General features: G+C 63.1%; 58 protein-coding genes (2 of these 58 only partly in view). 25 read left to right on the top strand and 33 right to left on the bottom strand.

Annotated features, from left to right (window positions below):
* Window positions 1-743 carry the 3' portion of a Yip1 family protein gene (locus LDB26_RS06965; protein WP_257541333.1) on the top strand. Its footprint begins 427 nt before the window's first position, so 743 of the gene's 1170 nt are visible here — the last part of the coding sequence; the start codon falls outside the window, past its left edge; the stop codon is at window positions 741-743.
* A 141-nt stretch (window positions 744-884) separates the two neighbouring features.
* Here LDB26_RS06965 and LDB26_RS06960 read toward each other — a convergent pair whose 3' ends face one another.
* On the bottom strand, window positions 885-1580 hold the full coding sequence (locus tag LDB26_RS06960; RefSeq protein WP_257541331.1) for an ABC transporter ATP-binding protein: 696 nt from the start codon (window positions 1578-1580) through the stop codon (window positions 885-887).
* Window positions 1573-2823, bottom strand: a complete 1251-nt coding sequence (locus LDB26_RS06955; RefSeq protein WP_257541329.1) for a lipoprotein-releasing ABC transporter permease subunit — start codon at window positions 2821-2823, stop codon at window positions 1573-1575. Before LDB26_RS06955 ends, LDB26_RS06960 begins: the two co-directional genes overlap by 8 nt.
* Before the next feature lie 599 nt (window positions 2824-3422).
* Here LDB26_RS06955 and LDB26_RS06950 point away from each other — a divergent pair.
* A complete protein-coding gene (locus tag LDB26_RS06950; RefSeq protein ID WP_062068772.1) occupies window positions 3423-3887 on the top strand; it encodes an Hsp20 family protein in 465 nt (154 codons plus the stop codon).
* 62 nt (window positions 3888-3949) lie between these two features.
* Here LDB26_RS06950 and LDB26_RS06945 read toward each other — a convergent pair whose 3' ends face one another.
* The 8 genes from LDB26_RS06945 to ccmC all read right to left on the bottom strand — a co-directional run bounded on the left by LDB26_RS06945 (window position 3950) and on the right by ccmC (window position 10794).
* Window positions 3950-5875 carry a potassium transporter Kup gene (locus LDB26_RS06945; RefSeq protein WP_257541327.1) on the bottom strand — a complete coding sequence of 642 codons (1926 nt, stop codon included), beginning with the start codon at window positions 5873-5875 and terminating at the stop codon, window positions 3950-3952.
* A 123-nt stretch (window positions 5876-5998) separates the two neighbouring features.
* Window positions 5999-6643, bottom strand: coding sequence for a hypothetical protein (locus LDB26_RS06940; protein ID WP_062065280.1), 645 nt, complete (start codon window positions 6641-6643; stop codon window positions 5999-6001).
* A complete protein-coding gene (locus LDB26_RS06935; protein ID WP_257541325.1) occupies window positions 6640-7050 on the bottom strand; it encodes a cytochrome c-type biogenesis protein in 411 nt (136 codons plus the stop codon). The genes LDB26_RS06940 and LDB26_RS06935 overlap by 4 nt, the downstream gene beginning before the upstream one ends.
* Window positions 7047-7574 carry a DsbE family thiol:disulfide interchange protein gene (locus LDB26_RS06930; RefSeq protein ID WP_257541323.1) on the bottom strand — a complete coding sequence of 176 codons (528 nt, stop codon included), beginning with the start codon at window positions 7572-7574 and terminating at the stop codon, window positions 7047-7049. The genes LDB26_RS06935 and LDB26_RS06930 overlap by 4 nt, the downstream gene beginning before the upstream one ends.
* On the bottom strand, window positions 7571-9499 hold the full coding sequence (locus LDB26_RS06925) for a heme lyase CcmF/NrfE family subunit (protein WP_257541321.1): 1929 nt from the start codon (window positions 9497-9499) through the stop codon (window positions 7571-7573). The genes LDB26_RS06930 and LDB26_RS06925 overlap by 4 nt, the downstream gene beginning before the upstream one ends.
* Window positions 9496-9942, bottom strand: coding sequence for a cytochrome c maturation protein CcmE (gene ccmE / locus LDB26_RS06920; RefSeq protein WP_257541319.1), 447 nt, complete (start codon window positions 9940-9942; stop codon window positions 9496-9498). The genes LDB26_RS06925 and ccmE overlap by 4 nt, the downstream gene beginning before the upstream one ends.
* Window positions 9939-10067: a hypothetical protein gene (locus LDB26_RS06915; RefSeq protein WP_257541317.1), complete on the bottom strand. Its 129-nt coding sequence runs from the start codon at window positions 10065-10067 to the stop codon at window positions 9939-9941. The genes ccmE and LDB26_RS06915 overlap by 4 nt, the downstream gene beginning before the upstream one ends.
* A gap of 4 nt (window positions 10068-10071) precedes the next feature.
* The gene (gene ccmC, locus LDB26_RS06910; RefSeq protein ID WP_062065265.1) at window positions 10072-10794 is read right to left on the bottom strand and encodes a heme ABC transporter permease CcmC; all 723 of its coding nucleotides are present in this window, start codon (window positions 10792-10794) and stop codon (window positions 10072-10074) included.
* Window positions 10795-10966: 172 nt separating this feature from the next.
* Here ccmC and purF point away from each other — a divergent pair, with 172 nt between their 5' ends.
* Window positions 10967-12445, top strand: a complete 1479-nt coding sequence (gene purF / locus LDB26_RS06905; RefSeq protein WP_062065262.1) for an amidophosphoribosyltransferase — start codon at window positions 10967-10969, stop codon at window positions 12443-12445.
* Window positions 12446-12524: 79 nt separating this feature from the next.
* Window positions 12525-13238: an SDR family NAD(P)-dependent oxidoreductase gene (locus LDB26_RS06900; protein ID WP_062065259.1), complete on the top strand. Its 714-nt coding sequence runs from the start codon at window positions 12525-12527 to the stop codon at window positions 13236-13238.
* Window positions 13239-13249: 11 nt separating this feature from the next.
* Here LDB26_RS06900 and LDB26_RS06895 read toward each other — a convergent pair whose 3' ends face one another.
* On the bottom strand, window positions 13250-14515 hold the full coding sequence (locus LDB26_RS06895; RefSeq protein WP_257541315.1) for a cyclopropane-fatty-acyl-phospholipid synthase family protein: 1266 nt from the start codon (window positions 14513-14515) through the stop codon (window positions 13250-13252).
* A gap of 166 nt (window positions 14516-14681) precedes the next feature.
* Here LDB26_RS06895 and LDB26_RS06890 point away from each other — a divergent pair, with 166 nt between their 5' ends.
* The 10 genes from LDB26_RS06890 to LDB26_RS06845 all read left to right on the top strand — a co-directional run bounded on the left by LDB26_RS06890 (window position 14682) and on the right by LDB26_RS06845 (window position 24689).
* Complete coding sequence (locus tag LDB26_RS06890; RefSeq protein ID WP_197413599.1) at window positions 14682-15158, top strand: RNA pyrophosphohydrolase; 477 nt, start codon at window positions 14682-14684, stop codon at window positions 15156-15158.
* Window positions 15159-15211: 53 nt separating this feature from the next.
* Window positions 15212-16117: a YdiY family protein gene (locus LDB26_RS06885; protein ID WP_062068770.1), complete on the top strand. Its 906-nt coding sequence runs from the start codon at window positions 15212-15214 to the stop codon at window positions 16115-16117.
* A gap of 63 nt (window positions 16118-16180) precedes the next feature.
* Complete coding sequence (locus tag LDB26_RS06880; protein ID WP_257541313.1) at window positions 16181-17386, top strand: hydrolase; 1206 nt, start codon at window positions 16181-16183, stop codon at window positions 17384-17386.
* A gap of 14 nt (window positions 17387-17400) precedes the next feature.
* Window positions 17401-18420, top strand: coding sequence for an arginine N-succinyltransferase (locus tag LDB26_RS06875; protein WP_257541311.1), 1020 nt, complete (start codon window positions 17401-17403; stop codon window positions 18418-18420).
* The gene (locus LDB26_RS06870) at window positions 18417-19700 is read left to right on the top strand and encodes an N-succinylarginine dihydrolase (RefSeq protein WP_257541308.1); all 1284 of its coding nucleotides are present in this window, start codon (window positions 18417-18419) and stop codon (window positions 19698-19700) included. The genes LDB26_RS06875 and LDB26_RS06870 overlap by 4 nt, the downstream gene beginning before the upstream one ends.
* Before the next feature lie 31 nt (window positions 19701-19731).
* A complete protein-coding gene (locus LDB26_RS06865; protein WP_062065241.1) occupies window positions 19732-19953 on the top strand; it encodes a hypothetical protein in 222 nt (73 codons plus the stop codon).
* Window positions 19954-20069: 116 nt separating this feature from the next.
* The gene (locus tag LDB26_RS06860) at window positions 20070-20972 is read left to right on the top strand and encodes a PAS domain-containing protein (RefSeq protein ID WP_257541306.1); all 903 of its coding nucleotides are present in this window, start codon (window positions 20070-20072) and stop codon (window positions 20970-20972) included.
* Between the two features lie 155 nt (window positions 20973-21127).
* Window positions 21128-21562, top strand: coding sequence for a TadE/TadG family type IV pilus assembly protein (locus LDB26_RS06855; RefSeq protein WP_062065236.1), 435 nt, complete (start codon window positions 21128-21130; stop codon window positions 21560-21562).
* Entirely contained in the window at window positions 21559-23196 is a 1638-nt protein-coding gene (locus LDB26_RS06850; RefSeq protein WP_062065233.1) for a pilus assembly protein TadG-related protein, read from the top strand. Before LDB26_RS06855 ends, LDB26_RS06850 begins: the two co-directional genes overlap by 4 nt.
* A 41-nt stretch (window positions 23197-23237) precedes the next feature.
* Window positions 23238-24689: a cobyric acid synthase gene (locus LDB26_RS06845; RefSeq protein WP_257541304.1), complete on the top strand. Its 1452-nt coding sequence runs from the start codon at window positions 23238-23240 to the stop codon at window positions 24687-24689.
* 274 nt (window positions 24690-24963) lie between these two features.
* On the opposite strand, the gene LDB26_RS06840 is transcribed toward LDB26_RS06845, so the two are convergent.
* A complete protein-coding gene (locus LDB26_RS06840) occupies window positions 24964-25131 on the bottom strand; it encodes a hypothetical protein (RefSeq protein WP_257541302.1) in 168 nt (55 codons plus the stop codon).
* A 247-nt stretch (window positions 25132-25378) separates the two neighbouring features.
* Window positions 25379-26728 (bottom strand): IS1380-like element ISSp1 family transposase, encoded by a 1350-nt coding sequence (locus LDB26_RS06835; RefSeq protein ID WP_013039775.1) that lies wholly within the window; start codon window positions 26726-26728, stop codon window positions 25379-25381.
* A gap of 114 nt (window positions 26729-26842) precedes the next feature.
* Between LDB26_RS06835 and LDB26_RS06830 the strand changes: the two genes are divergently transcribed.
* Window positions 26843-28093: a family 16 glycosylhydrolase gene (locus tag LDB26_RS06830; RefSeq protein ID WP_257541300.1), complete on the top strand. Its 1251-nt coding sequence runs from the start codon at window positions 26843-26845 to the stop codon at window positions 28091-28093.
* A gap of 47 nt (window positions 28094-28140) precedes the next feature.
* Here the strand turns inward: LDB26_RS06830 and LDB26_RS06825 are convergent, their stop codons facing one another.
* The 13 genes from LDB26_RS06825 to LDB26_RS06765 all read right to left on the bottom strand — a co-directional run bounded on the left by LDB26_RS06825 (window position 28141) and on the right by LDB26_RS06765 (window position 40343).
* Window positions 28141-28893, bottom strand: a complete 753-nt coding sequence (locus tag LDB26_RS06825) for an A24 family peptidase (protein ID WP_257541298.1) — start codon at window positions 28891-28893, stop codon at window positions 28141-28143.
* Window positions 28890-29612 carry a type II secretion system protein N gene (gspN, locus tag LDB26_RS06820; protein WP_257541296.1) on the bottom strand — a complete coding sequence of 241 codons (723 nt, stop codon included), beginning with the start codon at window positions 29610-29612 and terminating at the stop codon, window positions 28890-28892. The genes LDB26_RS06825 and gspN overlap by 4 nt, the downstream gene beginning before the upstream one ends.
* Window positions 29609-30097, bottom strand: a complete 489-nt coding sequence (locus tag LDB26_RS06815; RefSeq protein ID WP_257541294.1) for a type II secretion system protein M — start codon at window positions 30095-30097, stop codon at window positions 29609-29611. Before LDB26_RS06815 ends, gspN begins: the two co-directional genes overlap by 4 nt.
* Entirely contained in the window at window positions 30094-31212 is a 1119-nt protein-coding gene (gene gspL / locus LDB26_RS06810) for a type II secretion system protein GspL (protein WP_257541292.1), read from the bottom strand. The genes LDB26_RS06815 and gspL overlap by 4 nt, the downstream gene beginning before the upstream one ends.
* Complete coding sequence (gene gspK, locus LDB26_RS06805) at window positions 31209-32198, bottom strand: type II secretion system minor pseudopilin GspK (protein ID WP_257541289.1); 990 nt, start codon at window positions 32196-32198, stop codon at window positions 31209-31211. The genes gspL and gspK overlap by 4 nt, the downstream gene beginning before the upstream one ends.
* Entirely contained in the window at window positions 32191-32862 is a 672-nt protein-coding gene (gene gspJ, locus LDB26_RS06800) for a type II secretion system minor pseudopilin GspJ (protein WP_257541287.1), read from the bottom strand. Before gspJ ends, gspK begins: the two co-directional genes overlap by 8 nt.
* A 41-nt stretch (window positions 32863-32903) precedes the next feature.
* Window positions 32904-33281 carry a type II secretion system minor pseudopilin GspI gene (gspI, locus tag LDB26_RS06795; RefSeq protein ID WP_082635207.1) on the bottom strand — a complete coding sequence of 126 codons (378 nt, stop codon included), beginning with the start codon at window positions 33279-33281 and terminating at the stop codon, window positions 32904-32906.
* The gene (gspH, locus tag LDB26_RS06790; RefSeq protein ID WP_257541999.1) at window positions 33274-33828 is read right to left on the bottom strand and encodes a type II secretion system minor pseudopilin GspH; all 555 of its coding nucleotides are present in this window, start codon (window positions 33826-33828) and stop codon (window positions 33274-33276) included. Before gspH ends, gspI begins: the two co-directional genes overlap by 8 nt.
* Window positions 33829-33957: 129 nt before the next feature.
* A complete protein-coding gene (gene gspG, locus LDB26_RS06785; RefSeq protein ID WP_021246441.1) occupies window positions 33958-34425 on the bottom strand; it encodes a type II secretion system major pseudopilin GspG in 468 nt (155 codons plus the stop codon).
* Between the two features lie 156 nt (window positions 34426-34581).
* Complete coding sequence (gene gspF, locus LDB26_RS06780; RefSeq protein WP_257541285.1) at window positions 34582-35799, bottom strand: type II secretion system inner membrane protein GspF; 1218 nt, start codon at window positions 35797-35799, stop codon at window positions 34582-34584.
* Window positions 35792-37333 carry a type II secretion system ATPase GspE gene (gene gspE, locus LDB26_RS06775; RefSeq protein ID WP_257541283.1) on the bottom strand — a complete coding sequence of 514 codons (1542 nt, stop codon included), beginning with the start codon at window positions 37331-37333 and terminating at the stop codon, window positions 35792-35794. Before gspE ends, gspF begins: the two co-directional genes overlap by 8 nt.
* Complete coding sequence (gene gspD, locus LDB26_RS06770; RefSeq protein ID WP_257541281.1) at window positions 37330-39519, bottom strand: type II secretion system secretin GspD; 2190 nt, start codon at window positions 39517-39519, stop codon at window positions 37330-37332. The genes gspE and gspD overlap by 4 nt, the downstream gene beginning before the upstream one ends.
* On the bottom strand, window positions 39516-40343 hold the full coding sequence (locus tag LDB26_RS06765; RefSeq protein WP_257541279.1) for a type II secretion system protein N: 828 nt from the start codon (window positions 40341-40343) through the stop codon (window positions 39516-39518). Before LDB26_RS06765 ends, gspD begins: the two co-directional genes overlap by 4 nt.
* A 173-nt stretch (window positions 40344-40516) precedes the next feature.
* Between LDB26_RS06765 and LDB26_RS06760 the strand changes: the two genes are divergently transcribed.
* Both LDB26_RS06760 and LDB26_RS06755 read left to right on the top strand, forming a co-directional pair.
* Window positions 40517-41170 (top strand): 2OG-Fe(II) oxygenase, encoded by a 654-nt coding sequence (locus LDB26_RS06760; RefSeq protein ID WP_257541277.1) that lies wholly within the window; start codon window positions 40517-40519, stop codon window positions 41168-41170.
* Window positions 41155-41544, top strand: a complete 390-nt coding sequence (locus LDB26_RS06755; protein WP_257541275.1) for a nuclear transport factor 2 family protein — start codon at window positions 41155-41157, stop codon at window positions 41542-41544. Before LDB26_RS06760 ends, LDB26_RS06755 begins: the two co-directional genes overlap by 16 nt.
* Before the next feature lie 90 nt (window positions 41545-41634).
* On the opposite strand, the gene LDB26_RS06750 is transcribed toward LDB26_RS06755, so the two are convergent.
* From LDB26_RS06750 to LDB26_RS06740, 3 genes are read right to left on the bottom strand one after another with little or no spacing between them, the layout of a single operon-like run.
* Window positions 41635-42939 (bottom strand): SPOR domain-containing protein, encoded by a 1305-nt coding sequence (locus LDB26_RS06750; protein WP_257541273.1) that lies wholly within the window; start codon window positions 42937-42939, stop codon window positions 41635-41637.
* Window positions 42940-42953: 14 nt separating this feature from the next.
* Window positions 42954-43463: a hypothetical protein gene (locus tag LDB26_RS06745; RefSeq protein ID WP_062065180.1), complete on the bottom strand. Its 510-nt coding sequence runs from the start codon at window positions 43461-43463 to the stop codon at window positions 42954-42956.
* A 17-nt stretch (window positions 43464-43480) separates the two neighbouring features.
* Window positions 43481-44200 carry a ParA family protein gene (locus LDB26_RS06740; protein ID WP_257541271.1) on the bottom strand — a complete coding sequence of 240 codons (720 nt, stop codon included), beginning with the start codon at window positions 44198-44200 and terminating at the stop codon, window positions 43481-43483.
* 187 nt (window positions 44201-44387) lie between these two features.
* Between LDB26_RS06740 and LDB26_RS06735 the strand changes: the two genes are divergently transcribed.
* The 3 genes from LDB26_RS06735 (at window position 44388) to purU (ending at window position 47658) form a co-directional block, all read left to right on the top strand.
* Complete coding sequence (locus LDB26_RS06735) at window positions 44388-45377, top strand: SPOR domain-containing protein (RefSeq protein ID WP_257541269.1); 990 nt, start codon at window positions 44388-44390, stop codon at window positions 45375-45377.
* A gap of 247 nt (window positions 45378-45624) precedes the next feature.
* Window positions 45625-46641, top strand: a complete 1017-nt coding sequence (locus LDB26_RS06730) for a 2-oxoadipate dioxygenase/decarboxylase family protein (RefSeq protein WP_257541266.1) — start codon at window positions 45625-45627, stop codon at window positions 46639-46641.
* Between the two features lie 147 nt (window positions 46642-46788).
* Window positions 46789-47658, top strand: coding sequence for a formyltetrahydrofolate deformylase (purU, locus tag LDB26_RS06725; RefSeq protein ID WP_257541264.1), 870 nt, complete (start codon window positions 46789-46791; stop codon window positions 47656-47658).
* Window positions 47659-48042: 384 nt separating this feature from the next.
* Here the strand turns inward: purU and LDB26_RS06720 are convergent, their stop codons facing one another.
* From LDB26_RS06720 to LDB26_RS06705, 4 genes are all read right to left on the bottom strand, one after another.
* On the bottom strand, window positions 48043-48261 hold the full coding sequence (locus tag LDB26_RS06720) for a DUF2093 domain-containing protein (protein WP_062065169.1): 219 nt from the start codon (window positions 48259-48261) through the stop codon (window positions 48043-48045).
* The gene (locus tag LDB26_RS06715) at window positions 48261-49664 is read right to left on the bottom strand and encodes a nitronate monooxygenase family protein (RefSeq protein ID WP_062068762.1); all 1404 of its coding nucleotides are present in this window, start codon (window positions 49662-49664) and stop codon (window positions 48261-48263) included. The genes LDB26_RS06720 and LDB26_RS06715 overlap by 1 nt, the downstream gene beginning before the upstream one ends.
* A 95-nt stretch (window positions 49665-49759) precedes the next feature.
* A complete protein-coding gene (locus LDB26_RS06710) occupies window positions 49760-50902 on the bottom strand; it encodes a glycosyltransferase (RefSeq protein ID WP_257541262.1) in 1143 nt (380 codons plus the stop codon).
* Window positions 50895-51779 (bottom strand): alpha/beta fold hydrolase, encoded by an 885-nt coding sequence (locus LDB26_RS06705; protein WP_257541260.1) that lies wholly within the window; start codon window positions 51777-51779, stop codon window positions 50895-50897. Before LDB26_RS06705 ends, LDB26_RS06710 begins: the two co-directional genes overlap by 8 nt.
* Window positions 51780-51816: 37 nt before the next feature.
* On the opposite strand from LDB26_RS06705, the gene LDB26_RS06700 reads away from it, so the two are divergent.
* The 5 genes from LDB26_RS06700 to LDB26_RS06680 all read left to right on the top strand — a co-directional run.
* Window positions 51817-53211: a protein adenylyltransferase SelO family protein gene (locus LDB26_RS06700; RefSeq protein ID WP_257541258.1), complete on the top strand. Its 1395-nt coding sequence runs from the start codon at window positions 51817-51819 to the stop codon at window positions 53209-53211.
* An 88-nt stretch (window positions 53212-53299) separates the two neighbouring features.
* Complete coding sequence (gene astD, locus LDB26_RS06695) at window positions 53300-54733, top strand: succinylglutamate-semialdehyde dehydrogenase (RefSeq protein WP_257541256.1); 1434 nt, start codon at window positions 53300-53302, stop codon at window positions 54731-54733.
* Window positions 54734-54826: 93 nt separating this feature from the next.
* Window positions 54827-55615 carry a uroporphyrinogen-III C-methyltransferase gene (cobA, locus tag LDB26_RS06690; protein ID WP_257541254.1) on the top strand — a complete coding sequence of 263 codons (789 nt, stop codon included), beginning with the start codon at window positions 54827-54829 and terminating at the stop codon, window positions 55613-55615.
* Complete coding sequence (locus tag LDB26_RS06685; RefSeq protein ID WP_062065157.1) at window positions 55612-55908, top strand: DUF2849 domain-containing protein; 297 nt, start codon at window positions 55612-55614, stop codon at window positions 55906-55908. Before cobA ends, LDB26_RS06685 begins: the two co-directional genes overlap by 4 nt.
* Before the next feature lie 3 nt (window positions 55909-55911).
* Window positions 55912-56909, top strand: the 5' portion of a protein-coding gene (locus LDB26_RS06680) for a nitrite/sulfite reductase (RefSeq protein ID WP_062065155.1). 634 nt of this gene lie beyond the right edge of the window; 998 of the gene's 1632 nt are visible here — the first part of the coding sequence; its start codon is at window positions 55912-55914; its stop codon lies beyond the right edge, outside the window.

Here is a 56909-nt window from a genome sequence, read left to right as displayed (position 1 = left end):
TCCTCGGCATCCTTGGTCTCTACAGCCTCTATCTCCTCTATCTCAGCCTGCCGCGCCTGATGAAAGCGCCGGAGGACAAGGCGCTGGTCTATACCATCGTCACCATCGTCGCCGCCGCGATACTCTTCATCGTCGCGGGTGCGCTGGCGCGTCCCTTCGGCACGATGTTCGGCGGCGGCTATGGTCCGTCCACGGTCAGCGGCGAAATGACCGTCCCCGGCGTGGGCAAGGTCGACCTCGGCAAGCTCGACGCCGCCAGCAAGCAAATGGAATCCGCCGCGAAGCGGATGGAGGACGCCGCTCAGAACGGCACGTCCGCCGCCGTCGCCCCCGCCGCGTTGCAAGCGATGCTCCCTGAAAAGATCGGCCGCTTCACCCGCACGGAGGTCGAAAGCAGCGGCATGTCGGCAGGCGCTCGCGCCAGTGCGCGCTATGCCGCGGGCGATGACGACATCAGCTTGGAAGTCACCGACATCGCCGTCGCGGGGGCGCTTGCGGGCCTCGGTGCGGCGCTCAACGTCCAGTCAAATAGACAGACCGCGACCGGCTATGAAAAGACGGAAACCGTCGATGGCCGCATCGTGACGGAGGAATGGGACAGCGAAAGCCGTCACGGCAAATATGGCACTACGCTCGCCAATCGTTTCATGGTGGAGGCCAATGGCACCGTCGCCAACATCGACGAACTGAAAGCCGCCGTGAACGCCATCGGCCTCGACCGCCTCGCCGCGCTGGCGAAGTGAATGGCGTGAGGTTGAATGGCGGGTTTGGGTGGGGAGCGGACTGTCCGCTATTCCCATCTCCGTTCGCCCTTCGACAGGCTCAGCCCAAACGGATGTGGGTTGTCCGCCATGGGCCGGAAACAGCCGGAAATGACAGCCTGATCAGGCCGCTGCCCCTCCCGCATCTTCCTCCAGCCGCCCTTCATGCAGCCGCACCACCCGGTCCATCTTCTGCGCCAGTCGCTCATTATGCGTGGCAACAAGGGCAGCCGAGCCTTCCCCCCGCACCAACCGCAGAAACTCGGCCAGCACCACATCGGCCGTCCGCTCGTCCAGATTGCCCGTAGGCTCGTCCGCCAACACCAGCGCGGGCTGGTTCGCCAGCGCACGCGCCACCGCTACGCGCTGTTGCTCTCCACCCGATAGCTGGCTCGGCCGATGCTCCAGCCGATGCCCCAGCCCCAGTGACGTTAGCAGCGATTCGGCCCTCGCGCGCGCCACGCTCATTTCCGCGTCCCGGATCACCTGCGGCAGGATGACATTCTCCACCGCGTTGAAGTCCGGCAGAAGATGATGGAACTGATAGACGAAACCCAACGCGTCGCGCCGCAGCCGCGTCCGCCCGTCATTGTCCAGCTTTGCCGCTTCTTCGCCACCGATGCGAATGGACCCGTCGAACCCGCCCTCCAGCAGCCCCACTGCCTGCAACATGGTGGACTTGCCCGATCCCGACGGTCCGAGCAGCGCCACGATCTCCCCCGGCCCCACGTTCAGGTCGACGCCGCGCAGCACTTCGATGGTGACGCCGCCCTGCGTGAAGCTGCGCGTCAGCCCGGTGACCTTCAGAACATCATTCATAACGCAGCACCTGCACGGGATCGGTATTGGCGGCCTTGAACGCCGGGTAAAGCGTCGCGAGGAAGCTGAAGATGAGCGCCATCAGGCAGATGATGGTGATTTCCACCGGATCGGGCTTGGACGGCAATTCCGTGAGGAACCGGATCGACGGGTCCCACAGATTCTGCCCCGTCACGAACTGGATCGCGTTCACAAGGCTCTGCCGGAAGAACAGGAAGGTGAAACCCAGCATCATCCCCGCCACCATGCCCAGCGTGCCAATAGTGACGCCTACGGTCATGAATATCTTGACCAGTCCGCCCCGGCTCGCCCCCATGGTCCGCAATATGGCGATATCCCGCGTCTTGGCCCGCACCAGCATGATGAGCGAGGACAGGATATTGAACACCGCCACCAGCACGATGATCGAAAGCACCACGAACATCGCCACCCGTTCCACCGCCAGCGCCTCGAACAGGGATGCGTTCATCTGCCGCCAGTCGGTGATGACGGCGCGGCCCGCGACCTTTGCCGCCAACGGCTCCAGGATAGAACCCACCTTGTCGGCGTTCACCGTCTCCACCTCGATCATGCCGACCACATTGCCCAACAGCAGCAGCGTCTGTGCATCCTCGATCGGCATGACGACGAACGCCTTGTCATAATCGTAGACCCCGACCTCGAATATCGCCGCCACCTGATAGGAAACCTGCCGGGGCACCGTGCCGAAGGGAGTGGAGCGGCCCGCCGGATTGATGATGGTGATGCTGTCGCCCTTCTGGATGCCCAGATTCTCCGCGAGCCGCGATCCGATGGCGACCTTGTCGCTTCCCGGCGTCAGGTCGTTGAGGCTCCCGGCCAGCACCTTGCCCTTCAAGGTGGTGTTGGCGCGGATGTCAGGCGCGGTCATGCCGCGCACCAGCACCGCCTCTACCCGGCCCTGAAAGGTCGACAACAGAGGCTGTTCGATCAACGGCGTAGCGCTGGTGACGCCCGGCGTTTCCTTCGCCTGCTTTAATATGCTCTGCCAATCCGGCAATCGCCCGCCATAGCCCTGCACGACCGCATGACCGTTCAGCCCGACGATCTTGTCGAACAATTCCGCACGAAAACCATTCATCACGCTCATGACGATGATGAGCGCGGCAACGCCCAGCATCACGGCAGCCAGACTGATTCCAGCGACAAGGAAGATAAATCCCTCGCCTTTGCCGGGCAGCAGGTAACGCTTGGCGATCATGCGTTCATATCGGGATAGAATCATGACGGCGCGGACGGCCCCCTGGAAATTGGTTCGTTCGCCCATCTAGCAGGCTATGGGCCCACGGCAAGCATCTCGGCATTGTTGCAGCACAGCCACAGCCACGGGAGTAAAATCACAGCGGCAGGGAAATAGGCCGTGACAGCAGGGCACAGCCGCCATAGCAAAGCAATCGAAGCACAGGTAAACAAGGCCGTGGTTCAGGGATACTGCTTCCCGTTTTCAAGCTTAGGGGGCTGAGAAAACGGTTGAGGCAGACCAAGGGGGAGACGAGAAATCGTCCATCAGTGCCCGGATCGTGGAAACGCGATCCGGGCACTTTTGTTACATGCCAGCCTATCCACTCGATCTACGCCATGATGACGCCATGGCCACCTGAATCCCGTCTGCCCGGACTTCCGGCGCTGCACGATAAAATACCACATCGTCTGTGACATATGCGACGTCCGAGGAAAAACTTCCTGTCTTTCCTTCCCCTTGAAACCCGGTTTCGCCAAACCATATCGCTCCTGTTCGGTCGCCATCAGGGGCCGGACACAGGTTCGCCGGATGCCATATTTCGGGTCCGGCATGTTCATTTTGCTCTTTGGGAGATTATGACAATGCGTGGTTTTGACCTTACCCCCTATCGCCGCTCGACCGTTGGCTTCGATCGTCTTTTTGACCTCATAGAAAACAATGCCCGGTTGCAGCAGGGCGACAATTACCCGCCCTTCAACATCGAACGCCTTTCGGAAGATCGTTATCGCGTGACCTTGGCCGTGGCGGGCTTCCGCTCCGATGAGTTGGAGATCACCGCCCAGCAGAACTTGCTCCAGGTGTCCGGCCGCAAGGAGGAAACGCAGGCGACCGACCGTGCCAAATTCGTGCATGTTGGCATTGCCAACCGCAGCTTTGAGCGCCGCTTCGAACTCGCCGATTTCGTGCGGGTGGAGACAGCGGATCTCGCGGACGGACTGCTGACGATCGAACTGGTCCGCGAAGTCCCCGAAGCCATGAAGCCCAAGAAGATTGCCATCAACGGCGGTCAGCTCGTGGAAATCGGCAAGGATCGCGACGCCGCCTGATCGGCTCTCGATAAGAATTGCAGGGCGCGGCCTTCCCGGTCGTGCCCTTTTTCGTCACCGCATCAAATCTCGACCTGGCTGCCCAATTCGACCACGCGATTGGTGGGCAGGCGGAAGAATTCCATCGCGCTTTCCGCATTTCGCAGCATCCAGGCGAAGATCTTTTCCCGCCACAGCGGCATCCCCGGCTTGGCCGACGGCAGCAGCGTCTGCCGCGCCAGGAAGAAGCTGGTGTCCATCATCTTGAACGCCTGCCCGCAGCCGCTGACGTTCTTGAGCGCCGCCGGCACGTCCGGTTCCTGCATGAAGCCATATTGCAGCACCAGCCGGAAGAAGCCGCGCCCCAGATCCTCCAGCTTGCACCGCCCGTCATCCTCGACCACCGGCACGTCCTTGATCTTGACGGTCAGCAGGATGACCCGCTCATGCAGCACCTTGTTGTGCTTGAGGTTATGCAGCAGCGCATGGGGCACGCCATCGGGCGTCGAAGTCATGAACACCGCCGTCCCCGGCACCCGCACCGCGCTGTTGGCCGCTGACGCCACGAACACCGGAATCGGCATCGCCGCCTCCCGCAGGCGGTCCTGCATCAGCTTGCGCCCGCGCGACCAGGTGGTGAGCAGCGTGAAAACCACGAAGCCGATCAGCAGCGGGAACCACCCGCCGTCCGGCACCTTGGTCAGGTTTGCCGCCAGATAGGCGCCGTCCACGATAAAGAACACGGCCAGCACCGGCGCGGCATAATACCAGCGCCAGTGCCACAGGCGGAACAGCACCACCGTCAGCAGCAGATTGTCGATGAACATCGCGCCCGTCACCGCGATGCCATATGCCGCGGTCAGGTTGGACGATGTCTGGAATACCAGCACCAGCAGGATGACCATGATCATCAGCCCCCAGTTGACGAGGGGGATGTAAATCTGCCCCGCCGTGGACGCGCTGGTATGGGCAATCCGCAGACGCGGCATGAAACCGAGCTGTATTGCCTGCTGCGTGACAGAAAAGGCGCCGGAAATCACCGCCTGACTGGCGATGATCGCCGCCATGGTCGCCAGAGCCACCAGCGGCAATTGCCCCCATTGCGGGGCAAGGTTGTAGAAAGGGCTGTGCAGCGCCGCCGCGCCTTCGCGGAACAGCAGCGCGCCTTGTCCCATATAATTCAGCATCAGCGCCGGAAGCACGAAGGCCAACCACGACACACGGATCGGACTGCGCCCGAAATGCCCCATATCGGCGTAGAGCGCCTCCGCGCCCGTCACCGCCAGCACGACGGATCCCAGCGCCAAAAAGGCCGGAAGCGGATCGGTCACGAAGAACATAAACGCCCAATATGGGTTGAGCGCGAAAACGATCCCCGGCGTCTTGAGGATGCTGATGACGCCCAATGTCGCGATGGTCACGAAATAGAACAGCATGATCGGGCCGAACAACGATGCGACCCGGTTGGTCCCCCACCCCTGAATCCAGAAGAGGCCGAGCAGGATCAACACCGCCACAGGCAGAATGGCGGGGGCGAAGCCGGGATTATAGACCGCAAGCCCCTCCACCGCCGACAGCACCGACACGGCGGGCGTGATCATCGAATCGCCGTAGAACAGCGCCGTCGCGAAAACGCCCAGCAGGATGATGCCGCTCGACCAGCGCGGCGTCTTGGTCTGTCCGTTGATAAGCGCCAGCAGCGCCAGGCTGCCGCCTTCACCCTTATTGTCGGCCCGCATGATGATCGAGACATATTTGAGCGTCACGACCAGCATCATGGACCAGAACATCAGGCTGATGACGCCCAATATATGATCCGCGTCGAGATCGAGATGATGATGCCCCGCAAAGGTTTCGCGAAAGGCATAAAGCGGGCTGGTGCCGATATCGCCAAAAACGATGCCGATCGCGCCGACGACCAGTTTAGCGGTCGCCTTCTGCCGCACATGGCCGTGACCATGATCTTCTTCCGTTGCAACGGCTGTGCCGTTGCCTGCCTGTTCAGCCATGAAAGAAACGCCGAATAATCATGCTTTTCCGACACCTGTGCAAGGGGCGACCTTTATGCCCTGCAAACCGCCGGCCCCTATCACGCCTCCCTCACCCGTGCAATGCGCCTGTGTCGGCTGTTTCTATTCGGGACGCGGGCCTTCCGATGCCATCAGAACGTCGATACGCGCGATATTGGCCTTCAGTTCGGCCTTGAGCTTGCTGCCTTCGGGCAAGGTCTGCTCCAATGGCGCCCAAAGCGCGCGCGCAGGTTGCAACTGACCGCTTCTGGCGAGCGCCAGCCCATAGAAGAAACGCGGCGCGATCGCCTTTTCGTCAACGGCCATGGCCCGGCGATAAGCGAAATCCGCACCCGGAGACACCACGCCATCGGCATGAACCACCAGCGCATTGCCAAGACCAAGCCAGAGATTGGGATCGTCGGGCGTCTGGCGCAATCCGGACAACAGGATATTGGCGGCTTCCTTGCTCTTGCCCTGACGCCCCAGCCCATCGGACATCATCAACCATTGCCCCGCGGGGCCATAACGTTCGGCCAGCGCCCGGCGCTGCTCCGCCAACCCCTCGTCAAATGACGCCGCCTGCGTTCCGGCCGCCTTCCGTGGCGCGCCCGCAAGGCCCGGATTTCCCTGCCACGCATAGCCCGCCAGCCCGATCAGCAGCGCGGCGGCGGTGATTTCCCGCGCCATCCGGGGAATGGAAACCACATAGAAAAGAATAAGCAGCACGAGCAGCGCAAGGCTCGCGGCGATCACCCATCCCGTCATGACCGCCTGCCTTTCCTGATTCGCCCACGCAGCAGCAGCAGGCCCAAAACCAACAACACGATCGGGGCGCCCCAGAGCGGCCACACTATCGGGTTCGCTGTCGGCTCATAACTCACCCAGTCGCCATAACGCTCGATCAGCCAGGCGCGGATATGTTCCGGCTGTTCGCCCGCCATGACGCGCTGCCGGATTTCCGAGCGCATATCGGCCGCCATGCTGGCGTTGCTATCCGCAATGGACTGGCTCTGGCAGGTAAGGCAGCGGATCGTTTCCATGAGCGCGCGCGCCTTCTTCTCCAGCGCCGGGTCATCGATCTGCCGGTCGGCATAGGGCGCGGGCGGCAGGGCCGTCTGCGCCAGCACCGGCGCGCTCGCCAGCAGGAGCAGAAGGGCAAGCGACACCCTCATTGCGCGCTCTTCAGCCGGTCGAGGATCATCGGCACGTCATCGGCGCGAATATCGCCGATATGCTGATAGGCAATCCGTCCCTTGCCATCGATCACGAACGTCTCGGGCACGCCAGACGAGCCAAGCGCGATCTGCACGGCGCTGCGAGCATCCAGCCCGATGCGGGCATAGGGATTGCCATAGCGGGCCAGAAAGCGGTCCACATCCGCGCGCGCATCGCGAATCGCAATGGCGTCGATCTCCACGCCCGCCTGCCTGAGCGCCATGAGTTGCGGCGCTTCGGCCGCGCAGGGCACGCACCAGCTTGCAAAGATATTGAGCAGGCGCGGCGTGCCGGTCGCCAGATTGGCGCTCGTCAGGGCGGGCCGGTCGCTCGATGCGGCGGGAAGAGCGAAGGCGGGCAAGGGCTTGCCCACCATCTTGGAGGTTATGAGGCGGTCGTCGGGCTTCAGAAGCCCGCTCGCGAACAGCCCGAAAAAGCCGAGGAAAAGGACCAGCGGCAGCCAGATCAGCATTTTCCTCATGCGATTGCCCTCGCCCGCCATTTCAGCAGCCAGCCGCGCCGCTCCCGGCCCAGCAGCGCCAGCGCGCCGCCCAGCGCGATCATGATCCCGCCCAGCCAGATGAAGGTCACGAACGGCTTCCACCAGATGCGGACCTGCCACCGGCCATCGTCGGTTTCCTGCCCCAGAACGACATAGAGCTGCCCGTTCCAGCGCGTCAGCAATGCGGCTTCCGTCGTGGTTGTCGGCGGAGAGGCGAAAAAGCGCGATTGCGGATGGATGGCGATTGCCGTGCCTCCGCCCCGGCTCGCCGTCATGTCCGCCTGCAACGCGGTCCAGTTATCGCCCGCGATCGGCATGATCTTGTCGAAATGCAGGGTCCAGCCCGCCGTCTCGATCCTATCGCCCGGCCGCGCCGCGACCAGCTTTTCCACCGTAAAGGCGGAATCGGACGCCATGCCGCCCAGACTGACCGCACAGCCCAGATGCGCGATCACCATACCCCAGGTGAAAAGCGGTGTGCGGCGCAGGTTCCGCTTCCACAGCGGCCCAACGCTCCCCACGGCCACCGCTCCGGCGACCACAAGCCCGGCAAGTGGCAATATGCCGATCCGCCCCCATGCCAGCGCAACCACGAGAGCCAGCACAACCAGCGCCACGATGGCCGGAACCATCATGCGCCCCGCCACCACGGCAAAACGGTCCCGTCGCCACCGGGTGAGCGGCCCAGCCATCATGGCGATCATCAGGATCAGCGCAATGGGGCCAGCGATCCGGTCGAAATAAGGCGCGCCGACGGACACCTTGTGACCGAACGCCTCCGTCATCAGTGGATAGAGCGTCCCGATCAGCACCAGCCCCAATATGACCGAAAGCAACAGGTTGTTGATGACCAGCATTGTCTCACGGCTCACCAGTTCGAAGGGCGCGCCTTCCCGCACCGCGCCGACCCGCCATCCGAAAAGCGCGAACGCGCCACCGATGTAAATCGCCAGCAACCCCAGAATGAAGGTGCCCCGCTCCGGGTCCACCGCGAAGGCATGAACGCTCGTCAAAATACCCGATCGGACAAGGAATGTGCCCACCATCGACATGGAAAAGGCGATGACGGCCAGCATCACCGTCCACGCCCGCAAGGCGTCCCGCGTCGCCAGCACCGTTACGCTATGGAGCAGCGCGGTCGCCGCCAGCCAGGGCATCAGCGAGGCATTCTCCACCGGGTCCCAGAACCACCAGCCGCCCCAGCCCAGTTCATAATAGGCCCAATAGCTGCCCGCCGTGATACCGAGCGTCAGCATGACCCATGCCGCCAGCACCCACGGCCGCATCGCCCGCGCAAAGCCCGCATCGACCTGCCGGGTCAGCAAAGCTCCAACCGCAAAGGAAAAAGCGACCGAAAGTCCGACATAGCCCAGATAAAGTGTCGGCGGATGAAAGGCGAGGCCGGGGTCCTGCAACAAGGGATTGAGACCCTGTCCATCGGGCGGAGGAGGATCGATCCGGGCGAAGGGATTGGAAGAAAACAGCAGAAACGCATAGAAACCAAGGCTGATCGCGGCCTGCGCGCCCAGCGTCGCCATATGAGTGTCTCGCCTGAGCGCCCGCTCGAACAGGGCGACCGCGCTCCCGGCGAGGCCCATCACCGTGACCCAGAGCAGCATCGACCCTTCGTGATTGCCCCATGTCCCGGCGAATTTGTAGAGCCAGGGCTTCATCGAATGGCTGTTGGTGACGACCAGCATCACCGACATGTCCGACCGCAGAAACAACAGGACCAGCATCACGAACGCCAGCAGCGTCAGCAAGCCCTGCGACACCGCCACCGGGCGGACGGCGCCCAGCAATTCACCCTTGCGCCCCACCAGACCGAAAGCGACCAGCGCCAGTTGCAACAAAGCCAGCGCCGCGGCCAGCCAAAGCGCGGCCAATCCGGCTTCCGCGATCATTGCCCGCCCTTCATCTCGTGGGTTTTCTCATCATATTGCATCCCTTCCAGCTCGCGCGGCATGTAGCGTTCATCATGCTTGGCGAGCAGGTTGGTCGCGACGAAAGTGCCCTTCCCGTCAAAAGCGCCCTCGGCAACGACGCCCGATCCCTCGCGGAACAGGTCCGGCGCGATGCCGCTGAAGGTCGCGGGCACCGTGGCCTTGCCGTCCGTCACGTCGAAATGGATGGTCACGCCGTCAGCCGCATGTTTCAGGCTGCCCTTGACGACCATTCCGCCCAGCCGGATTGCCTTGCCCGGCTCGACGCCCTTCGTCTTCACGTCAGCGGGGGCGTAGAAATAGGCTGCCTCGTCCTTCAACGCCGACGCCGCCAGCAACCCCGCGCCGATCAGCGCAACCAGCGCAACCAGCGCCAGTATCAGCCTTTGATGTTTCGCCTTCACGTGCGCGTCCTGTCTTCCGCCTGTCCCTCGGCCTCTAGCATGGCGCGCCAGCTCAGGATAACGACCCCGGCGGTCGCAAGGAAGGCAAGCGCATAGGCGGCCGCCACGAATGCCCATTGATTCATCGCATCACCCCCGCGCCAGACGCTGCATCCGCGCCTCTACCCTGTTGCGCGCCAACAAAGTCCGCATCCGCATCAGCACGATCGCGCCGAAAAGCAGGCTGAACCCCAGGAGCGTCAGCCCCAGCGGCCAGAGCAGCGACCCGTCGATGCTCGACCCGCGCAGGGTGATGCTCGGCCCCTGATGCAAACTGTTCCACCACACCACGGAACGGTTGATGATCGGAATGTTGATCGCGCCCACCAGCCCGAAAATGGCCGTCACGGGGCTGACGCCGCCCTGCCCCTGCCGCGCGCTGGCATTGGCGAGCGCCATATAGCCCAGATAGAGGAACAGCAGCACCAGCATGGACGTCATCCGTCCGTCCCATTCCCACCATGTTCCCCAAGTGGGCCGTCCCCATATCGACCCGGTGGCGAGGCAAATCGCGGTGAACAGCGCCCCCGGCGCAGCGATGGCGCGTCCGGCAATCGCGGCCAGGGGATGCTTCCACACCAATTGCATCAGCGCCGCGATCGCTATCCCCGACCAACCGGCCATGCCCAGCCAGGCGGCGGGCACATGGACATAAAGGATACGGACCGTTTCCCCCTGCAGATAGTCCGCGGGCGTGACAAAAAGGCCGCAGGCGCAACCCGCCAGCGTCAGGACCAGGCCTGGCCACAACAGCCAGCCCGTCAGGGGCCGCGCGATCTTCAAAAAGCGGGCAGGATTGGCGAAACGATGCATCGGGGCGCTTCTTTAGACGCGCCTTGCCTGCAACGCCAGTGGGGCTTTTTCCGATATAAGGGGCGGTCCGGCGAAAACATGCCAAGCTTTTTTGTGCCAGGCAGGCGACAAATGACACGGGAGTGACTATATGCGCGGCATCGGCGCCCCGCTGGGGCGGACAGGATCGGCTATGGACCCGCTCACACCCATGTTGACTACACACCCGTTCGACGATGACAAGCTGCGTGAAGAATGCGGCATTTTCGGCGTTTCCAACGCTGAAACGGCTTCGGCTATCGTTGCGCTTGGCCTTCACGCCCTTCAGCATCGCGGTCAGGAAGCCGCCGGCATCACCAGCTGGGACGGCCATGATTTCCACACCCATCGCGCCATGGGGCATGTCGCCGGCAATTTCGACCGCGACGAGGTGATTCGCGCGCTCCCGGGCCATTATGCCTGCGGCCATGTGCGCTATTCGACCACGGGCGAAACCTCGCTCCGCAACGTCCAGCCGCTCTATGCCGAACTGAATTCAGGCGGCTTCGCGGTCGCCCATAACGGCAACATCTCCAATGCCATGAAGCTGCGCCGCGAACTCATTCGCCGTGGTTCCATCTTCCAGTCGACCTCCGACACCGAAGTCATCATCCATCTGGTCGCCACGTCGACCTACCGGACGCTGCTCGACAAGTTCATCGACGCGCTGAAACAGGTGGAAGGCGCTTACTCCCTCATCGTCATGACGCCCGAAGGCATGATCGCCTGCCGCGATCCGCTGGGCATCCGGCCGCTGGTGATGGGCCGTATCGGCGACGCCACCGTCTTTGCCTCGGAAACCGTGGCCTTCGATGTGATTGACGGCGAATATATCCGCTCTATCGAGCCAGGCGAACTCGTCATCGTCACGCATGACGGCGAAGTGCGGAGCCATCGGCCCTTCGGCGAAACGCATCCGCGCCCCTGCATTTTCGAGCATGTCTATTTCAGCCGCCCCGATTCGATCGTGGACGGTTCCAGCGTCTATTCAGTCCGAAAGGCCATCGGCGCCCAGCTCGCCATCGAAAATCCGGTGAATGCCGATCTGGTCATCCCCGTGCCCGACAGCGGCGTCCCGGCGGCTTTGGGCTATGCTCAGCAATCGGGCATTCCTTTTGAGCTGGGCATCATCCGCTCGCACTATATCGGCCGCACCTTCATCCAGCCGGGTGACAAGGTCCGCCATCTGGGCGTGAAGCTCAAGCACAACGCCAACCGCGCGCTGATCGACGGCAAGCGCGTCGTGCTGATCGACGATTCGATCGTGCGCGGCACCACCAGCCTCAAGATCGTGCAGATGATGCGCGAAGCGGGCGCGGCCGAAGTCCATATGCGGATCGCCAGCCCGCCCACGCGGCATAGCTGCTTCTACGGCGTGGACACGCCCGAACGCGGCAAGCTGCTGGCGCATCGCCTGGACATCAAGGGCATGCAGGATTTCATTCAGGCGGACAGCCTGTCCTTCGTATCCATCGATGGCCTCTACAAGGCGCTGGGCGAAGCGAAACGGGCCGACATCCGCCCGCAATATTGCGATGCCTGCTTCACCGGCGATTATCCCACCACGCTCACCGATCAGGATGATGCCGTGGTTCAGAACCAGTTCGAAATGCTGGCTGAAAGAGTGGTCTGAGTTTCAGGCCACCCCTCCCTCCGCCGCTCTCCACCCCTGACGCGCCTCACCCTGCGTGAGCACGATTGGATGTTTCATCATGACCGATACCCTTCCTCTTTCCGGCAAGCTCGCGCTCGTGACCGGCGCCAGCCGGGGCATCGGCGCCGCCACCGCTGAGGCACTGGCGGCGGCGGGCGCGCATGTCATCCTCACCGCCCGCACCAGCGGCGGGCTGGAGGAAGTGGAAGAACGCATCCATGAAGCCGGCGGCCATGCGACCATAGCGCCGCTCGACTTGATCGACGGGGAAAGCATCGGCAGGCTCGCTCAGGCCATCAGCGGCCGGTGGCAGGCGCTCGACATCCTCGTCCTCAACGCCGCCACCCTGGGTTCGCTGGCCTCGGTTCCCGCCATCGACGCCAAGGAATTTGCGCGCCAGTTGACGCTTAACATTGCCGCACCGCAGGCGCTGATCGCCGCCTTCGACACCATGCTCCGCGGTAGCAAGGATGCACGAGTCGTCGCGCTGACCTCCTCCGTGGCCGCCACGCCCCGCGCCTATTGGGGCGCCTATGGCGCATCCAAGGCCGCGTTGGAAACACTGGTCGGCGCCTATGGCGAGGAAGTGAAGAACATCTCCGCCATCCGCACCCACATCGTCGATCCGGGCGCCACCCGCACTGCCATGCGCGCGCGGGCATTCCCCGGCGAAGATCCCGCAACGCTGAAGGAACCCAAGGTCGCCGCCGCCGCCATTGTCGACATGATTCTGGCCGATACGCCGACCGGCTATCGCACGCGGATCGACTAACGCACTGATATTCAGTCGGGCTTGGCCAGCGTCACCTGCGCGACATCGATGGTGCCGCCCAGGAATCCGCCTTCGCAATACATCAGATAATAGCGCCACAAATCCACGAAATGTTGGTCGAAACTGGCTGGCAACTGTCCCGCGTCGACCGCGCGCTCGAACGTCTCGCGCCAGCGCCGCAGCGTTTCGGCATAGTGCAGGCCAAAGCGCGATACGTCGCGCCATTCCAGCCCCTGCTGCTCGGCAAGAGCACGGAACCGGCTTTCAGAAATCAGCATCCCGCCGGGGAAAATATAGGTCTGGATGAAGTCCGCGCCGCGCGCATAGTCTTCGAATATCGCATCGTCGATCAGGATATACTGGATCGCCGCACGGCCGCCCGGCTTCAGCAGCCGATGGATCGCGGCCAGATAATCGGGCCAATAACGCTGCCCCACCGCTTCCACCATCTCCACGCTGGCGATGGCGTCATATTGCCCCTCCGCATCGCGATAGTCGGTCAGCAGGACGGCGGCGCCCGACCCCAGCCGGTCACGCGCATAATCCGCTTGCTCGGTCGAGAGCGTCAGGCCGTCATAGCGCACGCCCCACCGCTCCATCGCCCGCTCGCCCAGCCCGCCCCAGCCGCAGCCGATCTCCAGCAGGGCAGCCCCGTCGCGCAGGTCGAGCCGGTCCAGAATCGCATCGACCTTTCGCCGCTGCGCCGCCTCCAGACTCTCCGTGCGATCTTCCGGATCAAGGAACAGCGCACTCGAATAATGCATGTCCGCATCGAGCCAGAGCGCGTAGAAATCATTCCCCAGATCATAATGATAGGCGATGTTCCGGCGCGATCCGATTCGGCTGTTTCGCCGCGCCCAGTGCAGCGCGCACCCGGCCCATCTCACCGGCCCCCTCGGCCGCGCGACATTGCCCAGCGCCACGGCATTCCTCATGAACAACGCGAAAAGCGGCACAGGATCGGGGCTGGTCCATTCGCCCGCGGCCCATGCCCGATACCAGCCGACCGAACCGCCGGTCGCCAACCGCAATAGCGCGCGCCAGTGGAGGACATGCACCTCGCAAACCGGCCCGGCTCCCCGTCCGCCCAGAATCCGACGTGTGCCGTCCGGCAGCACAGCCTCCAGCGCGCCGGCCTCAAGCCCCTTGTCGATCCTGTCCAAAAGCTTGTGAAAGCGCGGTCCGACCACCCTTGCCAACAGGCTGGCCGGGCCATGGGCGGGAGGACGCTGGACGTTCAGAGCCGCCTTTCCACGTCGGGGGTCGATCGCATTCATGACGCTCGTCTCTGCCTCAAGCCGCTCCCGGCCGCAATGCCGCACGAAATCCGATTCGATCCATGGACGTGCGCCGTTGCCATGCCTATTTCATGTCCGGATTGTTAATGTCGTCCCATGCCACGATGCCATGGCGGGATGCTATATATAGGGATCTGTGGCTTCCATGCCAAAGGATGAAGAACTGGGCTATCGCCCGTGCGTCGGGATCATGCTCGTCAATATGGAAGGGCAGGTCTTTGTCGGTCAGAGAATCGATAACCGGGCGGAAGCCTGGCAGATGCCGCAGGGCGGCATCGACGATGGCGAGGACGCGAAGGCGGCCGCCCTGCGTGAACTGGGCGAGGAAACCGGCATCCATCGCAAGCATGTGGAAATCATCGCCAAGGCGCGCGACGAGCATTTCTACGACCTGCCGCCTGAACTCGTCGGTCAGATCTGGGGCGGCAAATATCGCGGCCAGCGGCAGATATGGTTCCTTGCCCGCTTTCTGGGGGAGGACGGAGACATCGACATCGAAACGCCGCACCCGGAATTTCGCGCATGGAAATGGACGGCGCCTGAAACGCTGCCCGATCTCATCGTTCCCTTCAAGCGCAAGCTGTATCGCGACATCTTGCAGGAATTCCAGTCGCTCATCTGAACGGTTCATCCCATCGGGGTTATATTTCACGGGTGAGCGGCTATGACGGCGCGATGCGTCACCGTCTACTGCTCCTGCCATTGCCCTTGTTCGTCACATCCCTCGCCCATGCGGAGGAACCGCCTCTCCTGCCCCCCGCCGTGCGGGAGATGTTGGAAGCCGCCATCGCCAATGGCAATGAGACGGAGATCGTCACCGTCGCCAAGATCGCGCGGCAGACCAATCCCGCCTCGTCCGACGAAATCCAGCGGATGGTGGCGAGTTGGAAGGACCGGACCAAGGCAACCCATGATGCCGTGATCCGCGAGGCCCGTTTCATCGACCTGTGGACCGGACGGATCGAAGCGGGCGGTTTTCGCTCCACCGGCTCCACCAGCGAAATCGGCATCAGCGCCAGCGCGACTGCGACCCGGACCGGCATTGAATGGACTCACAAGTTCACCGCCAACGCCGACTATCGCCGCGCCAATGGCGTGACATCCCGCGAGCGTTATTTCACCAGCTATGAACCGCGCTATCAGTTCGATCCACGCGGCTTCGCTTATGGCCTCGCCCAGTTTGAGCGGGACACGTCGATCGGCTATGACGAACGCTACACGGCGTCGGCCGGTATCGGTTACAAGCTGATCGTCAGCAAGAAAGTCGACCTGACCGTGGATGCGGGGCCTTCCATCCGTCATGCAAAATATGTGATCGGCGCGCGCGAAACCAAGTTGGGCGGCCGTGCTTCCATGGACTTGGCGTGGCGCATCACCCCCACATTGACCTTCAAGCAGACCGCGTCGGGCTATGCCGAAAGCGATGTGGTCACCCTCAATTCCCTGACAGCACTGGAAACGAAAGTCACCGATCGCTGGTCGGCCGCCTTTTCCTACAATGTCCAGTATGAATCGGAAACGCTGCTTTCCGCCCGGGATTTCGACACGCTGACCCGCCTAACCCTCAGCTACGATTTCTGACCTTCCGCCTACAAATTTCACGAGGGGTGGAGAGCCGCGCCGCGCTCTGTTAGACCACCGGAAATGACAGCCATTTCACCCGTGGAACAGGCCGTTCTGGACCATGCGTCGGCGGCGCCGATGCTGGAGCAGGTGCAGGCATGGTCCGCCATCAACAGCGGCTCGCGCAATCTGGATGGCCTCGCCCGGATGGCGGCCCTGTTGGCCGACGCTTTTTCCGCTTTGCCCGGCGACATGCGCCTGATCGATCCTGCCCCGGTGGAAAACGTCTCCCCCGATGGCGCGCTGCTGCAAATCGATCACGGCCGCCACCTGCTCCTTTCCGTCCGCCCGGAAGCGCGGGTCCGTGTCCTGCTGACCGGCCATATGGACACGGTCTTCGCCTTCGATCACCCCTTCCAGGCGCAGCGATGGCTGGACGACGCGGTGCTGAACGGCCCCGGCGTCGCAGATATGAAAGGCGGTCTCGCCATCATGCTCGCCGCGCTTCAGGCCGTGGAAACATGGGAAGGCCGCGCCACTTTGGGCTATGACGTCCTCATCAACAGCGATGAGGAAGTGGGCAGTGCCTCCTCCGCCGGCCTGCTGCGGCAGAGGGCGGCGGGCAAGGTCGCGGCCTTCACGTACGAACCCGCTCTCCCCGACGGCACGCTGGCAGGCGCGCGGGCGGGCAGCGGCAATTTCTCCATCATCGTCACGGGTCGCAGCGCCCATGCCGGCCGCAATCCCGACGAGGGCCGCAACGCCCTGCTCGCCGCCGCCGACCTCGCACTGCGCCTCAAAGCGGCGAGTGGCAGCGGCTTTTCCTGCAACCCGGCGCGAATCGACGGGGGCGGCCCCAATAATGTCGTCCCCGACCACTCCATTCTCCGCGTCAATTTCCGCCCCCGCGCGCCCGCTGACGAAATCGCCGTCCGCCGCCTGATCGAAGACAGCATGGAAGCCGTCGCCCGCGACCATGAAGTCGCCATGCACCTCCACGGTGGCTTCGGACGTCCGCCCAAACCCATGGACGAAAAGGCGGAAAATCTCTTCAACCTCGTCCGCCGCTGCGGCGCGGATCTGGGCCTCTCGATCGACTGGCGCGACACGGGCGGGGTGTGCGACGGCAACAATATCGCGGCCTGCGGCGTGCCGGTGGTGGACACGATGGGCGCGCGGGGCGGCGCCATCCACAGCCCGGACGAATATCTGATGACGGACAGTTTGCCCGAACGCGCCCGCCTGTCCGCGCTGGCGCTGATGCGGATCGCGCAGGGGCATTATTGAGAGAGGATGACGGCTTGACCTTCTTCATGCGGACTGCGCGGGCGGATGACCTTCAAACCCTCTATGAAATGGCGAAGCTGACGGGCGGCGGCTTCACCAATCTGCCCCCCGACCGCAAATCCTTGGCTGCAAAACTCGAACGGACCGAACAGGCCCTCTCCCGCACGGACGAGAGCATCCAGGACGAACTGATCCTGATGGTGCTGGAAAATGCCCGGACCGGACAGGTGCGCGGCACCTGCCAGATATTCAGCACGGTCGGGCAAAGCTGGCCCTTTTATTCCTATCGCCTCGGCGTCCTCACGCAGCACAGCCGCGAACTGGGCCGCACCTTCCGCGCGCAGATGCTGTCGCTCACCACCGATCTCGAAGGCTCCACCGAAGTCGGCGGCCTCTTCCTCCACCCCCGCGAGCGCGCAGAAGGGCTGGGCCTGCTCCTCGCCCGCAGCCGCTATCTTTACATCCGTAACCACCGCCCGCGCTTCGGCAGCCAGATCATCGCGGAGCTGCGCGGCGTCATCGACGAAGCGGGCGGATCGCCTTTCTGGGACGGCCTTGCCGGGCGTTTCTTCGGCATGAGCTTTCAGGAAGCGGATGAATTCAACGCCATCAACGGCAACCAGTTCATCGCCGACCTGATGCCCAAGACGCCGATCTATACGGCCATGCTGACCGACAGCGCCCGCGCCGTCATCGGCCTGCCCCACCCCAATGGCCGCGCGGCAATGCGGATGCTGGAGACGGAAGGTTTCACCAACCCCGGCTATGTAGACATATTCGACGGCGGCCCGACCATGGTGGGCCAGATCGACTCGCTCCGCACCATCGCGCAGGCGCGCGACGTCACCCTTTCCGCCCTGCACGACAAAAGCGGGGACAAGATGCTGATCGCTACCGGCCGTCTTGCCGATTATCGCTGCACCTACGGCTTCGTGCGCGAGGACGAGGATGGCGCGATCTCGCTGGACGCGGACAGTGCGGCCCTGCTCGGCCTTGAGCCGGGCGAGACATTCAGCATGGCGGGGCGGGCATGAGCGTCAGGGAAATCAATTTCGACGGGCTGATCGGTCCCAGCCACAATTATGCGGGCCTCAGCCTGGGCAACCTCGCCTCCGCCCGCAATGCCGGAGCTGTATCCCGCCCCCGCGCCGCCGCGCTGCAAGGGCTGGAGAAAATGCGCGAAACCATCCGCCTCGGCCTGACGCAGGGCATATTTCTGCCCCAATGGCGGCCCGACAATGCCTGGCTCGCCGCGCTCGGCACTAGTGTCAGCCATGCCGAGCCGCATATCCGCGCCGCCGCGATGTCCGCCTCCTCCATGTGGGCCGCCAACGCGGCGACCGTCTCCCCCGCCAGTGACACCAGCGATGGACGCACCCACCTCACCGTCGCCAATCTCGTGACCATGCCCCACCGCAGCCATGAATGGCCCCAGACGCTTAAGCAGCTTCAGATCGCCTTCGGGGCCAGCGACGCCTTCACGGTCCACGGTCCCATTCCGGCCCCTTTCGGCGACGAAGGCGCGGCCAATCACATGCGCCTCGCCGAAAGCCACGGCGCGCCCGGTGTCGAGGTATTCGTTTACGGCCAGTCCGGCGGCCCCTTCCCCGCCCGCCAGCATGTCGAGGCCAGCAAAGCCGTCGCCCGCCTCCACAGACTCGCCCCCGCCCGCACCCTCTTCGTCCAGCAATCGGAGGAAGCCATCGCGGCGGGCGCCTTCCACAATGACGTGGTCGCCGTCGCCAATGAGCGCGTCCTCTTCACCCATGAACAGGCGTTCGCCGACAAGGAATCCTTCTACGCCGCCCTGCGCGCCGCGCTCCCCTCCGTCGAAATCGTCGAAGTCCCCGCCAGCGCGGTCAGTCTCACCGACGCGATCCGCAGCTATCTCTTCAACGCGCAGCTCGTGACGCTTCCCGACGGAGCCCTCTCGACTTCGCTCGGGACAGGCATGGCCCTCATCCTCCCCACCGAAGCGCGGGAAACGCTCGCCGTCTGGTCCTGGCTCGAACGGATGGTGGCGGGCAACGGCCCCATCCGCCACCTGATCCCCGTCGACGTGCGGCAATCCATGGCGAACGGAGGCGGCCCCGCCTGCCTGCGCCTGCGCGTCGTGGCCGATCCCGCCGACATCGACCCCCGCTTCCTCCTCGACGAAGCCAAGCTCGACCGTATCGCCGCCATTGTCGCGGATTACTGGCCGGAAGAAATCGCTCCGAACGACCTTGGCGACACCCGGCTCATCGCGCGGATCGAACAATCATGGTTAACGCTTGTTGACCATTTGCAGCTTTCGGGCGACTTAATCCCATAGCGGCGGGCGGATGTCGCCAGGTGGGACTGCAATGGAACGGATCAAGCGCCTTTTCACGATCAAGACCAAGTTCGAGGCGTTTCTGGTGATCTACGCCCTTGCCCTTGGCGCGACGGAGCGAGGCATAGTCTATATGCATCAATATCCCGGCTTCGGCGGCCAGTTGCTCGCGCTTGCCTGCACCGGCGCGGTGTTCATGGCGGGCGGCAAGATCCTTGATGCCGTGGAAATGCAACGAGCTTTTTCCCGCTGACCCATTCTCCTCGCTGACGGGCGGGATACCTCCACTTTCGATACGTCTGCGCCTTCGCGTCTCTCAGCGCGCATGTATCCTTTTCTCATAATAATGATGAGGAAGGGGATCGTCCCATGTTCAATGATCGCTACGGCCGAAGCGTCCCGGCTGCCGAGCTTGTCCGCAATTTCGCTCATTGGCGGGAAATTGGCGTGCAGGAACCATTGCTCGTCACGCATCACGGGCGCGAAACGCATATCTTCATGGGGCTGGACCGATTTCGCACCCTGACCCTGAACGGACCGGAAACCCCGCCCGGCCCGGATCATCTTTCCCAGCTATCGACCTGGATTCATCAGGGGCTCATCCTGTGCCGCGCCGATTACACGATCGGCCATGTCAATCCTGCCGCACTGGCCATGACGCGCCGATGGGATCGGCATCTGGCGGGACTGCCGCTCTGGGAAGCCCTGCCCGAACTGGCTGAATCCCTCACCCAATCGCATATCCGGCACAGCATGGAGTCGGGAGAGGGCAGCGCGGCCGACATCCCCTCCCCCTTCCGGGAGAATTGCTGGATACGGTTTGAAACCTTCCCTTTTCCCGATGGCGTGGCCCTGCTGCTGAGCGACATTACGGAAGATGTGCGGCGCAACCGCCTGGCCGATGCGAAAGCCGCCTTGATGCAGGCCATGTGCATCCATGGCGGCGTGGGCCATGTGAAGGTGTCGAGCCGGGGATTCATCGAATTTGCGGACGACATGTTTTGCGCGATGGTCGGGCTGCCGCTCGACCGGCTGATCCACATCAGCCTGACCGATCTGGCCGATCTACCCGCCCGGCCCCGTTTGCGTGAGGAACTGGACCATGTCCTGCGCGGCGAAGGGGAACGCAAGATCGCCACCAGCCTGCTCGCCAACACCGGGGCCGTCGTTCCGGCCGAGATCGGCATCGCGCCTTTGCAGGGTCTCTATGGTTCCGAAGGCGCCGTGCTGGTCATCACGCGGAGGGAGGAACCCGTAAATTCCGTAAAATGAATCCATTTCGGAGGAATAATTCCATTCACCGATAGGGATGGTTTTCCTTTTCTCCTCCCCGCGCGCCGGCTGCCAAAATTACTTACGCAAATCGCGCATCTTCGCTCCACTTGCGGGAAAACCGTCCATTGAACCGGCCTGGCTAGGCTGGAGTCATGGAAAAGCCCCTGCATCCTGCCCGAATGGCCAAGCCGCTCAAGCGAGACATGCGCGGCAGCGTCCTGGTGGAAGCTGCCATCGCGCTCCCCCTGCTCATCGCTCTGTTGCTGGGCATATTGATCTACGGATCATGGTTCATGACGGCGCACAGCCTGCAACAGGCCGCCAATGAAGCCGCCCGCTCTGCCGTAGCAGGACTGGACGCGCCGGAACGGCAGGCGTTGGTGCAACAGAGCGTGGCCGCAAGCGCCGCATCCCTGCCCCTTCGCAACAGCCATCCCATCGGCGTGAACAGCAGCGAGAACGGCGGCTACTTCACCGTCACGCTTGATTACGACCTGTCGGGCAATCCCCTCTTCTCCTCCTCCTTCATACCCGTTCCCTCGCGCACCCTTGAACGCAGCGCCGTCATAAGGATCGACGCACGATGAAGTCATTTTCGCACAGGTTCAGGCCATTTTGCCGCGATCAAAAAGGCGGCGTCACGATACTGCTCGCCGGATCGCTGCTGATGCTCGCGGGGTCGGCGACGGTTGCGGTGGACCTTGGCTCCATCTATCTCGCCAAGCGTCAGTTGCAAGGCATTGCGGATGCCGCCGCGCTCGCCGCGGTCAGCGGAGGTCGCCCCGCCGCCGAACAGCTCATCGCCCGCAGCGGCATCAGCGGCATCTCCCTCACCTCCGTCGAGGACGGCCAATATCGCCCCGACCCCTCCGTCCCCGTCAGCGACCGTTTCGTCGCGGGCGATCCGGCCGGCGGCGCGCTGCGTCTGGAAGTGCGGCGGCGCACGCCGCTGTTTTTCGGCCGTTTGCTGGTGGGTAAGGACGGCGTGAACCTCAACGCCCGCGCCACCGCCGCGCGCAAGGATGCCGCCGCTTTCTCCATCGGCACGGGGCTGGCTTCGGTCAGCGATGGCCTGCCCAACATGCTGCTTTCCAGCCTTGCCGGGACCAGCCTCAATCTTTCGGTGATGGATACGCAGGGGTTGCTCAATGCAAAGGTGGACCTTCTCGGCATGGCCGACGCCCTGCAACTCAGGCTCGGTCGTCAGGACGAAGCCTTCGCCCAATTGTTCGACCGCCACATTCCCGTCGGCGACATCGTCAATGCCGTTGCCGATGGCGTGACGGACAGCCAGACCGCCGCCACACTGCGCCGCATCGGCAACAGCATCCCCGGCCGCACCGTGCGCCTCAAGGACATTATCGATCTGGGACCGTCCGGAAGCACGGGCGACGCGACCGGGCAGCCGACCATTTTGATGGACGCCTTCTCAATGCTCCGCATGATCCTGAACCCCGGGCCGGGAACATCCGTGCCCGTCGATCTGCAACTGGGCGTCCCCGGCCTCAGCAGCACCCGGCTCAAGCTGATCCTGGGCAGCGGTGAAGCGCGCTCCCCGCTGCTCAGCATCACCTCGGATCGCAATGTCGTATTGCGGACGGCCCAGACGCGCATCTATCTGGAAAGCAGCGTGGCGGCGGCGCTTGCCCCCCTCGCATCTGTCCGTATTCCCCTCTATGTCGAACTTGCCTCGGCCGAAGCGCGCCTGTCCGACATCAATTGCGCCCGAAGCGCACCCGGCAATGGCGTCACGCTGCTGGTCACACCTTCCATCGGCACCGTGGCGCTGACCGACGTCGATACGAATGCGCTGACCAATTTCTCCACGCCGCCCAACCTCCGACCCGCAACACTGGCGCAGGCGCTCGGCACCCGCGTCACCGGCTATGCCAATATCGCATTGGGGGGCGTTCAGGCGCAGCCGGTCCATTTCTCTCCGGCGGAAATCAGCGCCCAGCAGACCAAGACCGTCCACACCCAGGATCTGACGCAGGGCCTCGCCGTCAGCCTCCTGAAACAGGCGCAGATCGACGTTTATCTTCTCGGGATCAAGGTCGGCCTCAGTCCCCTGACCGCCCCTATTGGCGCGCTGCTGGGCACGACCGCGCCCCTGCTCGACGGCATATTGAACAATGTGACCGCGCTGCTGGGCGTCCGGCTGGGCACGGCGGATGTGCGCGTTCATGAAATGCGCTGCGGCATAGCCACAATCGTGGCCTGAACCCTTGCCATGCTCCTCTCCTGCCTTCAGGGAGCAAGGCCATGGGCGCCATCATGCTACAGGGAACCGGATCGGACGTCGGCAAGTCCGTGCTCGTCGCCGGACTATGCCGCGCGCTGGTGCGGCGCGGCTACCGCGTCCGTCCCTTCAAGCCGCAGAACATGTCCAACAACGCCGCCGTGACCATCGACAGCGGAGAGATCGGCCGCGCGCAAGCCTTGCAGGCCATGGCCGCGGGCGTCGATCCGCATAGCGACATGAACCCCGTCCTGCTAAAGCCTCAGGCCGATCACACATCGCAGCTCATCGTTAACGGCCGCGTGCGCGGAACGCTGGGTGGAGGGAATTTCCGGCAGGCGCGCGGACAGCTTCTTTCCGAAGTGATGGACAGCTTCAACCGGCTCAGCGCGCAATGCGACATCGTCGTCGTGGAAGGCGCGGGGTCGCCCGCCGAAATCAACCTGCGCGCGGGCGACATCGCCAATATGGGCTTCGCTCGTACAGCCCATGTGCCGGTGATACTGGTTGGCGACATCGACCGGGGCGGCGTCATCGCCTCCATAGTCGGCACCAAGGCCGTCATCGATCCAGAAGACGCCGCCATGATCCGGGGCTTCCTCATCAACAAGTTCCGCGGCGATCCCGCCCTTTTCGAGGATGGCTACCGCCAGATCGAATCGATTTCCGGCTGGCGCGGTTTCGGCGTCATTCCATGGCTCAGCGCCGTCGCCCGCCTGCCCAGCGAAGACGCCGTCATCCTCGAAAAGAACCGGCGCTCGGATAGCACGCGCTTCACCATCGCCTGCCCCATATTGCCCCGCATCTCGAATTTCGACGACCTTGATCCTTTCAAGATCGAACCCGACATCGACCTCGTCATGGTGCCTCCCGGCAGCCCCATTCCGGCGGAAGCATCCCTCGTCATCCTGCCCGGATCGAAAGCGACCGTGGCCGACATGCAGGCCATGCGCGCGCAGGGGTGGGACATCGACATCCTCGCTCACCACCGGCGCGGCGGCGCTGTGCTGGGGATATGCGGCGGTTATCAGATGCTGGGCCGCCGGATCGCCGACCCGCATGGCATCGAAGGCCCGGCGGGCACGATAGAGGGGCTGGGCCTGCTGGACATCGAAACCATATTGTCCGGCGACAAGACCCTGCAACAGGTGGCGGGACGTGCGCTCGGCGCCCCCTTCACCGGCTATGAAATGCATATGGGGCAGAGCGCCGGTCCCGATTGCGGCCGTCCCTTCGCGCATCTGGATGGCGCGCGCCCCGACGGAGCATCCAGCCCCGACGGGCGTGTGCTCGGCACCTATGTCCATGGGCTGTTCGGCAGCACCGTCCTCCGCAAGGCTTTTCTGAACCGGTGGAACCTGTCTTCTTCGGAACAGGATTATGGCGCCAGCGTGAACGCCGCGCTCGATGACATTGCGATGCAACTGGAGGCGCATGTCGACATCACCTCCCTTATCGATCTCGCCACGAACTGAAAGCAGCGCGGTCGATATTCAGTCGATATTTGCCTATATTTCATCCCGCTTTATCACGCGGGACAGCGTCGCCGCATTACAACAGTATATCACCACCATAGTTCCGTTCACCGTTCCATCTGAACGACCGAGCGATAAATCGTTTCGGCAATGAACTGTATACCTTAATTGAAATCAAATATTATAGAGTCGGATCATGGCCTGAAATTGCCATGATTAACGCAATCTATACTTTGAATACATGCGACGATCCGCTTTCGCCGCAAGGATTTATTCAATCATTTTGGCTCAAAAAGAAAGGAGGAAGACCGGGGCTTTTCCTATGCAATAAACCAAAAGAACGGGGGTCGTTCATGTTGAATAAGCTAAAAAGCGTTGGTCCAGCAGGGGCCGGCGCGATGATCCTGCTCGCCTTCAGTGCGACGGCGGCAGTGATGAACATGGGGACATCGCTCCCTTCCACACAAAGCAGCACAACCGCTAGCACTCAAACCTCTACGACAACAACATCATCATCCTATCCTCTCTTATTCACGACGCTCGGTTTCGGGCCCGCTCTGGGCATTTGCTGCGGCTGGCTGTATTGCGCGGACGACCGGCATCGCTGGCGTTTGTTTCACCGCATTCGGATTGATGGGCTTTTCGGGTTGAAGGGCTGGGCTCGGAGTTCTGCGGCGCTGCCGCATGGGCTACGTCGGCGCAGGCTTCAGCCGGAGAACGAGGGCGCGGAACAGGTCGGCATCCGGACAGGCGGAAGCGAAGGCAATGCGGATGCGGCTAGCACTTTCTACGACGCGCGCAGCGACCTTGAGCAGCCGCAGGCGCAAGGTGGTAAACTCCGCGCTTGCCAGAGCAGCGGTCCTGGGCATCGCCTGCTGGATGCGCCATAGCAGCCAGTATGCGGCAGTGTGCAGTATCAGGCGCATCTGATTGGCATTGGCCGAGCGGCACGAGGTTCGGTCGCTGGCGAGCTGGGACTTGTGGCGCTTGATCAGGTTCTCGGCCTGACCACGCGCGCAGTAGAGCGTGTCGTAGATGTGCTCGGCCGATCCTGTTGCCAACGAGGTGACGACATAGCGGATGTCCATGCCCAGCGTGCTGGCCTCGATCCGTGCAACGACGCGACGCTGGCACTTCCAGGTCTTTGCCCCATAGCGGGTCTCGGCATAGTTGCGCAGGACGGGACACTGACGCTGGGCGCGCTTGACCGCGCAGGCATCGGCGACCGCAACAATGGCGGGATCGGCGCGCAGCGCTGAATTGGTGGGCAGGCCGAACACGTAATCGACGCGGGCCGCATCGCAGTAGGCCATGACCTCGGGTCGACCATAGTGCCCGTCGCCGCGGATAGTGATGTGGGTATCGGGCCAATTACGGCGCAGGTGACGCACCAGGCGTCGGATGTGCCCCGCCGCCTCCTTTCCAGAAGGCGTCTTGCCTGTGCGCAGCAGCATGGCCACCGGCCTGCCGGTCGCGGTGTCGTAGATATGGATCGGTAGGAAGCAGCGCTCCCCATGATGCCCGTTCCAGAACGAGAGCTGTTGATAGCCATGCACGACGTCGCACGTGTCGTCGATATCCAGCGTGACCGCTGTCGGAGGGGCGGGATAGCTGGCGCAGTAGATGTCGATCATCGCGGCCATCATGCTGGCCAGTTCGCGCGTAGTCGGTGCATTTTCCCACCGGCTCATCGTCGGTTGGCTGGCCAGCCCCGCGCCCGATTCCGGCAGCTTGCCGAGCGCCAGGCGGAAGCCTGGATCGTCGCGCAGAGCATCGAGATCATCGGCATCCTCATAGCCGCACGCAATCGCGAACACACGGGCACGCAGAATGTCATCCAGGCGATGGATCACCCGCGCTGGATCGCGCGGATCGGCAATACAAGCCGCCAGGCGCTGGCAAATCCCCATCGCGCGCTCGGCCTGTGCAAGCAGTAGAACACCGCCATCCGAGGTAAGCCGGCCACCGTCGAACGCAGCTGTGATTTTCTTGCGGCCGACTGCTGGGAATCCAAATGAGCTTGCGATATCATCGTTCATGGCGGGTGTGGCCCGTGGCATTTTCTGCCCTGCGGCAGGTTCGGCTTAGACACCCAGTTCCTAATTCAGATCAGAGGCTTACGCCACTCCCGCCAACCCTTCAGGACACTTTTGGTGAATAAGGCGGGCTATGCGGCAGCATCCACCACCAGCAGCGTGGACTATAGCGGTCGCACCGAAGGCGCCTTCGCCTCCTTCAATTTCGCAAGCGGCACGAAACTGCCGGACAAGGCAACGGCCTCGCTGGGCAACGCCACATTCCAGCCAGGCGTCAACGTCGCCTATGTCCCGCTCACGCTGGACCGGCCCACGCCCAATACGGTCATCATCCGCCTCACCACCGTCAACGGTTCAGGCACCAGTGCGGCCAAATCCAACATCAATTACCAGACTGTCGATACGGTCGCCATTTTCCGCCCCGGCGATCCGCTGCGGCAGACCGTCGCCGTGCCCATCATCACCGCGCAGGATGGACAACAGTTCCAGCTCAAGATGCGCGAAGCCCCATGGGGTGGCCTGCAAGGTCAATCCACCGCGACCGTCACCGCCAGCAGCAGCGCGACCGCCACGGCCAAGGCAACGGGCACGTTCCGCGCCCCGCGCACCTTCGCCGCGACCGGCACGCTCCAGTTCGAGCTTCAGAAGGAAACGCACAAGCGTTCACCCGAAGGCGGATGGAACCGCTGGGCGACGTCGCTCGCCAATGGCCGCACGCAGATCGCGAATGAGGAAACCGGTCTTTATCTCGATTCGTCGGTATTTCCCGGCGTCGAAGGGCCGGTCTACTGGAGCGACAAGGGTCTGGTCCTGCACAGCCAGAAGCTCAAACAGCCCATCTATTATGAAGGGCGCAACTGGTCTTATGGCGCTTCGGTGCTGGATGGCCGGAACTATCTGGCGACCCAGATCGGCTATGGCCAATATGAATGGGACGCGAAAATGCCCGACCGGCGCGGCGCATGGCCCGCCTTCTGGCTTGTGTCGACCAGCGGCTGGCCGCCGGAAATCGACGTCTATGAAGGGTTCGGCCAGCAAAGCTACTGGGATTTCGACCGCTATGTCGCGCACACCATCCACGGCGGCGCGAACATCACCCGCACCTTTCAGAGCGGCGCGGTCATACAGACCGATCAGGCTTATGGCTGGAGCGGCTACAGCCAGGATTTCCACCGCTATGCCATCGATATCCAGCGCGACTACATCACCTGGTTCATCGACGGGAAGGAAAGCTATCAGTCGGTCAATCCTTTTAACGGATTCCGCTGGTATCCGATCATGGACGTCGCCGTCAAAACCAACAGCGCCTATGATGACGGCAGGGGCGACATGATTATTCGCGGCTTCAAAATCTATTCCACGCCTTGATGATCCGCGCGCTCCTTTCCCCGCCATCTGAGGGGGAAGGAGCGCGCCTATCCCAGCAACAGGGCCGACAGCCACCACCCCGGCACAGCCGCCACGGCCAGAAACGTGCCCAGCGGAACCTGCGTCGTGCGCTCCACCATTTTGCCCAGCACCATGCTTCCAGCCATTGCCAGCAGGCCCGTTCCAGCCGCCAGCAACAGGATGAACGGCAGCGCCTGCCACCCGAACCAAGCCCCCAGCGCGCCCAACAGCTTCGCGTCGCCCAGCCCCAGCCCCTCGCGCCCGCGCGCCAGCCGATAGCCCTGCGACACCGCTAGCAGCGCCAGATAGCCCGCCACCGCGCCGATCGCCCGGTCCGTCAACGCTGCATCCGTCACCCACAGACCAAGGGTGAAGCCCAGGAAGGCAAGCGGCAGGGTCAATGCGTCAGGCAACCAGAAATGCCGCCAGTCCAGCACCGCCAGCGTCAGCAATATCCATCCCAACAGCGCCCAGCCAACCCCCGCCACATCCGGCGCGAAGCCGACCGCCAGCGCCCCGATCATGGCGCAACCGGCTTCCACCCGGCCATGCAGGGGATCGATCCTCGCTCCGCACGTCCGGCATTTCCCCCGATGCACCATAGCGCTCAGCAGCGGAACCAGATCGCCCGCGCCCAGCGTCCGCCCACACCCGTCGCAGGCCGAACGCCCCCGCATGACGCCCCGTCCCTGCGGCCAGCGCAGGATCAGCGTCGCGAGGAAACTGCCCGCGATCGCACCGGCAATCCCGCCGGACAGGGCGGCCAGAGGCTCGATCACAGCGTCCCTTCGACCTTCAGCACGCGAACGCCACCCGCTTCGGCAAAGCCCGCGCTGGCCAGCGCCGCCGCCAGCGTTGGATCGGCCGTCTCCACCCGCATTTCCGCCACATAGCGGCCTGACCGCCAGATCCGCAGATCGATCTTTTCCATGCCGGACTGGCTCACCAGCGGCAGCAGCAGCGCCTCCCCGTCGCAGCGGACCTCCCCCGACAGCCCCTGCGCCAGATTCAGCCCCGGCCATTGCCCCGCCATATGGGCGCGCACCCGTCCTTCCGCATGACCGCAAAGCGTGCCGGTGAAAGTGGCCGTCACATCGTTCATCGAAAAACTGCTCAGCGGCAGCGGTGCAAAGCTGCGGCCCAGAGGAACGGGGCCTGTCAGATCGTCCACGCCGATCCTGCCGAAACCGGCGGTGATCGCCCCGCTTATATCGTCCGCCGCGCCCGTTCGCCGCCACAGGTCGAACCGCGCCCGCCCCATCAGCAACGACGCCGGCGACAACCCGGCATGAACGGAACCGAGCGAAGTTTCGCCCAGCATCAGCCGGTCGATCCGCCCGCTCCACAGCACGCCGCGCACATCGCGGGCCGACAGCCCGAACCGCTCCAGCCCGGCCATGCCCAACGCCATCCGCATCGGCAGGAACAGCAGCAGGCCCGCCGCGAATATCAGGATCAGCGCGATCCGCATCCGCCGCGACAGGGAAAGGCCCATCATTGCGCCGCTCCCCGCACCAGCACCGCCTGCACCGATATGCTGCCCGCCGTCGGCGATGGCCGCGCGCTCATCGTTTCTACTCTGACGCCCTGCGCCTCCAGCCCGGCAAGCCATGTCAGGAGCGCCATGGGCCGGACGGCGGCGATGGCGATGTCCATCCGGTCGGCGCCTTGCGCCTGTGCGCGTTCCAGCGTCAGTCCCGCTTCGCCCGCGCTCTGCCCGACAAACTGGTCCAGCGGCGTTCCGGACGAGGCCGGCGCGGCGGCGCGCGGCAGGGACTTGAGCAGCTTCACCTTGCCCCGGATCGACGCATGGCGGTCGGTCGCCTCGCCCAGCGCCGCATGCGCCGACCGCTGCGCCAGCTCCAGCGGCCGCACGATGCCCAGCCACAGCGCGACAACCGCCAGCAGCGCGAACATCACGCCCAGCATCCATTGCTCGCGTGGCGACCGTTCGCCCCACATCGTTTTCCACCGTTCCATCATGGCCGCACCGTTATGTCCGCCAGCGTCCGCCCGCCCGGGTCCTGGGACGGCGTGGCCGTGATCGTGAAGCCCGCCGCCTGCAAGGCCAGCAGCACGCTGTTGATGTCATCCGCCTTTGCCGCCGCCAGCGTCGCCCGGATCATCCCGTCGGCATCGCGCGACAAGGCCGTCATGGACACGCCCGGACTATCCTGCATCGCACGCATCAGCCCCGCGACCGGCGCCGTGAAGGCATAGCCGCCCGCACCCCGCGCCGCGAGTTGCCGATCCATCTCGCTTTCCGCTGACGCTACGTCGGTGGCATCCGGCAGCACTTCCCGCGCCAATGTCAGGCTTTGGGCGTCCAGCCGTTTGGCCGCCATATGTTCCCGCGTCACGCCAACAACGGAGATCAACAGGCTGACCAGCAGGACGAAGCCGCTCCAAAGCGCGATCCGCCCCAGCGTCTTTTTGTCCCAATCGCGTCGCGTGCGCCTGGCGAAATCGCCCTGCCGCAGGTTAAGCGCAGGCCTTTCCAGCGCCGCGATCGCCCGCGCCTCCACCTGCGCCCGAGCGACTTCCTGCACCTCCGCCTCGCCGACCATTTCGGCCAATGCCATATCGCCGCTGAACGCCACGTCCCGCCCGCGCCACACCGCCGCGCCGCCAATGATGCCGCGCGCAAAGCCCTCCTCCGGCTCCGGCAGCAACAAAGGCGCGGGCACGATCATGTCCGGGTCCAGCCCATGATGCTGCGCCCAAAGCAGCCAATGCTGCATATCGCTCCGCGCCGCGAGCGCCACCAGATGCGGCCTTGCCGGGTCGTCATTCTCATCCGCCGCCGCGAACAACTGGTCCGGCGGCACGATCCCCCCGGCTAGCGCCGCCAGCCGCGCCACGCTGCGCCCCTGCCGCACGGGCAGATCGGGATGCAGCGCCCAGTGCAGCGTCACCAGCGCTGCGGGCGGCACCAGCATAACAACCATTTCCGACGGCAGCGCCGTCAGTCCGCAGGCCGCCAGCCAGTTCGCCCCCGCGCCCCGCTGCACGACCGCGCCATCCACCACCCGCATCCACAGCGGCTCCCCGCCCGCTTCGTCTGGCAGAGCGACGATCAATCCTTCGCGCCCGCTCATGCGCCGCTTCCCCAATTGCGCCGCACCAGCGTCGCCGGGCTTTGCCGGGCGTCGATCAGCCCGCGCTCCACCATCTGCGTTCCCCCGACATTCACCGCCACGTCCACCCCGAAAAATCCTGTCGTCACTTTCACCTGCTGCGCCGCTTCCTCCAGCGGATTGATGCCCACCTGCTTCTGCACGTCCCAGAACTGCTTCACGCTGCCGTAGCCCTGCTCCGGCCGCTGCGCCAGCACTTGCCGCGCCTGCGCCACGCTCATCTGCCCTTGCAGCAGCATGACCAGCAAGGGCGCCTGATCGGGCAGCAGCGTATTCACATTGATCGGCGACAGGTCCGCCGTCGGCAGCGCGCACACCCAGGGCTGCGCCAGATCGTAGATGGCGGGCGTCACCCCATGCACCGCCCGCAATTCGCTCGCGTCCACCATGAAGCGGTTGGCCGTGCGATAGGGCCGCTCCGCCTGCGCGTAGGTTTCATCCTCCGCCCCGCCAGGCTGCGGCATGCTGTCGCTGTCGATCCAGTCCGCCAGCGAAGCCGCCACCACCTGCGCCTGCCGCGCATCGACGCCCAACGCCTGCAACAGCGCCTGGAATTGCGACACGCCCACCGGCCGCACCTTCAAATTCGCCTCGCTCTCTCCCGCCACCACGCTGTTGAGGTTGAAGCAATTCCCCCCGTCGTTCACCCGCGCCGTCACCATTCCGCCGGGCACCGGAATATCGCGCGGCGCGCCCATCCATCCGCCCGCCAGCGTCGTCTTGCCCGGATTGGCCGCCACCAGATCGCCAATCTTCAGCCGCGCAATCTCCATCCCCGCATCGGCAAAGGCCCGCGCCTGATCGACCGCGCCGCCATTGCCCGTCATCCGCGTCGCCAGCGCCAGCCGCTCCAGCGCGGAGGCCGCCACCACCGCCATCACCGCCACCAGCAGCAGCACCGTCAGCAGAGCCGCGCCCCGCTCACCGTCTTTCCGAGGGTCAGCCAAGATCAGCCTCCCCCTCGACCGCTCGTTCTTCCACCGGACCCGGCCCCACCAGAAAACGCAACGTCACCGGCGGCTCACCCGTCCGCGTCACCGTCATCTCGACCGCGCGCGGCATCAGGTCTGGCTGCGTCGGCGTCCATTCCTCGCGCCACTCCCCATCCGCATCGCGAAAGCGCAAAGCCACATCCTCGACATGATCGAGCAGCGCGGCAGGCTCATCCCCCGCCGCCCCATCGACCTGTGCATAGGTCCGCCGCTCCAACCTTCCCTGCCGCACCCAATATTCAACCTTCTGGAGCGAAGGCCGCGGCAGGTTGCCCAGATTGTCCCAGCCACCCCGCACGAACTGCATCGCCGGCATCCCCTCGCCCTCGCGATGAGACCAGAAGGCGGGCGCCAGCGTCCCCGTTTCGGTGCGGCTGATGCGCGGCACCGCCTGCCCCAGATCGGCCGCCAGCGCGCCGCCCGCCCGCTGCACCGCCGCCAGATCGTCGAGCCGCGCCTTCACCTGCGCCTGCGCCGACACGCTATTGCCCAGCAACAGCACGCCCGCGCCCGCCAGCATCGCAAAGATCATCAGCGCGACAAGCAGTTCGATCAGCGTGAAGCCGTGTTCGGCGGAACGCTCCAAAGACGTGAAGCCGTGTTCGGCGGAACGCTTCAAAGACGTAAAGCCCCGCTCACGGCGCGTTCCGGGAGCCTGCATCACCCCACCACCCGCACGAAGCTCAACGCCACCGGCGAAGCGCCCGGTTGCCCATCGACGGTCAGGTCCACCTGCAACAGCCGCTTGTCGTCGGTCGCCTTCACTGCGCGTTTCCAATGCCAGCGCCGTCCGCCATTTTCGACGTCGCCCTCTTCCTCGCCGACCGAAGGCGGCGCGGGATCGGTCTGCGTCTCGACCATCAGGTTGCGCGCCACGATCTGCCCCAGCGCCTTGCTGTCGAGATCGGCGGCGGTCCGCAGCGTCACCCCCTGCAAGCGCACCAGCGCCAGCGCCGCCAGGCTGAACACCGCCAAGGCCACCAGCATTTCGAGCAGCGTGAAACCGCGTTCACCACGACAAAGAGCGGGATCACCCACCGACCATGACCTTTCCGGCCATATCGACCGTCACCGACACCCGCTCGCCTTCCCGCGCCAGCGTCACCTTGAGCGGATCGGTGGGAAGGCCCGTTCCGTCGAAACCGATCTGCCGCAATCCTTCCTTGCCCACCAGCGCCCGCGTGCCCGCTTTCCAGTTGGCGGTGACGAAGGGCTTGTCCTCCACCGTTACCCACTGCGCGCCTTCCCGGCGCTGAAAGCCATAGCCGGAAGCCGACACCCACACGCCCATCGGACGTGAGGTGACGACCGCTTCGTCGCGCGCGGCGGCAACGCGCGCGGCAAAGCGGTCGGCATCCTCGATCACCCGCCCACGCGGGTCCGGCATCGCCAGCACGACGGCCGCCGAAATAAAACCGATGATCGTCAGCACGACCATCAGTTCGATCAGCGTGAAGCCCTGTTGGGCGGAACGCTCCAAAGACGTGAAGCCCTGTTGGGCGGAACGTCTCACGGCCGTGAAGCCGTGTTCGGCGGAACGCTCCAAAGAACCGAAGCCCTGTTCGTCGGCACGCTTCAAAAACATGAAGCCGCGCACCCCACCCCCGTTCGCTTCGAGCGCAGTCGAGAAGCCACCCACACGCTTCTCAACTACCGCGTGTCGTGCCGTTACGAACATGCCAGACCTTTCCCCGATAGGTAGGCCAGCGCACCATCAAAGCGCGCTGGAATAAAGATCGGCATTCTCATTCTCGCCGCCCGGCTGGCCATCCGCGCCCAGCGACACGATGTCGAATGAACCCTTCCTGCCCGGCACGACATAGCTATAGGGCCGCCCCCACGGATCGTTGGGCAGCTTCTTGATATAACCCCCGCGCCGGTAACGCTGCGGCTGCGTCAGCGAAGCAGGCGGCGTCAGCAGCGCCTGCAACCCGTCCGTTCCCGCCGGATAGGTCAGGTTATCGAGCCGATATTGCTCCAGCGCCTGCTCGATGGTGGAAATATCCGCCTTCGCCTTTTCGATCCGCGCCGTGTCGGTCGCCGGAATGACGTTGATCGCCACGATCGTCGCCAGCAGGCCGATGATGACGATCACGACCATAAGTTCGACCAGCGTGAAGCCGTGTTCGGCGGAACGCCTCACGGGCGTGAAGCCGTGTTCGGCGGAACGCCTCATGAACATGAAGCCGTGTTCGGCGGAACGCCTGCCTGACGGGTTATTCCCTCCCCCGTTCGCCCCGATCCTGTCGAAGGGCGAGCGCCAGCGGGATATTTTCATGCATGCTCCGACAGGCGTGGCACGAACGGAGGTTAAAGTCCTGGTCAACATATTCACTCCTCAGGCCCCGGTCAGGCTCTGCAACTGCAAGATGGGCAGCAGGATAGACAGGATGATGACGGCGACGATGCCGCCCATCGCGATGATGATGATCGGCTCCAGCATGGCCAGCGCAGCGGACGTGAAGCTGTCGAACTCCCGCTCCAGATAGTCCGCCGCCCGCTCCAGCATCGTGTCCAGCCGCCCCGCGCTCTCCCCGCTCGCCGCGAGATAGACCAGCAGCGGCGGAAACACGCCCGCCCGCCGCAATGCCGCCGACAGGCTCCCGCCGCCGCGAATGGCCTCGACGATCTGTTCCGAAGCCTGCCGCAGCACCCGATTATGCACCGTCTGCGTGGTCAGCGACAACCCCTCCATCAGCGGCAACCGGCTCGCGACCATGGTGGAGAGCGTTCGCGCCATCCGCGCCGCATGCAGGTCGCGGATCAGCCGCCCCAGCAGCGGCAGGCGCAACAGCGTCGCGTCGAAGCGATAGCGGAACCCCTCATGCCTGAGCGCCCGCCAGAAGGCAAAACCGCCCAGACCCATCAGGATCAGCAGCAGCCACCAATAGCCCGCCAGAAAGGCTGAAACGCCCATCACCATCCGCGTCAGCAGCGGCAATTCCTGGCCCACCGTATCGAACTGCTCCACCACTTTGGGCACGACGAAGATCATCAGCGCCGCCACCACGCACACAGCGAAAATCGCGAGCACGCTGGGATAGGCGATGGCGGTCAGCACCTTGGACCGGATCACCGCCTGCCGCTCCATCAGGTCGGACAGCCGTTCCATGATCGTGGGCAGGCTGCCGGAGCTTTCGCCCGCCGAAATCATCGCCCGATAGAGCGGCGGAAAGCTTTTCGGTTCCGCGGCCAGCGCATCGGCCAGCCGCCGCCCTTCCAGCACGCCCGCATGGACCTTTCCCACGATGGCGCGGACATGATCCTGCTCGCTCTGCCGCCCGATGGTGCGAAGCGCCTCTTCCAGCGGGCTGACCTGCACCAGCGTCGACAATTGCCGCGTGAACAGCGTCAGTTCCTTGGCGCTCAGGCGCGGCGTCCGCAGCGCCAGCCCCGCCCGTTTGCGCGCCGCTTCGACCGTGCCCGGCTCGATCCGCACGATGAACAGCTTGCGCGCGTCGAGCCGCGCCCGCGCATCCTCGACCGTTTCGGCCTTGACGCTGCCTTTGCGTTCCTTCCCCGCCGGATCGATCGCGATATAGTCATACTCAGCCATCGGAGATGGTTTCCGCCTCGATCGCGTCGCGCCGCGACACGCGGATGGCTTCCTCCGCCGTGGTCTGCCCGTCGCGCACCAGCGCCCGCGCCGCCGACCCCAGATTGGGCGCGTTCAGGAACGCATGGCGCGCGATCAGCGATTCATCGCCCCCATCGTTGATGAGGCGGCGGATGGTGTCATCGATGCGGATCGCCTCGAACACGCCGATCCGGCCCTTATAGCCTGTGCCGCTGCACTCATCGCAGCCCTTGGCGCGATAGATGATTGTTCCGGGATCGAAACCAAGCAGGGCGCTGGCCGACTTGTCCGCCTGCACCGGCTCGCGGCAATGCTGGCACAGCCGCCGCACCAGTCGCTGCGCGATGACCGCACGCAGGGTGGAGGCCAGCAGGAACGGCTCGACCCGCATGTCCCGCATCCGGGTAATCGCCCCCACCGCGTCATTGGTGTGGACGGTCGACAGGACGAGATGCCCCGTCAGCGAAGCCTGCACGGCGATCTCCGCCGTCTCCCGGTCGCGGATTTCGCCGACCATCACGACATCGGGATCCTGACGCAGGATGGCGCGCAAACCTGCCGCGAAAGTGAGGCCAACCTTGGCGTTAACCTGCGTCTGCCCCACGCCTTCGACGGCATATTCGACCGGATCTTCGACCGTCAGGATATTGCGCGTCCCATCGTTCAAATGCCGCAATCCCGCATAAAGCGTGGTCGTCTTGCCCGACCCTGTAGGACCGGTAACCAATATAATCCCGTTCGGTTCTTTAAGTCCCTCTTGGAATATCCGATCCGCCGCCCCCGTCATGCCCAGCAATTCCAGCGAAATCCCGGCATTTTCCTTGTCCAGGATACGCAAAACCACCCGCTCGCCCGCCCGGCTCGGCAGCGTCGAAACACGCACGTCCAGCAACTTCCCGCCCAGAGTCAACCCGATACGCCCATCCTGCGGCACACGCCGCTCCGCAATGTCGAGCCGCGCCATCACCTTGATACGGCTCACCACCACCGGCGCGACATGCGGCGGCATCCGCAAAGTCTCGCGCAGCACGCCATCCACCCGCATCCGCACGACGAGGCCCGTTTCATAAGGCTCGATATGAATGTCCGACACGCCCTGCCGCGCCGCTTCGGCGATGATGCCGTTGATAAGGCGGATCGCGGGCGCATCGTCGGCGCTGTCGAGCAGATCGTCCGCCGTCGGAATATCCGCCGCCAGCATGTCCAGCTCGTCCGCGCCCATGTCGATGGAACCGGCCATCGCCGCCGCGCTGCCCTCCATCGCATAATGATCGGACAGATGCCGGTCGAACTGCGCCGCGTCGACGAAGCGCACGTCGAAACTGCGCGCCAGATGCCGCCTCACTTCAAGGAGCATCCGGGGATCGCTCCCCTCCCTTACCGCGACCGCCAGCCTACCGTCGTCTTCCGGCAACAGCACCACGCCATGCCGCCGGGCAAATAGATAGGGTATGTCCAGCGCCCGCGCCGCGACATAAGGCGGGATCGGATCGGGATCGCCCTGATCGCTCATGGCCGTGCTTCGCTTGCCGGAATCTCTACCGGGCGCACGACACCGCTCGACTGACGGGTCATAGGCTCGATCACTTGCGGCGGCGGCGGGACGACCGCATCGCCCGGCCCTGCCGCCGCGCCCGGAGGCAGCGCGCCCATATAATCGCGCACCAGTTCGTCGATGCCTGGTTCCGCATCCGGATTACGTCGCATCTGCATGTCCCGGACATAGCCATAGCGTTGCTGCGTCAGGCGCTGGGCGTCTTCCTTGCTCCGCAATATGGTCGGGCGGATGAAGACCATGAGGTTGGTCTTGGTCCGGCTGCGGCTGCGCGACTTGAACAACTCGCCCAGCCCCGGAATGTCGGACAGCAGCGGAATCCGCTCAATGGTCTTGCGCTCATTGTCGTCCAGCAGGCCGCCCAGCGCCAATATCTCGCCATCGTCCACGGTGACGGTGGTTTCAATCTCGCGCTTGTTGATGATGAGGTCGCTGCTGTTGTTGCTGACCGGTCCGGCGACGCTCGACACCTCCTGTTTCAGGAACAGCTTGATCGCGCCGCCCGCGTTGATCTGGGGCTTCACTTCCAGCTTGATGCCGACATCTTGCCGCTGGACGGTGCGGAACTGATTGTCGAAATTCTGGCTCAACGCCTCGCCTGTGGTCACGGGCACCTGCTGGCCGACGAGGATCGACGCCTTCTGATTGTCCATCGTCATGACAGATGGCGTGGACAGGATGTTGCTGTCCGTATCCGACTTCACGGCGTTGACGATCGCGCCGAAGATGCCGTGATTGCCGAGTTGCGTCGCAATCCCGCCGAAACCGCCGGTCGCGTTCATCAGGCTGTCCACGGCCGCCTGCTGGAGCGTATTGGACAAATCGCCATTTTCGCGTGTCGTGGTTGTGGTGCGCGTTCCGTCCGGCGCTACGACAGTGGTGGTCGTCTCGCCCAGCCTGTCAGCGCCCACCGCCCCCGCCAATGTCAGGATATTGGGCGAAGCGTTGGAATAGTTGGTCGCGGCAAAGCCCGTCTTCGTGCTGCCGATCAGGAACTGCACGCCCAGCTTCTTCGCCGCCGCGTCGCTGATCTCGACGATGATGGCTTCCACCAGCACCTGTTCGCGGCGGGTGTCGATCTGGCGGATGGTTTCGCCCAACATGCGCTGGACGTCGCTGTTCGCCGCGACGATGATGGCGTTAGCCCCTTCATAGCGGGTGACGATCGAGGGGCCGCGCGTCGAAATGCCTGTGTTGCCGGTGCTCGCGGAAGATATTGCCGGAGCCGACGGCGCGGCCCCCGCCGGCGACGCCCCATTTGCCGCAGGCGCGGATGCGGTGACTGGCTCATTCGTCGATTGGCCGACAAGCTGCTGAAGCACCGGCAAGAGCTTTTCCGCATCGGCATGTTCCAGCCAATAGACGCGGATTTCCGTGCCGCTCGCCGCCTGCCGGTCCAGATCGCGCGCCATCTGCACGAGCCGGGAGACGGTTCCCGCATCCCCGCGTATGGCCACTGAATTGCTGCTGTCGATCGGAACCACCGTCGCGGCGGACGGAGTCCCGCCTTCACCGCCGCCTCCCGCCATCAATGCCTGAAGCGAGGTGGCGATTTCCCGCGCTCCGGCGTTTTTCAGCATCACCGTCTGTGTTGCGGCCGTATCGCGATCTATGCGCGCAATGACCTGCCGAATACGTGCGATATTATCGGCATAGTCAGCCACCACCACGCTGTTGCCTGCCCGGTTGGCGGTAACCGAGCCATCCCTGCTGACCAGCGGTCTGAGCGTTTCAAGAGCACTGGCGGCATCAATGGAATGAAGGCGAAAGACTTCCGTTACGAACTGGTTTCGATTGGCCGCCCGCCCCACCGCGCTTGGCTGCCCCGCAGCTCCATCGGCGGGCTGAATGCGATAGGCGCCGCCAGGCGCAGGCACCGCGACCAGGCCGTTTGCGCGTAGGGTGGACAGGAATATCTCAAAATATTCCGACCGTGACAGCGGCCGGTCGGTGACGACCGACACCTTCCCCTGAACGCGGTTGTCGATGATAAAGGTCCGCCCCGTCACGCGGGCTGCATCCTGAATAAAGGCCCGAATATCGGCGTCCCGCACATTCAGCGTCTGCTGTGCATAAACGGGCGCGGCGATGGGAACAGCCAGAGCAAGCGCGACTGCGGCAGATAAAAGGAAATTTTTTGTCATTGGCCTTGCAGCATAAGGTTGATGGTTGCGGTGGAAGCGCCGCGTTCAACGGTCAGGGAAATACGCGCGCCCGGAACGATTTTCGTCCGCAACGCTTGCAGGTCGCTCGCCGAGGTAATGCTTTGTCCGTCAATCTGTGTAACGACGTCGCCAGCTTGAAAGCCTGCATTTTCAAAACTCGGCCCTTTGGCGACGAGGATCAGACCAGTGATGCGGCCGTTCTCCGTTCTGGGAGTGATGCCGACATCCTGCTTAATGCTGTCCGCGGTCGGATTGTCTCGTCCCCGTTCCGGGTTCTTGTCCATCGGCGAAGCCGCCGCCTCTTGCGACGATTGAGACGCGGATTGGGACTGATCGAGAAACAGTTGTTCCTCCGTGCCGCCCCGATCAATGGTCACATGGTCGAATGCGACAGCTTTGAGCATGACGCCGGACGTGATTTCGTCTCCGACCGCAAAACTGTTTTGCACACCGTCCGGCCCGGCAATGATGGCCGACCCCAGACCCGTCCCCTCGTTCAATCTCACACCATATAGGGTCAGCGCCAGGGACGTCACAACACCAGTGCTTTCCTGTTGCGGCGCAGCAGGGAAAAACGGATCGAAGTTCGCAAAGAGAAACTGGCGGGCTGCTGGAGAAGGAAATTGGGATTGCGGACCAGGCCACGGACCAAAGCTACCCATGGGCGTGAAGACCACCCAGACCAATCGCGCCATTTGAATGGCCAGCAGCGCCAGAACCGTCTTTTCGATGATTGCCACACCGCCGATAGGGCGCAGGCGCCCTGTCCATCTTCGCGCCGCTTCGCCGATCGGCAAATGCATGATACCGCCCCCTTTTGGCCACCGACGCCTGCTAGGCAACGGCGATTACGCAATGATGACAGTTACATGTCGCATTTATGACAAGCGCAATAGCGAAGCTGTCAGCCTTGCATTTATAGCGTCGAGCGATAGCTAGCGGGCCGCCAAGAAAGTTTTACCAGTTCGGATTCGTCATGTCGGACCGCCAGAGCCCCCTATCTCCCGATGGCAATCCGGACTGGATTGCCAGACATCCCGGTGTCCAGCACGTCCCTAATCGTGAACTGACTTTGTTCATCGCTCGTCATTTCCTGTCGCCGGAGGAATGTGGCGGTCTCATGCAATTGATCGATGCCAAGCGGCGTCCATCGACAATTGCCGATGCCAATGGCGATCATTATTTTCGCACCAGCGAAACATGTGAACTCGACGCCGCCGAACCACTTGTCGCAAAAATCGACGCAAGGCTCGCGGCCTTTGCTGGGATCGATCCCGTCCATGGCGAACCGATGCAGGGGCAACGATATGCCGCTGGACAAGAATTCAAGGCGCATACGGATTATTTCGATCCTAAGGGCGCCGATTTCGATAAATATTGCGGAACGGCGGGCAATCGCACCTGGACCTTGATGATCTATCTCAACCAGCCAGAAGCTGGCGGCGCAACCCGCTTCATCAAGATCGGGAAGACGGTTCAACCGGAAACCGGCAAGCTGCTTGCGTGGAATAATCGGCTGGCGCCGGGAGCCTATAACCCTTCAAGCCTGCACCATGGCATGAAGGTACGTTCAGGGGTGAAGCACGTCATCACCAAATGGTATCGCGAACGTCCATGGATTCCGGCATAATCGATTGGGCCAAATTCGCGGAAGAATGGCAGAGCGCCTGGAACGCCCATGATCTGGAGCGGCTACTCGATCATTTCCACGAAGATATTGTCTTCACGTCGCCCGTGGCCGCAGGGCTGCTTCCGAAAACGGAAGGCTATATTCGCGGAAAGGAATCCTTTCGGGGATATTGGTCGAAAGGCCTGCAACATATTCCGGACCTGCATTTCACGGTAGAACGGATTTTTGCCGGCCTAAACATATTGGTCATCCAGTATCGGAATCAGAAGAATATCGTGGTTAGCGAAGTTCTGATCTTTTCAGATGGAAAAGTGCGCGAAGGCCATGGCACCTATCCACCCGACGAAACCAATCCCGCAGGCACGCGGCCATGATCACAGACTTGGTGACAGCATGAAACCTCGGAAGACAGATCTTCCGGGGTTTCATGCTTTTATCGAATCTTACTTTATCGATCCTTCATTTCAGCGTGAAGCGAACCGACGCCCTTTTGCAGCCGCCCACTGAAGAGGCGCCGCGTTGGGCGCGCCTTCACGCACGAAACATTGTCCCTTCCGCGCCTGAATCGAACGGCAAAGACTCATCGCATCGGCACGTTTGGCAAATCCCTTGATGGCCAGACGATGGAAGGTGATTCCATTAACCGTTGCCTGGCTCGTTATCACCGGAAATGCGGCCAGCACTTCGTTCGAACGCGACATGCCGATCCACTTTTCACGCGCAATCGCAGCGCTGTCATAAGCACCCAACTGCACCACCCAACTGCTCGCCCCGTTTTCGACGGGGCGAATGAACGCCGCTTTCTGCAGCGGCGGTGCATTAACCTTGCGCGGCAGCGGTTTCGAGATGGCGTTGCCGGACATGATATTTCGGTCCGGCATGACCGGAGTTGGAGAAAGAGCGACACGCACAGGGCTGGCATCGGCAGCTATAATCGGCACAGCGTCAGCGGTCTCGATTATTTGCTTCGGAGCGTCCTCTTCAACGGCTGCCATTTGCACGGAAACCGCATCAACTGGCACAGCCACTGGAGCGAGCGCCAGGGCTACAGGCTGCCCTGCATCGTCGCTGGCTACGCTCACGCCCATCAGAGACGCCACACGCATCGGCGCGAGTTCGGGGGCCGCAATCGTCGCCCATTGCGTAATCCGCTGATTGGCTGCGAGCGGATCGAGATCCATGCCAACAACCAATCGCGCATCCTTCCAGCGCCCCGCCAGAGCATAGGCGTAGGCAAGGTTCTGGCGGGTGCGCGCCGTCGCCGAAGGATCATGAATAGCCTCGGAAAGGATACGAACGCCCTCCGGCGCATTGCCTGCCATCGCCATCGCCAGACCATAATCGGCAGCCGGAACATTGTCCGCATTGGCCGCAAGCAATGTCTGCGCGGCGGCACTCCTGCCAAGTGCAATCCGTACGAGCGCCAGATTGACGATGGTCCGGCTTTCTTGATTTCCCAGCGCCATTGCATCGGAAAGCGCGGTTTCGGCGGAGACGAAACGCCCGCCCGCAACATAGGCCAGCCCCAACAACTGCCGATATGCCGCATTGTCCGGTTTTAACCGGACAGCTTCCTCGGCAGCGCGGATGGCGCGGACGGCATCATGTCCCGCCATCGCCTTTTCCGCGGCCAGAGCCTGTTTACTGGCATCGCCCTTCTGGCTGGCTGTCGTCATCGACGGACGAAATGCAGCCCCCGTACAACCCACCATCGTGACAGCCACGATCAGGGAGGACGCAGCCGCCTTGCCAAATGCAGAACGCTTCATAATCATTCCCACTTTTACTTGCGACCGTGCATCGGCGGCACTTGCTGCGCCAGCCGGTCTATTTCAGGCAAATCGCTGAGATATTTGTCGACAGCCTCGGTAACGATCTGCTGGGCTGATCGCCCGGCCACAGCGCAGGCAAGCCGCAACCTAAGATGTCTGCCGGCGTCGAGCCGCAGAGTGAACGCGGTTTTGCGAGCCGCCCCGGTACTGTGATTTCGTACCGCAAGTGTATCCGCCACGCGTTCGGCAAGTTCATGCCTTTCCACAACGACCGCTGGAACGGGCGCGCCCTTCGCAACGGCATTGCCCATGGGCGTAAGGCTGGCAATCGGCGTAGGCTCCAGCGAACATGGCAGGGCATCCATGGGCATGTCGTTGCCCATGTCGTTCCAGCCCAAATCGTCCTGCGCTACGGCCATACGACCAAGACCAAGCATGGGCCTACGCATGGCGGGCTGAGCCGCTCCCTTGCGTGCAAGAAGACCAGAGGTCAGGGACGCGATCGGCTTTGCTTCAGGCATGATGCGTTCCTTTCTTACTATCCGATAACACGGCGGCCAAAGCCGCCCCCGGCCGGTCGCGTGCTTCCCATTGTCCCGACGCTCCCATGCGGAACGGAAAAGACCGTGCGCCGGAAATTCTTTTCAAGGCGATCCGAAATATAGCTCCACAACTGAACGACTTCGCTCGCGGAGCGGCTTTTCGCGTCCACTTCCATGACTGTGCGGCCATCGATCATCGACGCCGCGAAATCGGTGCGATGATGAACCGTCACAGGCGCGCCGGTTCCATGTTGAGACAAAGCGATGGCTGCTTCTGACGTGATCCGCGCCTTGGGCGTCGCACCGTTGACGACGAAGATCAGCGGCTTTCCAGCTCTGTCGCACAGATCAACCGTGGCGCCTACGGCGCGCAGGTCATGCGGACTGGGGCGTGTGGGAACGACGATCAGTTCCGCCACCGAAATCACACTCTGAATCGCCATGGTGATGGCGGGAGGCGTGTCTATGACCGCCAGCTTAAAACCTTGCTGCCGCAGAATTTCGAGGTCTGCGGCGAGGCGCGCTACCGTAGTCTGAGCAAAGGCTGGAAATTCCGCCTCCCGCTCATTCCACCAGTCCGCGAGCGATCCTTGCGGATCAATGTCGATCAGAACGACCGGCCCATGTCCCGCTCGCTGCGCCTGCACGGCAAGATGTCCGGAAAGCGTCGTCTTTCCCGATCCGCCCTTCTGCGATGCCAGTGCCAAGATGCGCACGCGCTGCCCCCCAAGGAAATCCAATTCCGGTCGAGATTGTCATGGCAGCACCTAAAATTCAGTTAACCGACATCCCCCGCCATGGTCCGCAAGAGGGCGCGTCACTCCCGCGCACGATGCTAATAGCCTTTTAACCAATATCCGCGATAAAATGGCGTGAATGCCGTGGATTTGGAGCAGCCCTTTCATGAACAATTTTCGAGGCGCGCTTATCGCAATCGCAACGTTGAGTCTGAGCCAGCCGCTTCTGGCTGACGTAAAACTGGGCGTAGATGCGTGGCAACAGGGTGACTATGCAAAGGCCGTGGCGGAATGGCGCGCCCTTGCCGAGGGAGGCGACCCAGATGCCCAGTTCAACATGGGACAGGCCTATAAGCTGGGACGCGGTGTGTCATCAGATCTGGACGCGGCGATCCAGTGGTATCGAAAGGCAGCCGCGCAGGGTCATATGCGCGCCGAAGACAATCTAGGCCTCAGCTTGTTTCAAAAGGGCGATCGCGCCGCAGCCATGCCTTATCTGGAACGCGCGGCGTCCCGGGGGGATTCACGCGCACAATATATCTACGCGACGGCCCTGTTCAACGGCGATCTCGTTAAGAAGGATTGGGTCGGCGCCTATGCCTTGATGACGCGTGCTTCGGCGGCAGGACTGTCGCAAGCGAACACCAGCTTGCAACAGATGAACAAATATATCTCCGACGAACAGCGCGAACAGGCAAAAGCCCTCGCTGCAGGAATGCAGCAAGACAAGGGCGCCTTACTGGCTTCCGCGCCGACAAGGACGGAAAGCACCGGCCCCGCGACGCGACCGGCTCCCTCTCCCCTGCGGACTGCCGAAATTGCGCCGTCAACCACGCCCTCTCGCGCCGAAGCGCCCAAAACCAAAGCGCCGCCCCCTCCCAGACAGGCTGCGGCTCCTACAGCACTCCCTGCCCGCGCCGCTTCGGGCCCCTGGCGGGTCCAGCTGGGCGCATTCAGCGCGGACGCGCGTGCCCGCTCAATGTGGTCGCAACTCACAGGCAAGGTTCGCGGCCTTTCCGTCTATCAGCCCTATTATGTAGCGGCAGGCGGCATCACGCGGCTCCAGGCCGGTCCTCTGGGCAGTTCAGCAGATGCCGCGCAGCTTTGCGCGCGCATCAAATCTGCCGGCGCGGATTGCATAGCGAAAAAGATTTAAATCAGGGGATCATGCTGGACATGACCCCGCTCGAAAACATGTGAAGGCATCCTTTCCCAACACCGTTTCGGGCCTATGCCCCTGCTCCGACGAACGCAGGCAGACAAAGAGAAGGGCAAGCGCATCTGATCGACGCCTTCCCTTACCCATCTCACGCAGCGCCATGCGAAGTCCAGCGATCGGGCAATGAGAATTTGAGCCATGCCATGGAATCTGAGATAATAGCCCAAACGCCAAGGAGCTTGTCATGATTTCCGGGAATGATAGGGCAATATATGCTTTGGTAACGTCCGTTCTGGGAGAAGGGAACGGAAAACGGGTACTAAATTGCCTAGCCATTGAAGAAGCTCTCTTGAATGAGTGTGGCAATCAAGTTTCGCGCGCTGCGTTCGCCATGGCCATGAATGTTGCGCTTTTCCACGATTTGCTTGACCGTGTGCCAAGCGGCGCTGATTATGTCAGGGATGTCGCCGCACAGAACCGCCGCGTCACGTTCGATCACGGAGCGTTGCGGACCGTGCGGTTTGCCGAAGGACCGACCGGCGGTCTTCCAGCGGGGCAAGACGCCTTTGCAAGGATTTTCATCCCACTCGGCTATGAGATGGCCGCCATTTACCCGCTCGAGCGGCTTGGGATGACTGGCCGCGCCTATCGCCACATAGACGCTCCAGAGGCCATTCCCCAATTTTTCCTATCGGAACTGCATGTCGACCGTTTCGATCCGGCATTTGGCGAGGTGGCATGGCGTGTTTTCGGAACATCTCGCGACCCCCTGGATAACAAAGCCAAGGCTTTGCTGGATGATTATGCGGCAGGCCGTCCCGTCAATCTGGAAACGGCCACGGAAGTTCTGCCGACCATTCTCGCCGCGTTCGATCGACAACATGAACCGGCTGCTTTTGAAGACTATGAGGTGCTGCGATCCCGCTCGAACGAAGCCGCGTGGATCGCGACCGAAGGCAACGCCTTCAATCATGCAACCGATCGCGTGCCGGACGTGGCCGCTCTGGCCAGCCGTCTAAAATCGGAAAATCGCCCCATGAAGGAAAAGCTGGAAATCTCTGCCAGCGGCCGCGTGCGCCAGACCGCCTTTCGCGCGGACAGCGTCCAAAGACCCTTTGCCGATGGGGTATTCCGGACCGTGCCGGGTTCCTTCTACGAGTTCATCAGCCGCGATGTCGATCCGGCCGTTGGAGCGCTCGATCTCGCCTTCGACACGGGTAATGCCACCGGCATCTTCGCCATGACAAGCGCAGCCCCCTGACCGAAATTCTCCGATCTTCCGTGCTGCCATGTTGTCCTGCCCCATTCTCAGCTTCAAAGCCGGAAAGGTCGAAGCAGTCGTGGTTAACGGGTTGATCACCGGAACAGATTAAGGCAACGCTCCCTATCCATTATCGGGAGGCATGCGTTGAACGGTCCTGTTGCTTCATCCTGGGTCTTGACGCTTGCTTGCGTGGATCGCGTCGGGATTGTCGCCGCAGTGAGCCAGTTTCTGGCGGAGCGCGGCGGCTTCATTACCGACAGCCAGCAATATGCCGACCGGGAATCGGGGCGTTTCTTCATGCGCGTCGCCTTTGAAGCGACCAACAATCGCATGGACGGCGGCACGCAATGGCTGCGGGTGGAATTCGCGCCTATAGGCGATTATTTTGCTATGGATTGGCGGCTTACCGACGTTGATGAACGTCCACGCATTCTCATCGCCGTGTCCAAGGGGTCTCATTGCCTCGCCGACCTCCTGCATCGCTGGCAAACGAGCACATTGGCAGTCGATATTATGGGCGTCGTGTCCAATCATCCCGACATGCGCCGCATCACGGAATGGCATGGCATCTCCTATCATGAATTGCCTGCCAATGGCGATAAGCCCACTCAGGAAGCGGCCCTGTTCGATATTTTCGAACGCACCTGCTCTGATTACCTGATTCTGGCGCGCTACATGCAGGTTCTATCGGAAGAACTGGTCGCAAAGCTGGTGGGTCGATGCGTCAACATCCATCACAGCTTTCTTCCGGGCTTTAAGGGCGCGCGTCCTTATCATCGAGCGCATGAACGCGGTGTCAAACTGATCGGCGCAACCGCTCATTTCGTGACGGCGGATCTGGACGAGGGACCGATCATCGAACAGGCAGTCGAGCGGATCGATCATCGCGCAACGGCGGAAGACATGGTCCGCATAGGACGCGACATAGAAACACAGGTATTGGCAAGGGCAGTTCGGTGGATCGCAGATCGCCGCGTGCTGCTGAACGGCAGGAAAACCGTTATATTCCGTTGAGGAAAAATCGCTCTGAAAATTAACGTACGTTTTTACGGGAGAGAGCGACAAAATACCAGAACGCCTGGACGAACATCCTCCAGCCCGTCCTCCATCGGGACGGGATTAGAAGACCGCTGTGTAGATGAACCAGCCCACGATAAGCAGGCTCGTAACTATGCACACCCGATCGCCAAACACGTCAATTCGCGACATCTCGACATCCTTCCAGTCAGGCGCTCTCATTTCTGACGCCTTATTCCCAGACTACAGCAGTTTTCCTCGGGAAGGAATAGCAAAGATACGATGAAATGCACGAAATTGACGACGAGCGGTGGGCGCAAACCATTGAAGCAGCGCAACGCCATTCCTTGCCTCAATCTGGAACAACCATCCCCAAATAATTCAGCTGGTTAAGGAAGCCAAACCCCGATGCCGAATAAAGGATTGGGTAGCTTCATCCGCCCCTCTATAGGCTTCCTGGAATTCAGCGCTCCAATATTTCAGATCCTCAAGATCGATGCGCGCGCCGGAAACAGCGCATAAAACGAACTGTCCCGGACGCACCACTTCGAAATGCGGCGTATCATAGTGCAGCACCGCAAGTCCTTGAATATCCGCCATCAGTCGCCCGTAAGAATCCGATCGACCAATTGCTTCACCGTCGGAACGAAGCCGTTGGAATAGAAAGGGTCTTTCTTGAAATTATAGGCCCCATGGCCCGCGAACAGCAGATTGGCATCCAGCGATCCGCCATGCACAGCTTCCTGCAAGGATTTCTGAATGCAGAAACTGCGGGGATCGGCGAGGCGCCCGGTCGAATTAGTTTCGCTGTCCATCCAACTCGAAAAAGCACATTGGCTAAGACAACCCATGCAATCGGTCTGATCCTTGCGGATTTCGGCCCTTTCCTCTTCCGTCACGAAGACAAGCGTGTTGTCCGGCGTCTTCAGCGCAGATAAAAACCCCTGCCCCACCCATTCGCGAGCACGCAGAAGGTCGTTGCGGGTTACCCAGAAATTCTTGCCCTTCACCCCCGCGTCGAGTTGATGCGTGTGATCGCCCGCTTGCTCGGTGCTGAAAGGAATCTGCCGTTCCGATCGGGCCTCCAGATTGCGGAGGAAGGGATTTCGAATGGCCGAGCTGTAAAAGCCGGTGGGCGAGAAACGGTGAAGCAGCACGTCACCCGATTCCAATTGCATCAGCCTTTCTTTCCACGGCTGCGGGATGGGACTTTCCTGAGTCAGGAGCGGCCGGGTGCCGAACTGGAAGGCGATGGCGCCCAATTCAGGATTGTCGATCCAATCGTTCCAGTCCCGCAAATACCAGACGCCGCCTGCCATCACGATCGGCACATCATCGGAAATGCCGCCCTCACGCATGGTTTCCCGCAGCGCCTTCACGCGGGGATAAGGATCTTGCGGCTCCCGCGGATCTTCCGCGTTTGAAAGCCCGTTATGGCCGCCTGCCAACCACGGATCTTCATAAACCACGGCGGCGAGCCATTCGGACGCCTTGGAATAGGCACGCTTCCACAAAGCACGAAAAGCGCGGGCAGAACTGACGATAGGCAGATAATTCACGCCATAGGATGCCGCGATTTCGCTCAGCTTGTAAGGCATGCCCGCTCCGCAGGTAACGCCCGACACCATACCCTTGGTCTTTTCGAGTACGCCGTGCAGAACGCGCTGCGCGCCACCCATTTCCCAAAGGACGTTGATGTTAATCGCGCCCTTGCCGCCCGCGATTTCAAAGGCGCGCTTCACCTGTTCCACCGCGCCGTCTATGGCATAGGCGATCAATTCCTCATGCCGGTCGCGACGGGTGCGGCCATGATAGATTTGCGGGATGACATTGCCCATGCTGTCGTAACTGTCGGCGTTCACCGCGGACACGGTACCGATTCCCCCTGCCGCAGCCCATGCGCCGGAGCTGGCGTGGTTGGAAACCGCCACGCCTTTTCCGCCTTCGACCAGCGGCCAAACCTCACGACCACCATAGACGATGGGTTTCAAACCCTTGAACAAAGACATCTCCCGCACAACAGCAAGTGGCTCCCCCAGCCACGTAAAGGCCGACCCATAGCAGATTATTGGCCGGATAACGAATTTTCGCGCGGCCCCTAGCGCAAAATGTCCGGCTGGGCCAGCGCCTTCCCGTAAAGCGCGGCATAGGCATCGACCATTCGCGCTTCGTCGAAATCGCGACTGGCGCGTTCCTGGTTCGCACGGCCCAGTCGGGCGCGCAGTCCGGCATCATCCGCCAGCGCACCCAAGGCAGCGGCAAGCTGCTGTTCATCCGGCACGATGAAGGGGCGGTTTTCAGGCGCGACCATATTCGCAACGTCGCCGACATCCATCGCCGCGACGGGGACGCTCGCCGCCATTGCCTCTACCAGTGAGATCGGGAATTGTTCGCTGTCCGAGGATAAAGCGAAGATGTCGAAAAGGCCGACGAAGCGCCACGGGTCGGTCATGAAACCGGCAAGGCAGATATCGTCCAGGCCATGGGAAGCGGCTTCGGCGAGGATGACGTCGCGTTCCGGGCCTTCGCCGACGACCGCCAGTTGCAGGCGGTCGCGATGGGCGGCGACCGCGCGGACAAGACGGGGAATGTTTTTGACCGCGCGCAGGCCCGCCAGTGTGCCGACGAGCAGTTTGCCCGGCGTGCGGCCAAGGGCGGGGATGGCATCGGGCGCGGGCGGCGTGACGTAACGGGCCACGTCTATGCCGTTGCGGATGAGGTGGACCTTGTCCGCCGGTTGTCGCCAGACCTGACGGGCGATGCTTTCGAGGCGCACGGAGGGGACGACGAGAGCCTCGGCGCGCTGGAGGGCGAGGCGGCGGTAGAGGTTGCGCTGGGGCTTCAATCCATTGGCTTCGTCGGCGTTGAAGCCGTCCTCATGATGGATGAGGGGAGGCAAATGCATGAATGAGGTGGCGAAGCGATGGGATATTGCGGCGTCCATCGCGCCCCAGTTGTAAGTCAGTATCAAATCGAAACTTTTCAGGAAGTTCGCGATCTCGCGAAAGCGGCGCAGGCCGGGGCGGCCCGTGAGAGGCGGCGGCGTGGGGAAGTCCACCTGTAGCGCCGGGTCGATGGCGTCGCGGGCGCCCATGGCGTCCGGCGCGGCGCTGACGATGCTGTGATGGGCGCGATCGCCCCAGAGGTTCATGAGGCGGACAGCCCGCGCTTCCTTGCCGCCCAGCGAGAAGCTGCCATGCACATGAAGCAGCCGGGGCGGCCGCGCCAAATCTTCAGCCACGGAGGACGCGGGCAAGCAGACGGTCGACCGCCGCCACCGATTCCGGCTCGTCCAGCGCGGGAGCATGGCCGACGCGGGGCACCACGGTCAGTTCCGCGCCTTCGCCTATTTCCGCGACCATGCGCCGCGCGGTGGCGTCGCTCAGCAGATCCGAATGCTCCCCCCGCAATATCTGCGTCGGAATGCCGCGAAAGGCGGCCATGACGGGCCACATGTCGGGAGCCGCTTCCTCTCCGCCGGTCAGGCGCAGGGGTTCGGCGACGCGCATGTCATAGTCCAGCACGATACGCCCCCCCGAGTTGAGGCGGTAAAGACGCTTCGCCATGGCGATCCATTGTTCGAGATCATAAGCCGGGTAGATGTCGCGGTTGGATTCCTCCAGCGCGCGGGCCGCATGGACCCAACTGGGATGCGACTGGCCGATGCCCACATAGGTGCGGATGCGCGCCAGCCCCGCTTCCTCCAGCGTCGGCCCCACATCGTTGAGCAACGCGCCCGCCAGCCATTCCCGATGGGTCGCGGCGATCAGCATGGTGATGAGCCCGCCCAGCGAGGTGCCGATGGCGACGAAGCGCGTGACGGCAAGGTCCGCCAGCAGCCGCCCTATATCCTGAAGATAGGTGAGCGGCACATAGGTCATCGGGTCTTTGGCATAGGCGCTTTCGGCCCGCCCGCGCATGTCGGGGCAAATCAGCCGCCATTGGCCCGCGAGCCTTTCGGCAAGCGGCTCGAAATCGCGGGCGTTGCGGGTGAGGCCGGGCAGGCAGAGCAAAGGCGGCCGCCCGTCATCGCCCCCCGCTTCCTCGCCACCATAGTCACGATAATGGAGGCGCAGGCCATCGGGGGACCACCAAAATCCATCGGTATAGCCGCTCAACCTTGATCCCTCCGCATAATGTCCCCCATATCGCCGTATGAACGCGCCCCTGCAACCCGCCAAATATAGCCCCGCCCATGAAATCGCCGCGCTGATGCCCGACATCGGCGATCCGGTCGAAGCGGCGGACTTCCCGCAAACCATCCTGCGCTTCCGCAATGATCGCTGGGCGGAGGCCGTCGGGCTGGAAACATGGAACGATGAGGAATGGACCAGGCATTTCGGCCGCTTCCATCCCTTGCCAGGTTCGATGCCCAACCCATTGGCTTTACGGTATCATGGGCATCAGTTTCGCAGTTATAATCCGCAGATCGGGGACGGACGCGGCTTCCTGTTCGCGCAGTTGCGGGACGGCGCGGGACGGCTGCTGGACCTGGGCACCAAGGGTTCGGGGCAGACGCCCTATAGCCGCTTTGGCGACGGCCGGTTGACGCTGAAAGGCGGAGTGCGGGAAATATTGGCGACCGAAATGCTGGAAGCGCTGGGCGTCAACACGTCCAAGACATTCTCGCTGATCGAGACGGGCGAAGCACTGGAGCGCCATGACGAACCGTCCCCTACCCGCGCCGCCGTTCTGGTGCGGCTCAGCCATTCGCATATCCGCATCGGGACTTTCCAGCGCGCGGCCTATTTCGACGACAAGGCGCTGCTGGAGAAGCTGACCGACTATGCGTTGACCCGGCTTTACGGGGAAACGCCGGGAGATAATCCGCCGGTGCAGCTGATGACGCGGGTGATCGAGCGGACCGCCGATCTGGCCGCGAGCTATATGGTCGCGGGCTTCGTGCATGGCGTGCTGAACAGCGACAATATCAATGTGACGGGCGAGAGTTTCGATTATGGGCCGTGGCGGTTCGCTCCCACATGGGACAACGGCTTCACCGCCGCCTATTTCGACGAGACAGGTCTCTATGCCTTCGGGCGACAGGCCGAAGCGATCCACTGGGACGCCGCGCAACTGGCGGTGTCGCTGCGCCCGCTGGTGGAGGCGGAGCCGCTGGTCGAGCAGATGGAGCGGTTTCCGGCCCTGTTCAGCGAGGCGCTGACGCGGCGTTTCTGCTGGCGGCTGGGGGTTGCGACCGACGGCGATGCATCGGCGCTGGTTCAGGCCGCCGTGCGAGGGATGGTCGAGACGGGGACGGAGATCGACCGCTTTTTCCATGACTGGCGCCGTGGCAAGGCGCGGGCGGCGGGACGCTATGCCGATGAAAGCTGGGCGCCTTTTCGCGAAGTCGCAAGTGGGTTCGAGGCGAATGGCGACCGGACGCATCCCTATTGGACGGACGAGAATCCCTGCTCCATGCATATCGGGGAAGTGGAGGCGATCTGGAGCGCCATCGACCGGGAGGACGACTGGCGACCCCTTTACGACAAGATTGCCGCGATCCGGCGCATGGGCGAGGCGCATGGAGACGCGCCGAAGGTGCCGTGATGGGTGGCCAAGTGCGGGCAACCGCCCATAACCGCCATTCAGCGTCACCCCTTCCCTCTCCCACCTTTTTCGGCCATATCGGGGCAGCATGAGCTCCGCATTAACCTCGTTCGAACCGGCCACCGGCGCGCTTTTATGGCAAGGGGCAGCCGGCAATGTGGATGAGGAAGTGGCGCGCGCCGCTACGGCATGGCCGCAATGGGCCGCCCAGCCCATCGCCTATCGCATCGAAACGCTGCGCCGCTTCGTCAATGTCGTGCGCGCGCATGAGGACAAGCTGGCCGACCTGATCGCGCGGGAAACCGGCAAGCCGCTGTGGGACGCACAGACCGAAGTGGCCGCCGTAATGGGCAAGGTCGACATTTCCGTGTCCGCCTATGCCGAGCGGACGGGGCAGAAAAGGCTGGATGCCGCCATGGGCGCGCGCCAGTCCGTGCGGCACAAGCCGCATGGCGTGATGGCGGTGCTGGGGCCGTATAATTTCCCCGCGCATTTGCCCAATGGTCATATCGTCCCTGCCCTGCTGGCGGGTAACAGCGTCGTGTTCAAGCCTTCGGAAAAGACGCCCGCCGTGGGCGAGATGCTGGTGAAGCTTTATCATGAGGCGGGCATACCGCAGGATGCGATCCGCCTGCTGCTGGGCGGGGCGGAGGAAGGCAAGGCGCTGACCGCCCATGGCGATGTGGGGGGCGTGCTGTTCACCGGGTCGGCGCAGACCGGGATCGCGATCAACCGGCAATTCGCGGGCGAACCGGGCAAGATATTGGCGCTGGAGATGGGCGGCAATAATCCGGCGATCGTCTGGGACACGCCCGACATCAACGCCGCGGCGACTCTGGTGGCGCAGTCGGCCTTTCTCTCCAGCGGGCAGCGCTGCACCGCCGCCAGCCGCCTGATCGTGAAGGAAAGCATCGCCGACGCCGTGATCGCGGAGGTCAAGAAGATCGCCGACCGTCTGATCATCGACCATCCCCATGCCGACCCCACGCCCTATATGGGGCCGGTGATCGACGAAGCGGCGGCGGACGGGCTGACGGAAAGCTTCCTCTATCTGATGAGCAATGGCGGCAAGCCGATCAAGCATATGGTCCGCCCGGTGAAGGGCCTGCCCTTCGTGACGCCCGCCATCATCGACGTGACGGCCATGGCGGAGCGGCCGGATGTGGAGCTGTTCGGGCCGCTGCTCCAGGTGGTGCGCGTGCCCGATTTCGATGCCGCCATCGCAGAGGCGAACAATACCCGTTTCGGCCTGTCCGCCGCGCTGATCGGGGGATCGCCCGAGCAGTATAATCAGTTCTGGACTCAGGTGCGCGCCGGTATCGTCAACTGGAACCGGCCCACCAACGGCGCTTCATCCGCCGCGCCCTTTGGCGGGGTGGGGATTTCGGGCAATCATCGGCCCAGCGCCTATTATGCAGCGGATTATTGCGCCTATCCCGTGGTTTCATCGGAAATCGAGCAGCCGCGCGCCTCCATCGGCGTGGGATTGAAGCCCATCGACACGGGCGCGATGGGGGATTGAAAAGGCGGGGCTTTTGCGGCCGCAACTTTTCCTACGCCCCGGTAAAAGCATTCTGGATTGCAGTTGGGCTGCGCCTTCGCCATGTGGGCCAGCATGGCCGAACATGCACCTGCCACCGTTTATCTCGTCGGCGCGGGACCGGGCGATCCGGACCTGCTGACGCTGCGCGCCGCCCGCCTGATCGGCGCGGCGCGGGTGATCGTGCATGACGGGCTGGTGTCGCGCGAGATATTGGCGATGGCCGCGCCGGGGGCGCAGCTGATCTCCGTCGCCAAGCAGCGCAGCCGCCATTCCATGCCGCAGGAGGAGATCAACGCGCTGCTGGTGCGGCTGGCGAAGGGCGGACAACCCGTTGTGCGGCTGAAGGGCGGCGATCCCTTCATCTTCGGGCGCGGCGGCGAGGAAGTGGACGCCTGCCGCGAAGCCGGCGTGCCGGTGGAAGTGGTGCCCGGCATCAGCGCGGCGATCGGCAGCGCGGCGCAGGCACAGCTCCCCCTCACCCACCGCGCCGCATCGAGCGCGGTCAGCTTCGTCGCGGGTCAGTGCAAGGGGCTGACGGATCAGGACTGGTCCGGCCTTGCGGGCAAGGGACGGACGCTGGTCATCTACATGGGCGTGGCGACGGCGGCGGACATCGCCGACAAGCTGATGGCCGATGGCGTCGCGCCGGGGATTCCCGTCGCGGTGTTGGAAAATGGCACGCGTCCCGATATGCGGACGCTCCGCACGCTGCTCGCCGATCTGGGCGAGATGGTGGCGCGGGAACAGGTGAAGAGCCCGGCGCTGATCGTCGTCGGGGAAGTGGCGGCACACGCGCTGGCGCGCGATGTGCTGGCGGGATGGAGCGCGCAGGCGGAAATGGTTTCGGAGATGCATAAGTGAAGATCTTGACCGGCAATGACCTTGGCACCGGCGACGTGATCTGGTGGGCGGGCGACGGCTGGTCGCGGCAGGTGGGCGATTCGGCCGATGTCGGCGACAAAGGCGACGAACTGGTCCGCGCCGAGGAGGCCGCGCAGCGCGTGGTCGGCGCTTATGTGATCGACGCCACCGTGACGGACGAAGGTATCCGTCCCGCGCATATCAAGGACCGCATCCGCGCGCTGGGACCGACAGTGCGCCCCGACCTGACGCTGAAACCGAATGACGCCGATGCCGGCAACTGGGTGATCTGAACCATGTATCGTTACGACAGCTACGACCAGTCCATCGTCGACGCCCGCGTCGAGGAGTTTCGCGACCAGACCCAGCGCCGCCTGGCAGGGCATCTGACCGAGGACCAGTTCAAGCCGCTGCGGCTGATGAACGGCCTCTATCTGCAGCTTCACGCCTATATGCTGCGCGTCGCCATCCCCTATGGCACGCTGTCGGGCAGGCAGATGCGGAAACTGGGCGAGATCGCGCGCAAATATGATCGCGGCTACGGCCATTTCACGACCCGCACGAACATCCAGTATAACTGGATCAAACTGGCCGACGCGCCCGACATCCTCGCCGAACTGGCGACGGTGGAGATGCACGCCATCCAGACCAGCGGCAATTGCATCCGCAACATTTCTTCGGATCAATATGCGGGCGTGGCCGCCGACGAAGTGGCGGACCCCCGCCCCTGGGCCGAATTGCTGCGGCAATGGTCGACCTTCCACCCGGAATTCACCTACCTGCCGCGCAAGTTCAAGATTTGCGTGATCGCATCGGAAGACGACCGCGCGGCGATGCGCCTGCACGACATCGGCCTCAAGCTGGTGAAGCGCGGGGATGAGATCGGCGCGGAGGTTTATGCCGGCGGCGGCATGGGACGCACGCCGATGGTCGGGCCGCAAATCAGGGACTTCGTGCCCGAAGATGAGATCGTGTCTTATCTGGAAGCGTGCCTGCGCGTCTATAACCGCTATGGCCGCCGCGACAACAAGTTCAAGGCGCGGATCAAGATCCTGGTCCATGAACTGGGCGTCGAGGAATATAAGCGGCAGGTCGAGGAAGAGTTCGCCCATATGCGGACGCTGGGGCTGAACCCGCCCCGCGAGGAACTGGACCGCATCCGCCCCTTCTTCGCGGGTCCGGCCTATGAGCAGGGCCTGTCCGACGCCATCGACCGCAGCGACCCGGCCTTCGCACTGTGGGTCGACCGGCAGGTCGCGGCGCACCGGCAGCCGGGCTATGCCATCGTCAATAT

The sequence above is a fragment of the Sphingobium sp. CFD-1 genome (genome assembly GCF_024611115.1).
Lineage (GTDB): Bacteria > Pseudomonadota > Alphaproteobacteria > Sphingomonadales > Sphingomonadaceae > Sphingobium > Sphingobium baderi_A.
Note: the sequence above shows the minus strand (reverse complement) of the source record. Positions and strands in the feature narration are given on the sequence as shown.

Coding starts and splice junctions, on each gene's coding strand:
- LDB26_RS06840 (WP_257541302.1), bottom strand. CDS start 25,131: ATGTTCATCACTGCCGCCGTCGCACTGAAGGCGAGCAGGATCATCGCG.
- astD (WP_257541256.1), top strand. CDS start 53,300: ATGAGCTCCGCATTAACCTCGTTCGAACCGGCCACCGGCGCGCTTTTA.
- LDB26_RS06720 (WP_062065169.1), bottom strand. CDS start 48,261: ATGGCGGATATTCAAGGACTTGCGGTGCTGCACTATGATACGCCGCAT.
- LDB26_RS06915 (WP_257541317.1), bottom strand. CDS start 10,067: ATGAATCAATGGGCATTCGTGGCGGCCGCCTATGCGCTTGCCTTCCTT.
- gspH (WP_257541999.1), bottom strand. CDS start 33,828: ATGTTTTTGAAGCGTGCCGACGAACAGGGCTTCGGTTCTTTGGAGCGT.
- LDB26_RS06930 (WP_257541323.1), bottom strand. CDS start 7,574: ATGAGGAAAATGCTGATCTGGCTGCCGCTGGTCCTTTTCCTCGGCTTT.
- LDB26_RS06945 (WP_257541327.1), bottom strand. CDS start 5,875: ATGGCTGAACAGGCAGGCAACGGCACAGCCGTTGCAACGGAAGAAGAT.
- LDB26_RS06960 (WP_257541331.1), bottom strand. CDS start 1,580: ATGAATGATGTTCTGAAGGTCACCGGGCTGACGCGCAGCTTCACGCAG.
- cobA (WP_257541254.1), top strand. CDS start 54,827: ATGGCCGAACATGCACCTGCCACCGTTTATCTCGTCGGCGCGGGACCG.
- LDB26_RS06765 (WP_257541279.1), bottom strand. CDS start 40,343: ATGCATTTGCCGATCGGCGAAGCGGCGCGAAGATGGACAGGGCGCCTG.
- LDB26_RS06880 (WP_257541313.1), top strand. CDS start 16,181: ATGACAGCCATTTCACCCGTGGAACAGGCCGTTCTGGACCATGCGTCG.
- LDB26_RS06735 (WP_257541269.1), top strand. CDS start 44,388: ATGAACAATTTTCGAGGCGCGCTTATCGCAATCGCAACGTTGAGTCTG.
- LDB26_RS06950 (WP_062068772.1), top strand. CDS start 3,423: ATGCGTGGTTTTGACCTTACCCCCTATCGCCGCTCGACCGTTGGCTTC.
- purF (WP_062065262.1), top strand. CDS start 10,967: ATGGACCCGCTCACACCCATGTTGACTACACACCCGTTCGACGATGAC.
- LDB26_RS06900 (WP_062065259.1), top strand. CDS start 12,525: ATGACCGATACCCTTCCTCTTTCCGGCAAGCTCGCGCTCGTGACCGGC.
- LDB26_RS06845 (WP_257541304.1), top strand. CDS start 23,238: ATGGGCGCCATCATGCTACAGGGAACCGGATCGGACGTCGGCAAGTCC.
- LDB26_RS06750 (WP_257541273.1), bottom strand. CDS start 42,939: ATGAAGCGTTCTGCATTTGGCAAGGCGGCTGCGTCCTCCCTGATCGTG.
- LDB26_RS06755 (WP_257541275.1), top strand. CDS start 41,155: ATGGATTCCGGCATAATCGATTGGGCCAAATTCGCGGAAGAATGGCAG.
- LDB26_RS06955 (WP_257541329.1), bottom strand. CDS start 2,823: ATGATTCTATCCCGATATGAACGCATGATCGCCAAGCGTTACCTGCTG.
- LDB26_RS06700 (WP_257541258.1), top strand. CDS start 51,817: ATGAACGCGCCCCTGCAACCCGCCAAATATAGCCCCGCCCATGAAATC.
- gspG (WP_021246441.1), bottom strand. CDS start 34,425: ATGTTCATGAGGCGTTCCGCCGAACACGGCTTCACGCCCGTGAGGCGT.
- LDB26_RS06860 (WP_257541306.1), top strand. CDS start 20,070: ATGTTCAATGATCGCTACGGCCGAAGCGTCCCGGCTGCCGAGCTTGTC.
- LDB26_RS06870 (WP_257541308.1), top strand. CDS start 18,417: ATGAGCGTCAGGGAAATCAATTTCGACGGGCTGATCGGTCCCAGCCAC.
- LDB26_RS06890 (WP_197413599.1), top strand. CDS start 14,682: ATGCCAAAGGATGAAGAACTGGGCTATCGCCCGTGCGTCGGGATCATG.
- ccmC (WP_062065265.1), bottom strand. CDS start 10,794: ATGCATCGTTTCGCCAATCCTGCCCGCTTTTTGAAGATCGCGCGGCCC.
- gspD (WP_257541281.1), bottom strand. CDS start 39,519: ATGACAAAAAATTTCCTTTTATCTGCCGCAGTCGCGCTTGCTCTGGCT.
- LDB26_RS06865 (WP_062065241.1), top strand. CDS start 19,732: ATGGAACGGATCAAGCGCCTTTTCACGATCAAGACCAAGTTCGAGGCG.
- LDB26_RS06760 (WP_257541277.1), top strand. CDS start 40,517: ATGTCGGACCGCCAGAGCCCCCTATCTCCCGATGGCAATCCGGACTGG.
- LDB26_RS06745 (WP_062065180.1), bottom strand. CDS start 43,463: ATGCCTGAAGCAAAGCCGATCGCGTCCCTGACCTCTGGTCTTCTTGCA.
- LDB26_RS06925 (WP_257541321.1), bottom strand. CDS start 9,499: ATGATCGCGGAAGCCGGATTGGCCGCGCTTTGGCTGGCCGCGGCGCTG.
- LDB26_RS06815 (WP_257541294.1), bottom strand. CDS start 30,097: ATGATGGAACGGTGGAAAACGATGTGGGGCGAACGGTCGCCACGCGAG.
- gspN (WP_257541296.1), bottom strand. CDS start 29,612: ATGATGGGCCTTTCCCTGTCGCGGCGGATGCGGATCGCGCTGATCCTG.
- LDB26_RS06850 (WP_062065233.1), top strand. CDS start 21,559: ATGAAGTCATTTTCGCACAGGTTCAGGCCATTTTGCCGCGATCAAAAA.
- gspF (WP_257541285.1), bottom strand. CDS start 35,799: ATGGCTGAGTATGACTATATCGCGATCGATCCGGCGGGGAAGGAACGC.
- gspE (WP_257541283.1), bottom strand. CDS start 37,333: ATGAGCGATCAGGGCGATCCCGATCCGATCCCGCCTTATGTCGCGGCG.
- LDB26_RS06835 (WP_013039775.1), bottom strand. CDS start 26,728: ATGAACGATGATATCGCAAGCTCATTTGGATTCCCAGCAGTCGGCCGC.
- LDB26_RS06885 (WP_062068770.1), top strand. CDS start 15,212: ATGCGTCACCGTCTACTGCTCCTGCCATTGCCCTTGTTCGTCACATCC.
- gspL (WP_257541292.1), bottom strand. CDS start 31,212: ATGAGCGGGCGCGAAGGATTGATCGTCGCTCTGCCAGACGAAGCGGGC.
- LDB26_RS06855 (WP_062065236.1), top strand. CDS start 21,128: ATGGAAAAGCCCCTGCATCCTGCCCGAATGGCCAAGCCGCTCAAGCGA.
- LDB26_RS06730 (WP_257541266.1), top strand. CDS start 45,625: ATGATTTCCGGGAATGATAGGGCAATATATGCTTTGGTAACGTCCGTT.
- LDB26_RS06895 (WP_257541315.1), bottom strand. CDS start 14,515: ATGAATGCGATCGACCCCCGACGTGGAAAGGCGGCTCTGAACGTCCAG.
- LDB26_RS06935 (WP_257541325.1), bottom strand. CDS start 7,050: ATGAGGGTGTCGCTTGCCCTTCTGCTCCTGCTGGCGAGCGCGCCGGTG.
- LDB26_RS06940 (WP_062065280.1), bottom strand. CDS start 6,643: ATGACGGGATGGGTGATCGCCGCGAGCCTTGCGCTGCTCGTGCTGCTT.